General features: G+C 62.9%; 57 protein-coding genes (2 of these 57 cut by a window edge). 22 read left to right on the forward strand and 35 right to left on the reverse strand.

What is annotated here, in order from left to right; genetic code table 11:
- The 7 genes from araD to CJU94_RS26395 form a co-directional block, all read right to left on the reverse strand.
- Window positions 1-251 carry the 5' portion of an L-arabinonate dehydratase gene (gene araD, locus CJU94_RS26365; RefSeq protein ID WP_095421572.1) on the reverse strand. 1,501 nt of this gene lie to the left of the window's left edge, so the window shows 251 of its 1,752 coding nt (coding positions 1-251); its start codon is at window positions 249-251; its stop codon lies off the left edge, out of view.
- A 44-nt stretch (window positions 252-295) separates the two neighbouring features.
- Entirely contained in the window at window positions 296-1,234 is a 939-nt protein-coding gene (locus CJU94_RS26370) for an ABC transporter permease (protein ID WP_095421573.1), read from the reverse strand.
- On the reverse strand, window positions 1,234-2,112 hold the full coding sequence (locus CJU94_RS26375; RefSeq protein ID WP_095421574.1) for an ABC transporter permease: 879 nt from the start codon (window positions 2,110-2,112) through the stop codon (window positions 1,234-1,236). Before CJU94_RS26375 ends, CJU94_RS26370 begins: the two co-directional genes overlap by 1 nt.
- Complete coding sequence (locus CJU94_RS26380) at window positions 2,109-3,188, reverse strand: ABC transporter ATP-binding protein (RefSeq protein WP_095421575.1); 1,080 nt, start codon at window positions 3,186-3,188, stop codon at window positions 2,109-2,111. The genes CJU94_RS26375 and CJU94_RS26380 overlap by 4 nt, the downstream gene beginning before the upstream one ends.
- An 80-nt stretch (window positions 3,189-3,268) precedes the next feature.
- Window positions 3,269-4,438, reverse strand: coding sequence for an extracellular solute-binding protein (locus tag CJU94_RS26385; RefSeq protein WP_095421576.1), 1,170 nt, complete (start codon window positions 4,436-4,438; stop codon window positions 3,269-3,271).
- A 238-nt stretch (window positions 4,439-4,676) separates the two neighbouring features.
- Complete coding sequence (locus CJU94_RS26390) at window positions 4,677-5,615, reverse strand: SMP-30/gluconolactonase/LRE family protein (protein WP_095421577.1); 939 nt, start codon at window positions 5,613-5,615, stop codon at window positions 4,677-4,679.
- 9 nt (window positions 5,616-5,624) lie between these two features.
- Window positions 5,625-6,581, reverse strand: coding sequence for a dihydrodipicolinate synthase family protein (locus CJU94_RS26395; RefSeq protein ID WP_095421578.1), 957 nt, complete (start codon window positions 6,579-6,581; stop codon window positions 5,625-5,627).
- Window positions 6,582-7,139: 558 nt separating this feature from the next.
- Here CJU94_RS26395 and CJU94_RS26400 point away from each other — a divergent pair.
- Complete coding sequence (locus CJU94_RS26400) at window positions 7,140-7,844, forward strand: helix-turn-helix transcriptional regulator (protein ID WP_095421579.1); 705 nt, start codon at window positions 7,140-7,142, stop codon at window positions 7,842-7,844.
- Here CJU94_RS26400 and CJU94_RS26405 read toward each other — a convergent pair.
- Window positions 7,828-8,142, reverse strand: a complete 315-nt coding sequence (locus CJU94_RS26405) for a helix-turn-helix domain-containing protein (protein WP_095421580.1) — start codon at window positions 8,140-8,142, stop codon at window positions 7,828-7,830. The two genes, CJU94_RS26400 and CJU94_RS26405, sit on opposite strands and share 17 nt — an antisense overlap.
- A 153-nt stretch (window positions 8,143-8,295) precedes the next feature.
- Between CJU94_RS26405 and CJU94_RS26410 the strand changes: the two genes are divergently transcribed.
- Window positions 8,296-8,889 (forward strand): acyl-homoserine-lactone synthase, encoded by a 594-nt coding sequence (locus CJU94_RS26410; RefSeq protein WP_095421581.1) that lies wholly within the window; start codon window positions 8,296-8,298, stop codon window positions 8,887-8,889.
- A gap of 161 nt (window positions 8,890-9,050) precedes the next feature.
- Here the strand turns inward: CJU94_RS26410 and CJU94_RS26415 are convergent, their stop codons facing one another.
- Window positions 9,051-9,740, reverse strand: a complete 690-nt coding sequence (locus CJU94_RS26415; RefSeq protein ID WP_095421582.1) for a FadR/GntR family transcriptional regulator — start codon at window positions 9,738-9,740, stop codon at window positions 9,051-9,053.
- A gap of 287 nt (window positions 9,741-10,027) precedes the next feature.
- Between CJU94_RS26415 and CJU94_RS26420 the strand changes: the two genes are divergently transcribed.
- The 4 genes from CJU94_RS26420 to CJU94_RS26435 all read left to right on the forward strand — a co-directional run bounded on the left by CJU94_RS26420 (window position 10,028) and on the right by CJU94_RS26435 (window position 14,604).
- Window positions 10,028-10,495 carry a universal stress protein gene (locus CJU94_RS26420; protein ID WP_095421583.1) on the forward strand — a complete coding sequence of 156 codons (468 nt, stop codon included), beginning with the start codon at window positions 10,028-10,030 and terminating at the stop codon, window positions 10,493-10,495.
- A 388-nt stretch (window positions 10,496-10,883) separates the two neighbouring features.
- Window positions 10,884-11,540 carry a helix-turn-helix domain-containing protein gene (locus tag CJU94_RS26425; RefSeq protein WP_095421584.1) on the forward strand — a complete coding sequence of 219 codons (657 nt, stop codon included), beginning with the start codon at window positions 10,884-10,886 and terminating at the stop codon, window positions 11,538-11,540.
- A 121-nt stretch (window positions 11,541-11,661) separates the two neighbouring features.
- Entirely contained in the window at window positions 11,662-12,984 is a 1,323-nt protein-coding gene (locus CJU94_RS26430) for an SUMF1/EgtB/PvdO family nonheme iron enzyme (RefSeq protein WP_095421585.1), read from the forward strand.
- An 828-nt stretch (window positions 12,985-13,812) separates the two neighbouring features.
- Window positions 13,813-14,604, forward strand: a complete 792-nt coding sequence (locus tag CJU94_RS26435) for a phosphatase PAP2 family protein (protein WP_095421586.1) — start codon at window positions 13,813-13,815, stop codon at window positions 14,602-14,604.
- Between the two features lie 299 nt (window positions 14,605-14,903).
- Here the strand turns inward: CJU94_RS26435 and CJU94_RS26440 are convergent, their stop codons facing one another.
- The 11 genes from CJU94_RS26440 to CJU94_RS26490 all read right to left on the reverse strand — a co-directional run bounded on the left by CJU94_RS26440 (window position 14,904) and on the right by CJU94_RS26490 (window position 25,839).
- On the reverse strand, window positions 14,904-15,590 hold the full coding sequence (locus CJU94_RS26440) for a hypothetical protein (protein WP_095421587.1): 687 nt from the start codon (window positions 15,588-15,590) through the stop codon (window positions 14,904-14,906).
- A 13-nt stretch (window positions 15,591-15,603) separates the two neighbouring features.
- On the reverse strand, window positions 15,604-17,625 hold the full coding sequence (locus CJU94_RS26445; RefSeq protein WP_095421588.1) for a hypothetical protein: 2,022 nt from the start codon (window positions 17,623-17,625) through the stop codon (window positions 15,604-15,606).
- A 1-nt stretch (window position 17,626) separates the two neighbouring features.
- Window positions 17,627-19,264, reverse strand: a complete 1,638-nt coding sequence (locus tag CJU94_RS26450) for a hypothetical protein (RefSeq protein WP_095421589.1) — start codon at window positions 19,262-19,264, stop codon at window positions 17,627-17,629.
- Window positions 19,265-19,271: 7 nt separating this feature from the next.
- A complete protein-coding gene (locus CJU94_RS26455) occupies window positions 19,272-19,760 on the reverse strand; it encodes a hypothetical protein (RefSeq protein ID WP_095421590.1) in 489 nt (162 codons plus the stop codon).
- A 582-nt stretch (window positions 19,761-20,342) separates the two neighbouring features.
- Complete coding sequence (locus CJU94_RS26460) at window positions 20,343-21,401, reverse strand: GlxA family transcriptional regulator (protein ID WP_095421591.1); 1,059 nt, start codon at window positions 21,399-21,401, stop codon at window positions 20,343-20,345.
- Window positions 21,402-21,428: 27 nt separating this feature from the next.
- Entirely contained in the window at window positions 21,429-22,478 is a 1,050-nt protein-coding gene (locus CJU94_RS26465; protein ID WP_208645372.1) for a HoxN/HupN/NixA family nickel/cobalt transporter, read from the reverse strand.
- A complete protein-coding gene (locus CJU94_RS26470; protein ID WP_095421593.1) occupies window positions 22,475-22,882 on the reverse strand; it encodes a nitrile hydratase accessory protein in 408 nt (135 codons plus the stop codon). The genes CJU94_RS26465 and CJU94_RS26470 overlap by 4 nt, the downstream gene beginning before the upstream one ends.
- An 11-nt stretch (window positions 22,883-22,893) precedes the next feature.
- On the reverse strand, window positions 22,894-23,517 hold the full coding sequence (gene nthA, locus CJU94_RS26475) for a nitrile hydratase subunit alpha (protein WP_095421594.1): 624 nt from the start codon (window positions 23,515-23,517) through the stop codon (window positions 22,894-22,896).
- 18 nt (window positions 23,518-23,535) lie between these two features.
- Complete coding sequence (gene nthB / locus CJU94_RS26480) at window positions 23,536-24,279, reverse strand: nitrile hydratase subunit beta (RefSeq protein ID WP_095422806.1); 744 nt, start codon at window positions 24,277-24,279, stop codon at window positions 23,536-23,538.
- A 40-nt stretch (window positions 24,280-24,319) separates the two neighbouring features.
- Entirely contained in the window at window positions 24,320-24,823 is a 504-nt protein-coding gene (locus tag CJU94_RS26485) for a DUF1097 domain-containing protein (RefSeq protein WP_095421595.1), read from the reverse strand.
- Window positions 24,824-24,870: 47 nt separating this feature from the next.
- Entirely contained in the window at window positions 24,871-25,839 is a 969-nt protein-coding gene (locus tag CJU94_RS26490) for a CobW family GTP-binding protein (protein ID WP_095421596.1), read from the reverse strand.
- A 717-nt stretch (window positions 25,840-26,556) separates the two neighbouring features.
- On the opposite strand from CJU94_RS26490, the gene CJU94_RS26495 reads away from it, so the two are divergent.
- Both CJU94_RS26495 and CJU94_RS26500 read left to right on the forward strand, forming a co-directional pair.
- A complete protein-coding gene (locus CJU94_RS26495) occupies window positions 26,557-27,912 on the forward strand; it encodes an epoxide hydrolase family protein (RefSeq protein ID WP_095421597.1) in 1,356 nt (451 codons plus the stop codon).
- A 266-nt stretch (window positions 27,913-28,178) separates the two neighbouring features.
- Window positions 28,179-28,745 (forward strand): cysteine hydrolase family protein, encoded by a 567-nt coding sequence (locus CJU94_RS26500; protein ID WP_095421598.1) that lies wholly within the window; start codon window positions 28,179-28,181, stop codon window positions 28,743-28,745.
- Window positions 28,746-29,112: 367 nt separating this feature from the next.
- Here CJU94_RS26500 and CJU94_RS26510 read toward each other — a convergent pair whose 3' ends face one another.
- The 6 genes from CJU94_RS26510 to CJU94_RS26540 all read right to left on the reverse strand — a co-directional run bounded on the left by CJU94_RS26510 (window position 29,113) and on the right by CJU94_RS26540 (window position 35,314).
- Window positions 29,113-29,319, reverse strand: a complete 207-nt coding sequence (locus tag CJU94_RS26510) for a hypothetical protein (protein ID WP_095421600.1) — start codon at window positions 29,317-29,319, stop codon at window positions 29,113-29,115.
- A 285-nt stretch (window positions 29,320-29,604) separates the two neighbouring features.
- Complete coding sequence (locus CJU94_RS26520) at window positions 29,605-30,465, reverse strand: sugar phosphate isomerase/epimerase family protein (RefSeq protein ID WP_095421602.1); 861 nt, start codon at window positions 30,463-30,465, stop codon at window positions 29,605-29,607.
- A gap of 120 nt (window positions 30,466-30,585) precedes the next feature.
- Window positions 30,586-31,524 carry a ribokinase gene (gene rbsK, locus CJU94_RS26525; RefSeq protein WP_095421603.1) on the reverse strand — a complete coding sequence of 313 codons (939 nt, stop codon included), beginning with the start codon at window positions 31,522-31,524 and terminating at the stop codon, window positions 30,586-30,588.
- 134 nt (window positions 31,525-31,658) lie between these two features.
- Window positions 31,659-32,660 carry an ABC transporter permease gene (locus CJU94_RS26530; RefSeq protein WP_095421604.1) on the reverse strand — a complete coding sequence of 334 codons (1,002 nt, stop codon included), beginning with the start codon at window positions 32,658-32,660 and terminating at the stop codon, window positions 31,659-31,661.
- 2 nt (window positions 32,661-32,662) lie between these two features.
- A complete protein-coding gene (locus tag CJU94_RS26535; RefSeq protein WP_095421605.1) occupies window positions 32,663-34,276 on the reverse strand; it encodes a sugar ABC transporter ATP-binding protein in 1,614 nt (537 codons plus the stop codon).
- Window positions 34,277-34,348: 72 nt separating this feature from the next.
- Window positions 34,349-35,314, reverse strand: coding sequence for a sugar ABC transporter substrate-binding protein (locus tag CJU94_RS26540; protein WP_095421606.1), 966 nt, complete (start codon window positions 35,312-35,314; stop codon window positions 34,349-34,351).
- A gap of 191 nt (window positions 35,315-35,505) precedes the next feature.
- Here CJU94_RS26540 and CJU94_RS26545 point away from each other — a divergent pair, with 191 nt between their 5' ends.
- The gene (locus CJU94_RS26545; protein ID WP_095421607.1) at window positions 35,506-36,378 is read left to right on the forward strand and encodes a LysR family transcriptional regulator; all 873 of its coding nucleotides are present in this window, start codon (window positions 35,506-35,508) and stop codon (window positions 36,376-36,378) included.
- Between the two features lie 14 nt (window positions 36,379-36,392).
- Here CJU94_RS26545 and CJU94_RS26550 read toward each other — a convergent pair whose 3' ends face one another.
- Window positions 36,393-37,346, reverse strand: coding sequence for a nitrilase-related carbon-nitrogen hydrolase (locus CJU94_RS26550; RefSeq protein ID WP_095422807.1), 954 nt, complete (start codon window positions 37,344-37,346; stop codon window positions 36,393-36,395).
- 93 nt (window positions 37,347-37,439) lie between these two features.
- On the opposite strand from CJU94_RS26550, the gene CJU94_RS26555 reads away from it, so the two are divergent.
- Window positions 37,440-38,351, forward strand: a complete 912-nt coding sequence (locus tag CJU94_RS26555; RefSeq protein WP_095421608.1) for a LysR family transcriptional regulator — start codon at window positions 37,440-37,442, stop codon at window positions 38,349-38,351.
- 69 nt (window positions 38,352-38,420) lie between these two features.
- On the opposite strand, the gene CJU94_RS26560 is transcribed toward CJU94_RS26555, so the two are convergent.
- Window positions 38,421-39,275 carry a phytanoyl-CoA dioxygenase family protein gene (locus tag CJU94_RS26560; protein ID WP_095421609.1) on the reverse strand — a complete coding sequence of 285 codons (855 nt, stop codon included), beginning with the start codon at window positions 39,273-39,275 and terminating at the stop codon, window positions 38,421-38,423.
- Window positions 39,276-39,583: 308 nt separating this feature from the next.
- On the opposite strand from CJU94_RS26560, the gene CJU94_RS26565 reads away from it, so the two are divergent.
- The 6 genes from CJU94_RS26565 (at window position 39,584) to CJU94_RS26590 (ending at window position 44,074) form a co-directional block, all read left to right on the forward strand.
- Window positions 39,584-40,408, forward strand: a complete 825-nt coding sequence (locus CJU94_RS26565; protein ID WP_095421610.1) for an isocitrate lyase/PEP mutase family protein — start codon at window positions 39,584-39,586, stop codon at window positions 40,406-40,408.
- 155 nt (window positions 40,409-40,563) lie between these two features.
- On the forward strand, window positions 40,564-41,007 hold the full coding sequence (locus CJU94_RS26570) for a hypothetical protein (RefSeq protein WP_095421611.1): 444 nt from the start codon (window positions 40,564-40,566) through the stop codon (window positions 41,005-41,007).
- Between the two features lie 73 nt (window positions 41,008-41,080).
- Window positions 41,081-41,464 carry a hypothetical protein gene (locus tag CJU94_RS26575; RefSeq protein WP_095422808.1) on the forward strand — a complete coding sequence of 128 codons (384 nt, stop codon included), beginning with the start codon at window positions 41,081-41,083 and terminating at the stop codon, window positions 41,462-41,464.
- Window positions 41,465-41,694: 230 nt separating this feature from the next.
- Window positions 41,695-42,858, forward strand: a complete 1,164-nt coding sequence (locus CJU94_RS26580; RefSeq protein WP_095421612.1) for a patatin-like phospholipase family protein — start codon at window positions 41,695-41,697, stop codon at window positions 42,856-42,858.
- Window positions 42,859-43,065: 207 nt separating this feature from the next.
- Window positions 43,066-43,776, forward strand: a complete 711-nt coding sequence (locus CJU94_RS26585; RefSeq protein ID WP_095421613.1) for an SDR family NAD(P)-dependent oxidoreductase — start codon at window positions 43,066-43,068, stop codon at window positions 43,774-43,776.
- Window positions 43,777-43,837: 61 nt separating this feature from the next.
- Window positions 43,838-44,074, forward strand: a complete 237-nt coding sequence (locus CJU94_RS26590) for a tautomerase family protein (RefSeq protein WP_095421614.1) — start codon at window positions 43,838-43,840, stop codon at window positions 44,072-44,074.
- Between the two features lie 85 nt (window positions 44,075-44,159).
- Here the strand turns inward: CJU94_RS26590 and CJU94_RS26595 are convergent, their stop codons facing one another.
- Window positions 44,160-45,260, reverse strand: coding sequence for an NAD(P)H-dependent flavin oxidoreductase (locus CJU94_RS26595; protein WP_095421615.1), 1,101 nt, complete (start codon window positions 45,258-45,260; stop codon window positions 44,160-44,162).
- 164 nt (window positions 45,261-45,424) lie between these two features.
- On the opposite strand from CJU94_RS26595, the gene CJU94_RS26600 reads away from it, so the two are divergent.
- The 4 genes from CJU94_RS26600 to msrA all read left to right on the forward strand — a co-directional run bounded on the left by CJU94_RS26600 (window position 45,425) and on the right by msrA (window position 48,088).
- A complete protein-coding gene (locus CJU94_RS26600) occupies window positions 45,425-46,336 on the forward strand; it encodes a LysR family transcriptional regulator (RefSeq protein ID WP_095421616.1) in 912 nt (303 codons plus the stop codon).
- 283 nt (window positions 46,337-46,619) lie between these two features.
- Window positions 46,620-47,045, forward strand: coding sequence for an Ohr family peroxiredoxin (locus tag CJU94_RS26605; protein WP_095421617.1), 426 nt, complete (start codon window positions 46,620-46,622; stop codon window positions 47,043-47,045).
- Between the two features lie 85 nt (window positions 47,046-47,130).
- Window positions 47,131-47,403, forward strand: coding sequence for a hypothetical protein (locus tag CJU94_RS26610; protein WP_095421618.1), 273 nt, complete (start codon window positions 47,131-47,133; stop codon window positions 47,401-47,403).
- A gap of 178 nt (window positions 47,404-47,581) precedes the next feature.
- The gene (gene msrA / locus CJU94_RS26615; protein WP_095421619.1) at window positions 47,582-48,088 is read left to right on the forward strand and encodes a peptide-methionine (S)-S-oxide reductase MsrA; all 507 of its coding nucleotides are present in this window, start codon (window positions 47,582-47,584) and stop codon (window positions 48,086-48,088) included.
- Between the two features lie 136 nt (window positions 48,089-48,224).
- On the opposite strand, the gene CJU94_RS26620 is transcribed toward msrA, so the two are convergent.
- The 5 genes from CJU94_RS26620 to CJU94_RS26640 form a co-directional block, all read right to left on the reverse strand.
- Window positions 48,225-48,686 (reverse strand): MarR family winged helix-turn-helix transcriptional regulator, encoded by a 462-nt coding sequence (locus tag CJU94_RS26620; RefSeq protein ID WP_095422809.1) that lies wholly within the window; start codon window positions 48,684-48,686, stop codon window positions 48,225-48,227.
- Window positions 48,687-48,890: 204 nt separating this feature from the next.
- Window positions 48,891-50,063, reverse strand: a complete 1,173-nt coding sequence (locus tag CJU94_RS26625; RefSeq protein WP_095421620.1) for a glycosyltransferase family 9 protein — start codon at window positions 50,061-50,063, stop codon at window positions 48,891-48,893.
- Window positions 50,064-50,242: 179 nt separating this feature from the next.
- A complete protein-coding gene (locus CJU94_RS26630; protein WP_095421621.1) occupies window positions 50,243-51,403 on the reverse strand; it encodes an MFS transporter in 1,161 nt (386 codons plus the stop codon).
- Between the two features lie 230 nt (window positions 51,404-51,633).
- Window positions 51,634-52,623: a substrate-binding domain-containing protein gene (locus tag CJU94_RS26635; RefSeq protein WP_095421622.1), complete on the reverse strand. Its 990-nt coding sequence runs from the start codon at window positions 52,621-52,623 to the stop codon at window positions 51,634-51,636.
- Between the two features lie 91 nt (window positions 52,624-52,714).
- The gene (locus tag CJU94_RS26640; protein WP_095421623.1) at window positions 52,715-54,052 is read right to left on the reverse strand and encodes a leucine-rich repeat-containing protein kinase family protein; all 1,338 of its coding nucleotides are present in this window, start codon (window positions 54,050-54,052) and stop codon (window positions 52,715-52,717) included.
- Between the two features lie 287 nt (window positions 54,053-54,339).
- Here CJU94_RS26640 and CJU94_RS26645 point away from each other — a divergent pair, with 287 nt between their 5' ends.
- Window positions 54,340-54,972, forward strand: coding sequence for a methylated-DNA--[protein]-cysteine S-methyltransferase (locus CJU94_RS26645; protein ID WP_095421624.1), 633 nt, complete (start codon window positions 54,340-54,342; stop codon window positions 54,970-54,972).
- 128 nt (window positions 54,973-55,100) lie between these two features.
- A complete protein-coding gene (locus CJU94_RS26650; RefSeq protein ID WP_095421625.1) occupies window positions 55,101-55,406 on the forward strand; it encodes a panthothenate synthetase in 306 nt (101 codons plus the stop codon).
- 76 nt (window positions 55,407-55,482) lie between these two features.
- Here the strand turns inward: CJU94_RS26650 and CJU94_RS26655 are convergent, their stop codons facing one another.
- On the reverse strand, window positions 55,483-55,996 hold the 3' portion of the coding sequence (locus CJU94_RS26655) for a GNAT family N-acetyltransferase (protein WP_095421626.1). 356 nt of this gene lie beyond the right edge of the window; the window shows 514 of its 870 coding nt (coding positions 357-870); its start codon lies beyond the right edge, outside the window; the stop codon is at window positions 55,483-55,485.

Below are 55,996 nucleotides of genomic sequence, written 5' to 3' on the forward strand. Positions count from 1 at the left end.
GGCAGTTCGACCGGAAAGCCGCCGGCCTGCCAGATGCCGCGCTTCACTTCCTCCACACGCTGCTTGAAATGGGTGTGGCAAGCGTTGATCTCGCTCCACGTGTTGAGAATCGCAATGACCGGCTTGCCGGCATATTCCTCGCGGTTGTAGCCCATTTGCGCGGTGCGCGAGCGATGGCCGAACGAGCGCAGATCGTTCACGCCGTACCAACGGTGGCTGCGCAGTTCCTCGGGTTGCTTTCTCTTCGTCAACGTTTGCTCCAGGATGTCTTTCGCCCGTCGCTTCGGGGCGAGCTTCAGCGCCTCTGTTCCTTCACGCGCGAGACGATTTGCGTCGGGCTCACGAATTGCAGTGCGATCAGCACCCAGATCAGCGTGATCGCCATGTAGATCATCGCCATGGCATCGATCGACTGCGGCGCGCGCACGCCGGTTGAAAATACAGCGTAGTACAGGGCGACCACGAGCGTTTGCGTCGCGGGGCCCGCGGTGAAAAACGTCAGCTCGAACATGCCGATGGTGCGCACGAGCACCAGCAAGCCGGCCGCCAGCATGCCGGGCACGAGCAGCGGCAGCAACACGTAGCGAAAATAGCGAAACGTGTTGGCGCCGAAAATACGCGCCGCCGCTTCGAGATTGGGATCGATCTGTTCGATGAACGGCGTCATCACCAGAATCACGAACGGCAACGCGGGCACGAGGTTCGCCAGAATCACGCCGCTCAGCGTGCCGGCGAGGCCAACCTTGTACATGACCGTCGCCATCGGAATGCCGTACGTGACGGGCGGCACCATCAGCGGCAACAGGAAGATCAGCATCGCCAAGCGCTTGCCGGGAAATTGCACGCGGGCAAGCGCATACGCCGCCGGCACGCCGAGTAGAACCGACAGCAGCACGACCGCGCCGACCACTTCGACGGTCACCCACAACACGCTTGCCAACTGGAAATCGCTCCACGCCTGCGCATACCAATGCAGCGTGAAGCCTTGCGGCAACAACGTGCCGAACCAGCGCGTCGCCACCGAATTGACCGCCACGGTCGCGATCAGCAGCACCACGTTGACGAGGAAGAACAGCATGGCGCCCCACACCAGCACGCGCCAGATCCGCCCCGGCACGCTGCTGCGCTGCCGGCCAGGACTGGTGCGCTGATCCGGTTCGTGCGCGCCGTCGTCGTGATTTTTCGAGGCGGACGCCGACCACGAAGGCGGCGCCGCGCGATGCCCGCTCGTCATCAGCCTTTGCCTCCCGTCACCGGGCCGCTGTAGAAGAAGCGGCGTGCGCCGAGCAATGCGGCGACCACCAGCAACTGCACGAAGCCCATCACCATCGCGATCGCGGAGGCCAGCGAATAGTCGTAGCTTTCGAATGCGGCTTCGGCGGCGGCGATCGACATCACGCGCGTCGGGCCAGCGGGCGCGCCGAGCAGCACCGCCGACGGAAACACCGAAAACGCCTGCACGAACGACAGACACGCCGCCATCGTCAACCCCGGCACCAGCAGCGGCAGATAGATGCGGCGAAACTGCTGCCACGGACTCGCGCCGAGTGTCGCCGCCGCGCTCGCGAGCGTCGGGTCGATGCCGGTCACGTACGACAGCGTCAATAAAAAGGCGAACGGGAAACCCGACACGATCAGCGAGATCAGCACGCCCCAGAAGTTATGCGTGAGCCGCACTTCGCGCGTATAGAGGTGCAGGCCCTGCAGCGCCTGCGGAAACCAGCCGTTCGGGCCGAAATACGTGAGCATGCCGTCCGCGATCAGCACGGTGCCGAGCGTCACGGGAATCACCAGCAGCGTCGTGACGAACTTCTGATAGCGCGAGTAGCGCCGCAGCGCGAACGCCACCGGCACCGAGACGCCCACGTTGATGAGCGTGGCCGGCACCGCGAGCTTGAGCGTGACGAGAATGGTCGGCCACATCGACGTGTCGGTGAAGAACGCCAGATAGTTGGCCCACAGGCCGCCGCCGTTCATCGGCCGGAACGACAGCACCAGGCCATACGCGAACGGATAGATGAACGACGCGACGATAATGAGCAGTGCGGGTGCGACCAGCCACGCCTTGGCGTCGCGCGGCACGAGGGGCGGCGACAGCGTGGGCGCGATCATGCCGCCTCGGCGTCGTAGACGAGTGTGCGCGACGGCGGCACGCGCAGGCCGATTCGCTCGCCCGCTTCGAATTCTCCGCCGACGCGCGCCCAGATATCGCCGAATGCGGTCTTCACACGCAGCAGCGAATCGCGGCCACCGTATTCGACGCTCGTCACCAACGCGTCGAAGGCATTGTCCGCGCCGGGCGGGGCGCGCTCCATATCCTCGGGACGCAGCGCGACGCTCACGCGTTTGCTGTTGAAGCCGGCCATCGGCGTGCCCAGCAGACGCACACCGTTTGCGCTCACCAGCACGCCTTCGCCCTGCATGCCTTCGAGCTCGAATTCGGCCACGTTGCGATAGCCCATGAAACGCGCGACATGCAGATTCTGCGGCCGCGTATAGACCTCTTTCGGCGTGGCCACCTGTTGCACCACGCCCTCCTTCATCACGACGATGCGGTCGGCCATGGAAAGCGCTTCGTCCTGATCGTGCGTCACGTAGAGCGTCGCGCGTTCGAGCTGGCTATGAATGCGGCGGATCTCCGCGCGCATTTCGATCCGCAGCCGGGTATCGAGATTCGACAGCGGTTCGTCCATCAGGATCAGCGGCGGTTCGATCACGATCGCGCGCGCAATCGCCACACGCTGCTGCTGGCCGCCGGAAAGTTGTCCGGGCAGTTTGCGTTCATGCCCGACCAGTTGCACGAGCTGCAACGCTTCGCGCGCCCGGCGCATGGCGTCGTTCCTGCCAACGCCGCGCATTTTCAGACCGAAGCCGACGTTGTCCAGCACGCTCATATGCGGAAACAGCGCGTAGTTCTGAAACACCATGCCGAAGCCGCGCTTCTCCGGCGGCAGCACGTCGATGCGTGTGTCGTCGAGCCAGATGCCGCCGCCGCTCAGCGGCTGCAATCCGGCGATGCAGTTGAGCGCCGTCGATTTACCGCAACCGGACGGCCCCAGCAACGCGATGAACTCGCCACGCCGGATGGTCAGATCGAGTCCGCGCAGCGCCGCGACCGCCTGGCCTTCCGCATTCGTGAAACTGCGGCTCACCGAATCGAGCCGCAACTGCTCAAAGTGATGCTTCATGGCGGTTTCCTGATACACGCGACGCGTCGTGTCACGGATCGCGCGTCGATCGCGACGGCATGCATGAACTGCTGCGCAGGCTATTTGGTCTTCTGCGCGCCGACCTCGGTGTCCCACTTCCTGAAAGCCGCAACCATCGCCGCGGCATTCAGCGGCAATACATGAGGACGCTCGGCCAGCAGCTTCGCGTACTCCGGCCGGCCGTATTTCTTCAGCACGTCCTGGCTGTGCGCGGGCGCCTGCTCGACGCTCACGCCCTTGATCGCCGGACCGGGATAGAAATAACCGTCGTCATAGGTCAGCGCCTGCTGCGCCGGTTCGAGCATGAAATTCATCAGCTTGTAGAGCACCTCGAGCTTGTCCTTCGGCACGCCTTTCGGAATCACCATGTAGTGCGCGTCGTTCACCCATGTCATGTTGTCGAACGCCTGCACGCGAAATTCCGCCGGCACGATGCCGAGCGCGCGCGGATTGATGTCCCAGCCCGTGACGGTCACCGTCATGTCGCGCGTGCCTTCGCCGAGTTCCTTCATCACCGCCGAGGTGCCGCCCGGATAGTAAGGAATGCAATCGTTCATTTGCTTGAGGAAGGCCCAAGTCTTGTCCCAGCCGTGAATCGGGTCCTGCGGATCCTTGTCGCCGAGCACATACGGCAAGCCCATCAGGAACGTGCGGCCCGGGCCGGAATTCGCCGGCCGTGCGTAGATCAACTTGTCAGGATGCGCCTTGCACCATTGCAGCAATTGCTCGGGCGTCTTCGGCGGGTCGCCGACTTTGGCGGGGTTGTACTCGAGTAGCGGACCGGCCGGCATATACGCCACCTCCAACCCGTAACCCTGCGCGAGATCCTGCATCTTGCGTGGACCCGGCGCGTATTTGTCGAGCACGCCAGGGAACATCGCTGCGTTCTCGGGCAGCAGCTTCATCCACAGATTCTGTTCGATGCCGGCGGCGAGCGCATCCGTGCCGGTCAGCACGAGATCGATATCGGAGCGGCCCGCGGCCTGCATCGCCTTGATCTTGCCTGGCAGTTGCGGAGCGGGCGCATTCGTGAAAGTGAGATTGGCGACGAGGTTCGGATACTTCGCCTTGAATGCCTCGAAACCTTTTTGCGTGAGCTGAAGGTCGCCGGCCACGTCGACGATATTGAGCGTGACCGGATCGGCCGCGTGCGCGGCGGATGCGAACGCGGCGCTCGCCGCCAAACATACGGACACCAGCCTGAGCGCCAACCTGTCTGAAACAGTCATTGCGTCTCCTCGCTTCTTGGTATGCAAGTCCGCCGGTCGGCTGCGCTGCGGGCGGTGTCTTTCTACCAATGGAACATAGCGAAGCGGGACAGCTGATGTCAAGCAAATGCTTGTGGCAGCGTTGGCTGCCGAGAGCAGCGGTTTTGGCGTTGAATCCTTGTCATTCAAAGGTTTGCGCGCTGCATCCAAGGGCAAACCCGGAGCTAATCATGAAATCCGACGACCAGTTGCCAGACAACTAGCCGCCTTGCACGCCTTGCGTATTGACGTAGAGCGAATAGAGCCCGTGGCTTGCCGCCATGAATAGCCGGTTGCGATGCCGGCCGCCAAAGCACACGTTCGCACAACGTTCAGGCAACGCGATGTGGCCAAGCGGCTCGCCTTGCGCCGTGAAGACGCGCACGCCGTCGAGTTCATCGGTGCCCATGCCCCAGCCGCACCACAAATTGCCGTGGATATCGACACGAAAGCCGTCCGGCGTGCCCGGACCGGCGTCGATCAACACCCGGTTGTTCGCGAGCGTGGTGCCGTTACCGCCCACGTCGAACGCACGAATCTTGCGCGGCTCGCCACGCGATTCGACGATGTACAGAACCGACTCGTCCGGTGAAAACGCCAGTCCGTTCGGCCCCAGCACGTCGTCGGCCACCACGGAGACTTCGCCGGTCTGGCCGTCGACCCGGTACACGCACGCCGGCAGTTCGGACTCCTGCCGCTCGCCTTCATAGAAGCCGTCGATACCAAAGGTCGGGTCGCTGAACCAGATCGAGCCGTCCGATTTCACGACCACGTCGTTCGGCGAATTGAAGCGTTTGCCGCGATACCGGTCGGCGAGCACGGTGATCGAGCCGTCGTATTCGGTGCGCGTCACGCGGCGCGTGAGATGCTCGCAACTGACGAGGCGTCCCTGGCGGTCGCGCGTATGGCCATTGGCATTGTTCGACGACTGGCGAAATGTGGATACCGCGCCGCTCGGTTCGTCCCAGCGCAGGATGCGATCGTTCGGAATGTCGCTCCACAGCAGATAGCGGCCGTCGCCGAACCAGACCGGGCCCTCGGACCACCGCGCGCCCTGATACAGGCACTCGACAGAGGCGGAGGCCAGGATCAGCGGCTTGAAGCGCGGATCGAAGTGGCGGATGGAGGGATCAGGATAGCGTCGGCTGTTGTCGGTCATGCGGGCGGTTCAAAGTGTGGGTTGGCTTGCGTGTGGGTTGGCATGCGCGAATTCGTGCTCCAACGCGAGCAGCGCCCGCGCGGCGTGGTCGATCTTCGCATGATGCTCGGGCGGCGTCGAACTGAGCAGCGGCAGTATCGGCCCCATGTCGGCGAGCTTCGAAAACGTGACCGCGTCGTGAAGTACGCGGATCAGTGAGAGGTTCTCGCGCAGGGTTTCAAGCGGCAGGAACGCGTCGTATAGACGTTGCGCCGTCGCGCGATCGCCGGTTTTGACCGCCTGCAGCAACGCCGCGACCATGCGCGGCGCGATGCATCCCGAACCGGTGGTCCAGGTCGCTAGACCGAATTCGCGCAGATGCACGAGCGCCGGCCGCTCGCCCATGCCCGACACCACCCTGGTCGCGGCCACCTGTTGCAGCAACCGGCGCAGATACGGATCGTCCGCCGTGTTCTTGCGCACGATCGCGTATTTCACGGCGATCAGCGTGCCTCGATCGATCAGACGCGCGAGCGCATCCGCCTCGACATAATTTTCGCTTTTGATGTACAGCGTGAGCGGCATGCCTGCGATGTCGGCCACGCGAGTCAGGCCTGCCTCGACGCCTTCGGACGTCGTCAATCCGCCGAGCGGCAATACCATTGCCGTCCGGTAACGGGTCTGCGCGAGGATGCGCGCCTGATCCTGCATTTTTCCGTAGTCCGGGCCGATGGCCGGGATCACCCGCGTGCCCTCGCCCGCGGCGTCAGCCAGCAGGTCGAGCAATTCCCGATATTCGCTGACGGCCATGTGGTAAAGGTTTGCGTTGCCGCCATACAACAGGGTGCGCACGCCGCCGGCCTCGATATGGCGAATCAGCGCGCGATTTTGAGCCGCGTCGATGGTGTAGTCGGCGCGGCGCGCCAGCGGCGGCACTGCCATGACCGACGCAGCGAACTCGCCGTCACTTATCGGGGATAGGTTCATGGGCCTCGCACGGCGGGCGTGACAGGACGGGGAGCGCTCAAGTTAGCACCGGGCGCCGAATGTTGTCAAACAACTTGGGAGCAACGCCGGCCTCGCGAATCGTTGCATCGATCGCGAAGATCGCAAACTACCCGCGCATCCTTTTCGTATGACAATAGAGCCCGTGGTGATGTACCTCACGCGGCAATGAGCGATCGCGGCGGACGATTCGGCGATTGGTGCAATCGTGACTGATATTTTGGCAATGATCGCGGATTAGAAGAGTTTCACAATAATGTTGCCAATGATTGGCATCAAAAAGCGGCTACGAGAGATTTGCCCGCATTAACATCCGACCAATGTTAATTCGGTCAGAAAACCCAGCTAAAAATGGCTATCCATTTGACGCCACGCTGCCGCCGCAGCCTTGTCTTAAATCGTTCTCGCTTTGCGAATTAATTTTTAGTGATAGATTGTGAAGACAAAAAACCACCGGACGGAATGCCGGCCGCAATTCCCCGCAACCGGATGTTTGCGAGCCTGAGAGAGTAAAAATTGGCGCTACATTTTATCGAGCAGATGGCACCGCTACTGGACGCCGCCGACGAGGCGGAATGGTTCGGTGCAATCACGGGGTTCGCCGAGACATGGGGCTTCGACAAGCTTCTGATCGCCATGCTGCCGCGGCCGACCATCCGTCTCGAAGACGCCTATGTGCGCAGCACGTACTCGCCCGTATGGCGCCGTACTTATGACGAGCAGGGGCTCGTCCATATCGATCCGACCGTGTCGCATTGTGCGACGCGCGCCACGCCGCTGATCTGGTCGCCGGACATTTTCAAGACTGCACCGCAGCTTTCCATGTATGAGGAAGCCCGCGCGCATGGACTGCGCGCTGGCGTGACATTGCCGATTCATGGACCGAATCAGGAAGCCGGCATGATTTGCTTCGTTAATGACACCAATCCGAACGACGAGTTCTGGCGTCATATCAACGTCACATTGCCGAATCTGGTGTTGCTGCGCGACCTGGTAATCGATACCAGCCAACGGCATTTGAATACGCACGCGCAAACCTTATTGCCCAAGTTGACGCCGCGTGAACGCGAATGCCTGAAATGGACCGCACGCGGCAAATCCACATGGGAGATCTCCCACATCCTGAACTGTTCGGAAGCCGTGGTGAACTTCCATATGAAAAACATCAGGACGAAATTCGGTGTGAATTCGCGGCGTGCGGCGGCCGTGATCGCAGCTCAGCTCGGCCTTATTGACCCGGGTTGAGCAAAGCCGCGTCGCGGCTGTAAAGTACTCGCTCGGCGCGGCCCAGATCCGCGTCGGAAACGGTTTTGGTGAAGTACAGGCCGAGCAGAATCGCGACCGGCGCCGGGATTTCGGCACCCGACTCGAAACGGCTGCCACGCGACTGCGTCACGCCGAAACGGGCCCAGAAACGGCGCTGGCTCTCTTTCTTCTTTTTGCGGTAGGCAATGATCAGAACGCGATCTACGGCCGTGGAAGGCTCCGCCGAACGGGTTTGAAGGCCGGTTTGCGGCTGCCAGTGATTTTCGAGAAGTTCCATTTTCGTGTCCTGTCGGTTGAGGGCAGTGCTTGTCTCGAATTCTGCTTTACCCGATAAGCATGCGCACCTATCCAGGTAGGTAGGTGGCGAAATGATTCAAAGTGCATAAGTTTTCTTGCGTATTGGGTACCCCAACACGTTCAGGAGAACGTCATGCAAACAGCAATCCGGATTGGAATGCGTCAGGAATTCGATAACGCGGACATTAACGAGATGTACCGGCTGCGCGCCCGGGTGTTTCACGGGCGGCTCGGGTGGGATATCCCGACCATCGCCGGCATGGAGATCGACGGCTACGATGCGCTCGGGCCGTATTACATGCTGATCCAGGGCAGCGAGGGGCACGTGCGCGGCTGCTGGCGCCTGATGCCGACCGAGGGGCCCAATATGCTCAAGGACACTTTCCCGCAATTGCTGCACGGCGCGGCGGCGCCCGTTGGCCGGCACATCTGGGAACTGAGCCGGTTCGCGATCGAAACCGGCGGCGAGGAGCAGTCGTTCGGCTTCGCGGACCTGACGATGCAGGCGATTCATGAACTGGTGACGTTCGCCGACCAGATGGGCATCACGCGTTATGTCACGGTGACCACCACGCCGATCGAGCGGTTGCTGCGCAAGACGGGCATCGAGATCAGCCGGCTCGGGTCGCCGTTGCAGATCGGCGTGGAGCGGGCCGTGGCGCTGGATATCGCCGTGAGTCCGAAAACGCGCACCGCCTTGTTCGGACCGATGGCCGCTGCCGCGTAGTTACCGCGTAGTTACCGCGTAGTTACCGCGTAGTTACCGCGTAGTTACCGCGTAGCCGCCGCGAACGGGGCGGGTTTCAGCGCCGTGCCGAGCCGGGGTCGCTTCGACCCGCCGGCGGCACGGCGCATCGGCCCGGCCGGCGGCGCCGGTGCGCGGGGGTTTCAGGATCCGAACATTCGCTCAAGCGCGTTCTCGAGATGCGCGCGCATCGCATGTCCAGCGGCGGGCACGTCCTTACGGCGAATCGCCTCGAGCACCGCCTTATGCTCCGCCTGCACGAGCCGCTGCCGCGCCACCGTTTTCACCAGCGACAGATTGCGAGACAGATTCATGCTGAAGAGGATCTGCTCTTCGATGAACGACATGACGGTGATGAAAAACGGGTTTTTCGACGCACGCGCCACCGCGAGGTGGAACATGAAGTCGTCCTGCGCACCGATCCCCTGCGTTTCGATAATGCGCTCCAACTGTTCCCATGCATGCTGGATGGCAGCAATATCGTCGGCATCGGCTTTTAGCGCTGCCTGCTCCGCTGCGCCCGCTTCTGTGACGATGCGAAATTCATAGCAGCGGCGGATGTCGGACAGCGTTTCGAGCGGCGCAAAGCGGCGCACGTCGGGGTCCGGGCGGCGCGCGACCGTTGTGCCCGACCCGTGCCGCGTCGCGATGATGCCGTCGGCCCGCAAGCGCGCCAGCGCCTCGCGCACCGTTGGCCGTGACGTGGCGAAACGCTCGGCCAGCGCATGCTCGGTCGGCAAGCGCTCACCTTCCTTGTATTCGCCTTCGACTATGCGGTTGAGGATGTCGCCGTAGATTCTGTCGGGCAAACCCTTCGTCTTGCGCTCGTTCATCAGCGGGGCTGAAGCAGTTTGTCTGAGGAGGTGTTAATTGTAAGGCAAACCCGGCGCTGGTCTGATAACGGATAGGCGCGCCGAATCGCAGCGGAAGCCGCCGCGGCTTGCTCACCGCCGCTCATGAGGCAAGATGCCACGCGGCAAAATTTGACAAGAGTTTGATTTACATCCAGGTTGAGTGAATGTTCTTCAGTGACCATTCCAGCTTCCATTGGCAATAGAGTGCCAAGCGCCCATTCGCTGAAGCGGTTGCGGCATCCAGTTCCTTTAGACGCGGAGTCGGTATGTACACACGCATCTTTGTAGCGGTCGACGGCAGCAAAACCTCGCGCCGTGCGTTCGAAGCAGCGCTCGCGCTCGCCAGATCCAACGGCGCGGTCTTGCGGCCGTTCTATGTCGTCGAAAACACGCCGCTTTATTTCGAGGCGCCCGGCTACGATCCATCCGTATTGCGGAACCGTCTCGTCGAAGAGGGCAAGGAGCTCGGCGCTGAATTCGCCAAGGCGATGGCCGACCAGGGCGTGAAGGGCGAACTTGCGATAGGCGAGGCATCGTCGCTGGACGATGTTTCAGCGGTCGTGCTCAAGGCCGCCGCCGATTTCAAAGCCGACCTGCTGGTCATGGGCACCCATGGACGGCGCGGTTTTCAGCGGCTGATCCTCGGCAGTGTCGCCGAACGCTGTGTGCGGCAGGCGCACTTACCCGTGCTCCTCGTGCCGTCCGCGGCAGGTAAGACGGGCGACGCGGACTGAACCCGGCAGCGCACAGTGCGCGCTTTCACATTCGTTGCTCGTGCACCGAATCTGCAAAACGCGACCTGCTGCGAAAGCGTGAGCAGGACCGGCCTGCTCACGCTTTCGCAGCAGTTTGACCACGATCACCGCCAGCGATATCGATCAAGATACCTAACTGCCTGAACGCGTCATTTTGTCGCGAAGCGGGCAGTGTGGCCGGTGGGACAATCAATCAACACCTGACCATTGGCTGCAGAACATGCTCACTCCCACTGCCGTTACTCGCTCCGACGAAACCCTCGAATCCGCCGCGTCGGCCGCAAGTCCATCGCCTACGCGCGGCAGCCGCCGCGCGGCGTGCTCGCGCGCGAGCACGCGCACCGCCGCTCGCTGTTCGAGTTGCGCGATGCGGCAACTCTGCATGCCCCATGGTCTCTCGTGCGACGAACTCGCGAAACTCGAAACGCTGATTTGCTCGGCGCGCTCAGTGCCGCGCGGTGAGGCGCTGTATCGCAGCGGCGACCGCTTCGACAATATCTACGCGGTGCGTTCCGGTTCGATGAAAACCGTCATGGCGCACCGAGGCGGCCGCGAGCAGGTCACGGGTTTGCGGCTCGCCGGCGAAGCTCTCGGTCTCGACGGCATCAGCAATGACGTGCATGCCTGCAGCGCCGTTGCGCTCGAAGACAGCACCGTGTGCATCGTGCCGTATACGGCGCTCAAGTCGCTATGCCGCGAAATAAGTTCGATGCAGGAGCGCATGCACAAACTGCTGGGCGAGCAGATCGTGCGCGAAGCGGCGCAAATGATGGTGCTCGGTTCGCTCTCGGCGGATGAACGGGTCGCGGCATTCCTGCTCGACGTGTCGGAGCGCAACGCCCAACGCGGGTATTCGTCGGCGGAATTCAATTTGCGCATGACGCGGGAAGACATGGGCAGCTACCTCGGCATGACGCTCGAAACCGTCAGCCGCACCTTGTCAAGATTTCAAAAGCGCGGCCTGATCGACACGCAGGGCAAGCACATCCGGATCGTCGATCTGGACGGGCTGCGGCAAGTCTAGGCCGCCGGCGGGAGCCCGGCCGACGCTGCCCGCCCACTCCTTTTAACGCGCTTTCGTCTTGGCATGGCTCCTGCGAGCGGGTACAGTCTTTAGTCCGTCCCCCGCAAGGAGACCCGGCGAAATGAATCGCGACCCCGCCCCGCATCACCCGCTCGTCCAGCGCCTGATCGAAGCGCGTCAAGTCACCGACGCGCTGTTTTCCATCGTCAAACCTGAGTTTCTGTATGAACGCCCGATCCGCGAGCGCCACCGGATCGTGTTTTACATCGGCCATCTCGAAGCTTTCGATCGTAATCTGCTCGATCAGCGCCTGTGCGATCTGCCAGCGTTCGATGCGCGCCTCGACCAGCTCTTTGCCTTCGGCATCGACCCCGTCGATGGCGGTTTTCCCACCGACCAGCCCAGCGACTGGCCGTCGCTCGACACGGTTCGCGGCTACGGCTTGCGCGCGCGCGAACAGATCGACCGCGAACTCGAGGCACTGACGCACGCGGCCCAACCCGGCCGCGACGGCGCGCAAGCCGGGACCGCGGGGCAATTGCTGAACGTCGCGATCGAGCATCGGCTAATGCATGCCGAGACGCTGGCGTACATGCTCCATCAGTTGCCCCTCGCGCAGAAGCTCACCGAACTGCGCGAGCCCGTTGTGACGCGTGCCGGAGAACGGCAGGCGTTGTCGTCGATGGTCAGCGTGCCCGCCGGTGCGACCGTACTCGGCATGTCGCGCGACAGCGGCCGCTTCGGTTGGGACAACGAGTTCGGCGAAATGCGAGTCGAGGTGCCCGCCTTCGAGATCGATCGCTACATGGTGACGAACGGCGCTTTCCGTGAGTTCATCGAGGCAGGCGGCTATCGCGAGCCGAAGTGGTGGTCGCAGAAGGATTGGGCGTGGAAGGAAGCCGAGCACATCGAACATCCCGCCTGCTGGTCGCCGCGCCGCGCGAGCGGCCAAGCGGGCGAACCCGGCGCATGGATGCTGCGCACGATGTTCGACGAAGTCCCGTTGCCGCTCGACTGGCCTGCGTATGTGAGCCACGCCGAAGCCAGCGCCTACGCGCGCTGGGCAGGCAAAGCGCTGCCCACCGAGGCGCAATGGCAGCGAGCCGCGCACGGTGCACCGCGCACCGCATCGGGTAATTTCGATTTTCGCAGTTGGAATCCGCAACCGGTGGATGCGTATCCGGACAACGTCAGTGCATTCGGCGTGGAAGGTCAATTCGGCAATGGCTGGGAGTGGACCTCGACGGTGTTCGACGCGCTACCCGGCTTCGAAGCCTTTACGTTTTATCCCGGTTATTCCGCCAACTTTTTCGACGGCCAGCATTATGTGATCAAAGGCGGCTCGGCGCGCACCGCGCAGTGCATGTTGAGGCCGACTTTCCGCAACTGGTTTCAGCCGCATTATCAATATGTATATGCGGGGTTTCGGTGTGTGGGGTGTTGACCATCAAGGCAGAAGTTAATCGAAAGAGCTCGGCCTCTGCTTTACTGAAGGTAACCTCAGCTACTGGTTTATTTCGCTGAATCAGGTGCAAGCCATGAACGCAAGCGATCTGTCCGCCGCACGTTGAGGGGACCGGAACCAGTTCGACTACCGGGCGCTGGTAGCCCGGCGCGTGCTTTGCTTAACGTGCTCGCTACAACGAGACGAGCGCACATATTTCAAGCGGTCGGATAGGCATTGCCTCGGATGCTTGAAGAATGCTTCCGCAACGCCCGACTATCAGAGACAGCGCACGCTCGGCAACAGGGCTACCGTGAAACAGACGTCCGCGCGCCAGTTCTGTGATCGATTCCGCGAACTCAGCGGCAATCCATACATTGTATGCGGATGCCGAGGAAATACGCTTGCGGCTGCAACGGTAGGAGATAGCACCGCAAGTGAACCACCCGCTGGACAGCGATGGCGGTACCCGACCCGACTCCTTCCACAAGGCAAAGCGCAGTTGCGAGTCACGAGTCGGCCTCTTGACCAGGGCAGTGAACCATTGAGATTTTCCATAGGTTTCTGCTCCAGATGGACGCCCTCATGCTTCTGCGACAGAAAGGGCACATCAGGCTGCTGATGGCCTGACCCGCTCCGTTCTGATTCCGTTCTCGTGAAGGGAGACCTCGACTTGTTCAGCGACATTGTTCTGAAGTCACCCGTGGAACGCGTATTGGGCTTTCGTCTGAAGACACAATCGCTGGTTCGCGGTCAAAGAAGAGCACATTCCAGCTTTTTTTATGAGCAGGCATCTTTTTAGCTCAGTAGCTACGAGGAGATGCCAATATGAATAGTTTCGACGTTGCAATCCAAAGCTTTCTGACGCACACCGCTTTCAGTTCCAACCTGATTAACCACGCGATAAGGGTATTTGCGGGCTTATACACCTTCAAGGGCCTCGTACTCATACCCATACTGTGGTGGATGTGGTTCAAACCCGGCCAGGGTGGTGAATGGGAGCGTGAAATGGTCATCGCAACTATTGCGAGCGGCCTTCTGTCGCTCGCAATAGGCAGGCTCCTCGCCCTTTATTTGCCATTTCGGGTGCGGCCAATCTATAACCTCGAACTGCACCTGAGCTTCCCCTCTGCTGGTCTACGGGAGGAGGTGCTGCGAACCTGGAGTTCCTTTCCGAGCGACCACGCAATGCTGTGGATGTCAGTTGCGACAGGAATCTTTCTCGTTTGGCGCCGCGTGGGCGTCCTGGCGCTCCTGTACACCGCAATCTTCATATGCCTGCCGCGCGTTTATCTCGGCTTGCACTATCCCACCGACGTACTCGCAGGGGGCGTGATCGGAATCATCATCACGTATGTCATGACACGGAACCCCGTTAGAAAGCGTTTCGCAACACCGATCCTGGGGTGGGTGCACAGATTTCCCGGGCCCTGTTATATGCTGGCGTTTCTATTGTGTTTTGAACTGGTAACCCAGTTCGACGAGATACTTTCGCTCAAGCAGTCGGTTTTAAAAGCACTGCAACGGCACGAAGTGGCAACTATCGGCCTGTCAGCCACGACTGGCTCCATGCCGCGCGTTCAAGCGCCTGGAATGTCAGCGTGGATCCATGTGACGTAGGAGCCTTCCGGGAACCTCCCAGCGCATGGAGCGCGTTCCGCTTATGCGTCGCAGACGCAGAGCCGCATTTGCAGGGACCGCAACCCACGGCCATTCCCGTACGAGCGGCCCGCGCTTGCACTCGCGATTTCTCCACCGTACCGATTCGAAACCCTGCCAAATTAAAAAAGCCGCCGTGATGGCGGCGGCTCTCGACTTCACACACTCTCGCATCAGCCATACGCGCCACGAGTATCGCGCCACGTCGAGTCCGGCCAATTACTCGCGGACGTACCCTGCTTCTGCGAATCGAATCGCACTCAGATATTGTCGACCGGCTTCGGCGCTTCGGAAGCGGACGTCGGCAATGTAGCGATCTTGCCTGCACTAGCGAGCTTGACCAGACCTTCACCGATCTTCGCGGTATTGGCCGCTTGCGCGCTCACCGACGTCGCCACGTCCTTTAACGCGCCCAGACGCGGCAGCAAAACGGGATTCGACGCGACACCAGCGACCAGCGCGCGGCTGCCGTCGGCGAGTTGCTTGTCTTTCAGCACGCCAAGCATGAACGTGAATGCCGCGTTGCCGAACGAAGCAAGCTGAGCCTTGCTCATGCCGTTCAGCTTGTCCTGCACGTCTTTGCTCGACAGCGCCTTTTGCACGGCCGTCGCCTGATCGTCCTTGATCTTGCTGATCGCGGCGGCCTTCTCGGCCGGATCGGCGATGCTGTTGGCGGCGGCTTCCTTTGCTTCCAGAGCGGCGATCTCTTCCTTGTTGCCGATGGCCTTGAAGATATGCGCGGTCGCCGTGCCGATCATCATATCGGCGTCCTGCGCGGTCTTGATGAACGCGTCGACGTCCCCGGCCGATACTGCGCTGCCCGACGATCCGCCCACGCCCGGAATCGCGGCCGTCAGGCTGCCGATTCCGAATGCCAGCGCTTGCGGCGCATTCAACGCCATCGTGCCAATCGCCAGTGCGCCCAACAATGCCGAATACTTTTTCATTCTGGTCTAGTCCTTAGTTTGTTTTTGACAACATCTGCTTCATCACACCATCGAGACTTGTCCGCGTATCCGCGTCCAGGTCGATACCTTGCAAGGCAGCCGCATTTGCCGTATCCGTGGTTGCCGGATAGCTGCTGGTCGTAAAGCCATGTTCGAGTACGACCTGGCTCGATACGACGCCGCCTGTTTTTTGCCGGTAGGCAAGCCGCACGTTGTACACGCCCGCACACGTGCCGCCATCGCACTTCGGCTCCTTAGCGTCGATCCGGTACAGCGCTTCGAGACAACGGTCATAGGTGGCTGGGCGCAGTTCGAGGTTTTTTGCGAACCCCGATTGTCCGCCCACCTTCCCCTTCACGAGGTCGGCCAGGCCCGGGTTGACCATTACGAGCGGCGCGCCCGCTGCGTCGGCGTAGGCGAGCGCGTTAAAGCGCTCCAGCGCCACCGAGCCCACCTGACTTTTCTCCGCCGGACAGAACGCGATCCGTTGCGCGCCCGCCCCGGCCCTCTCCACGCTGTCGATCAGCACCACATCGCCGCTCGACGGTTTCGACGGTTTGCCGGCGACGGGCAGCACGAGCGATGCCGTCACCTTGCTGCCGTCGCGGCTTAGCACGCTGGCGTCCCACACGGGCACCAGCGCGTCCTCGGCAATGCCGCCCGGACGCCCCGCGTTGCGATACACACGAATCGAATCGCCGGGTTGAAGATTCATGCCGCTATCTTCGATCTGGAAGGAATCAGACGACGCATCGGTCACCTTCAGCGTGACAGGTTTGAAGCGGACTTCCTTGTCAAAGCGCGCGGCCAGATCGTTCAGCGCGTTCTTCAGCACCACTTCCTTGCGCGACTCCACGCTAAAGCCCGAACCGTTCGTGACAATATCGTCGATGCGGGTATCGACGTCCGCCGAATACAACACGCGACCGTCGCGCGACAACAGTTCGGCGAAGGCCCAGGCCTGCACGGACTGCCGGGTCTTGTAGCTGAGGTTGGTCGGCAGTTCGTAGTGGCGAGCGGCAGGCAGTACCATCCGGATGAAATAGTCGGGCAATGCCCGGTTGCCGCTCACGTCATGCCCGATGCCCGTATGGCTGTCGATCGACGCCTGGACCTGACTGAAGTTGGCGTTGAGCGGCAAGGTCGCGAACGGTGCATTGCTGCCGAGTTTGTCCGTGAAAAGCTGCGTGCTCACCGCATCGGAAAGCACCGCATTGCCGTCACTGACGAGTGCCAGCACACGCGGCTTCTTGACGTCCGACAAAGCCATCGTGCCCGCGCGGCTAAACACCGCGCCGTCTTTCGGCATACCCAGCACGGGCACCGCGACTGCGTAGTTTTGCCCCGCGTATTCGACGCGAATTTCGGCATCGCCGTCGTCCATCACGTCGCCCTTGCCGATGCCCGACTGATAACCCTTGTCGAGAATCACAAAGCCTTTCCATGTATCGGCAACCTTGGCATCGACGACATAGGGGTTGAACCGCTCCGCGGCGGACGTGAGCGTGCTGTCGAGCAGGGCCGAAAAGCCCGCGCGATACGCTTCACCGACCTTGCCCGCAATGTCGGCAGCGGGCAGCGAGCGAGACACCGTCAGCACACCGTAGCGGGTCTGGCTGAACGATTGCAAGACTTCGCCCGTCATCGGATTGCTGAAGTAGACGCTCAGCGTGATCGGCAGATAGATGTCGGCGGTGCCGTCGGTCTTGTCGATCAGATACTTCGACACCCGAGTCACCTGCACTGACAGCGCGAGCGTGCGCAGGCGGTTCTTGTTATCGACGGTGGCGCTCAACGCCGGAAAATGCGCCTGGGCCTGTTGCTGCAACAGCCCGACGGTCTGGCCGATATCGAGCGACGCGCGAAACGCCGGATCGATCTTGCTGCTGCCGCCAGCCGAGCCGGCCGCGCCCGACGCATCGTCGAAGAAGATGCCGGGCACGACATACAAGCCGATTGCCGGTGAAGGCGCGGCATGCGTCGCCGTCGCGAAGACGGCCGCCGCCGCGGCGAGAGTGATTGCCTTGAGGTTCATGTCAGTGAAGCGCCTTTTTGCAACCGTTCATGCACAGCGTGATAACGGTTCCGTCCACTGACGAATCCAGGCTCGCGAACTGCGGGTTGCTGCCCAGTGCCATCGCGACAGCCTGGTCGAGCGGATCGCTGCCCCGATAGGTCGCGACGATCTCGACCTGCCCCGCTCCCGCCTGGCGCTGGGTTGCTTTCTCCAGACCCGGTACCGACTTGAGCGCCTGGCTGAAGGCCGTGCGGGTCATGAGCGGCAGGTTGTCGCCCGTCAGGCGGATGGTGTATTCGGCACCGTACATCGTGCGCTTCTTGACGAATTCCTGAATCCGCTTGCCGACCTGTTCGCCGAGACTGCCGGCCAGTTTGACCGCCAGTCGCGCGCGACAATCGTCGGACGACGCGCCGACGGACGATTCCGACTGCGTAGCCGACGCGATGTCTTCGCCCGTTTTGGTCGAGAACGTCCTGGTACTCGCCACGCCGGTGCACGACTCCTGACCGGAGTTCTTGTCGACGCCAAGGTCATAGATGACGGACGATCCGATCATCATGTAATCGGCCGTCGCGTCCTTGCGCGCGTAATCGACATACTTGGCCAGCTCGGCGCTGTTGTCCAGTTGGTCGAGCGTAATCGGGCGATCTCCGAAGTACCTGCTCTTGAACAGCGAGTTGTCGAGCACCTTGATGTCGAGGTCGGCCAACTGCCCTTTCAACTCGTTGTACGTGTAATTCTTTTTGTCGGGACCGGTGTTTTGCGGCTGATACTTGACGAGCTTCCTGTAGTACGTGTTGTCGTGATCCTCGGCATTCACATTGTGGGCGTAAGCCGACTGGGACGACGATGCAGCCGCCACCTTGCTGCTGGCGGCTGCCGCGACCTGACGGCTCGCCGCGCCGGCCGCCTGATGACTGCTTTCGCCGGACGCATCGAGACGGCCCGAATCCCGCCCTGCCACCGCAGCCGAATTGCCGTAACCATCCTGAGCCGCGCCTGCTACCCGCGTTTCGCGTGCTGCGCTAATGCGGCCCGCGGACTTGTCGTTCACCGCGAAGGCAGCCTGTTCTTTCGACGCGTAGGCCGCGTTGCTGCTTGCCGCATAGGCGGAACTCTTCGACGAGGCGGCCGCTTCCTTCTCGTTGTAGTGCGATCCCGCTTCGTGGCGGAACTCCGTCAACTCTTCGAGTGGCGCATGCAGGTTGGTCGGCGTCGTGAAGAACTCGTCCATCATCACGAGAATCGGCTGGCTACGCGTTGTGGTCGTGTTCATTGCCAGGCCGAGATCGCTGATTTCGGTGCGTAGCGACTTGTCGTCCACCCGCAGCGTGACGCTGACCTGGTACTGGCCATCGGCCGAGCTCGGCGTGACGCTGTAAAAAGACTCTTCGCCGATCTGCACGACCAGATCGTCGAGCTTGGCCTGCACATCGGGATTGCGGCTCGTTCCGGCGCCGACCACCTTGTCCAATGCGGCCAGCACCGCATTGCGCTTTGCCTGCCGCAGCGCGGAGGTACGCACCGAATTCACATCGCCGCTGATCGCGGCAGAGCCGACGCCGCGCGTCTCGATGTCCATTGCGTGCGCGAGCGGGGTCAACACGACGGCCGCAGCGGCCGTTGCGAGCAAGGTCCTGTTCAACAATTTCATGGTGGTCTTATCGGGAATTGGGAAGCGTGACGGAGATATCACCGGCCTTGACGACCGTGCCGGCGGAAGTTTCGGTAATCGAGGTATCGCCCGCTTGAGCGATGGGTTGAGCAAGACCGAAGCGCACAAGAAGCGCCTGGTATTCAGCCGACGAGCGCACGGCACCGAGATAGCCGTCCGCATCGAGTCGCGCCGTATCACGCAGGCCATTACTCATTGCCCTTTCGAGCGCGGCCAGCGCGGCGAGCCGGTCACCTGCGGCGGCTTTGGCGTCCGCTGCCGCGAACCAGGCATCGGCGCTCTTCGGATAGGCGGCGGTGAGCTGGTCCGCCAAGGTCGACGCCACGCCGAAGTTTTTCTGATCGAGCGCTGATCTGACTTGTTCAATGCTCACGTCCGTTGCGACGGCTGCGTGGTTCGACGTGTCGTGACACGCGGCGACAAAGAGCAAACAGGCAAGCGCGAGCGGCGCAGCCCAATGGGCGCGAAGCTTCATGGGTGGGTTCCCCAATGACAAAGTCAATTGTGTTTATCTGGCCGCGAGCGCGGCATAAATCGATTAACGACGGCTAGCGTCGACCACTTTGCGCGTCATAGTGGAGATCTGCGCTTTGGCAGATGGCTTGACTGGAACAGCCCCGAATTGAATGTGCATCTCTCATTCTTATGGATATCTTTTTTGTCAGTATTGTTTCTTACTCGTTGTCGGCCCGGACAACGCGCACACACGGTTCGATGAATACGCCCGCTTCAGGGCGCCGCTTTGCACACGGCGCCATGCGAGTGATGCTGTCGCGCAGCGGATATTCAACGAAGCTTGCAAAGCTCTGCATGCCGCATAGGCTTAACGGCTATGCCGACGTAAACTTTAGGTTGCGACGGCTAGCTTTGCACAGGTTCATAAAAAATATCGACGCGGCGCTGCCGCAACGGATCTAATAGATAGTGAATTTCTCTGAGCCCGGGCCTCACCTTTCCAATCTCGATGATCGTTGTCCACTTAAGTCGACACGGACGGCTTTTCAAATGCCACCACCTTGTCGTCGTCCGCACATCTTTGCCGGGGCAGCCTTATCGCTCATCGCGAAGAAGCAAATTTTGCGGGCGCTGCAAACAGAGCGCGCGACCCCGAACGTTTGTCAAGCCGGCCTTCCTCCTTCAGGGCCGCCGTGACATCTGGCCGAAACCTGTCGCGATACTCGGCCGGATTGATGTCGAGCCGCCGCTGGAAGGTGCGCCGGAATCCGTCCATCGTGTCGTAGCCACAGCGTCGGGCGATCTCGCGCAGCGAGAGTTCGGTTCCTTCCAGGTAACGCCGGGCCGCGTCTATTCGGGCGTTGTTCAGGAAAGTCATCGGGCCAACGCCGCATTCGCGCGTGAAGGTGCGGGTCAGATTGCGCGAACTCATATGAACGCGCTCGGCAAGCGACGCAACCGTATGCTCCAGATGCAAATGATCCAGCATGTACTGCTGCAGCAGCACGGTCTGCGAGCCGGGCACGGCAAGCGACTCGAGCAGCGGACTGAATTGCGACTGACCACCTGCGCGTCGCAGGTAGACGATCAGGTACTTCGCGACGTCGAGCGCCATCTGGCGCCCGAAATCGTCTTCTATCATTGCCAGAGACAGGTCAATTCCCGCGGTCACGCCAGCCGTCGTAAAAATTTTTCCGTCCTGCACGAAGATGTGGTCGGGTTCGATTTTCGCGCGCGGGAAAGTTGCGCCGAGACGTGGCACGTCCATCCAGTGGGTCGTGACGACCTTGTTGTCCAGCAAGCCCGCCGACCCGAGTGCGAATAGCCCATTACAGATCGCGGACACGCGACGACAGTGTTTGTGTTGCTCCTTCAGCCAGCCACTCAGCGCTGGATCGTCGAACGCATCGAAAATGCCGAGGCCGCCTGGCACGATCACGGTGTCGAACTCAGGACATGGGTCAAAAATCGTCCGGTCCGGCACAGTCGTCAATCCGCTCGACGACTGGACCGTGCCACGCGTTGTACCGACCGTGAGCATTTCATACTCGCATTCACCGGAACTCAAAACCTTCACTTCGGCGAATGCGTCTTTCGGCCCAGCAATATCCAGCAACTGAAAGCCCGGAAACACGACCATGCCGACCTTGACCTTCCTCATCGCGTCACCTCTCTCCCATGACGTTCTCTACACCGAGAACGGCTCGCGGTCGTAGCCCTTGAGTCTATAGACCGCCGCCGAGACGATCCATCCGCCAATAAACAGCGCGACGATCGCATACCCGAGCAGGCCGAAATTTTCGTTGAGCATACCGACAAATCGCCAGGCCGCACCGGTCAGACCGAACTGCTCGCCGATCAACCCCAGCGCCTCTATTGCGCCGACGAGCAAAGCCACCGCCGTGGACAGCAGCGTGATCGTCAGGTTGTAATACACCTTGCGCTGCGGTTTAACATACGCCCAGCCGTATGCGCCGACCATCAAAATCCCGTCGGTGGTGTCGATGGTCAGCATGCCCGCTGCGAAGAGCGCCGGGAACGCCAGAATCGTCCACATCGACAGGCCTGCGGATGCCTGCGATGCCGACGTTCCCAGCAGCGCGACCTCAGTCGCGGTTTCGAAGCCCAATCCGAATAGCACACCGAGCGGCAGCATCAACCAGCTCGAGCGGATCATCCGGAATAACGGCTTGAACAAACGCGCAAGCGCGTTCCCTTCGAAGTCGGCGACGCGCGAGTCGGCATCCGTACGCGTGCCGCCGTTGCGCAGTTGGCGGAAGGAACGGATCAGGCCGCCCAGCAAGACGACGTTGACCACGCCGATCATCAGCAGAAACGACGCGGACACGATCGTGCCGAGCATGGCGCCGGTTTCGCGGAATGCATCGAAGTAATGGCTGAGCGCGCGGGTGGCCAGCGCAACGATCACCGCACCGGCGACGACCGTCGCCGAATGCCCGAGCGCGAAGTAGAAGCCGACCGTCACTGGCCGCTTGCCGTCGTTCATCAGTTTTCGCGTGACGTTGTCGATGGCGGCGATATGGTCGGCGTCCATCGCGTGACGCAGACCGAAGCTATACGCGAGAAACGCCGTGCCGAGCAAGGCCGGATGCGCGCGCAACACAGTCCACGCCCATACCCACGCCGTCACGTTGATGCATAAGAGCAGCGCATACATCGCGCCGACGCGACGACGCAGCGGCAGTTCTGACGTCATGCAGGTTCTGGTAGCGTTCATTTGATGCTCCCGGTGTGAAGCTGGTTCGACTCGACCGGCGGTGCAGCGTGGAATCCGGCGTTCGAGGTATCGTGGCGGCGCATGCTGATCACGAGGCGCAACTCGTCCGCGGAAAGCACGCCGTGTGCTTCGACTACGGCAAGAAGCGCTTCGAGAAAACGCTCATAGTAGTCCCAGCGCGGCTGGTCGGCACAGTCTGCGGTTTCCCAATTTGCAATCGACGCGATCAGGCTCTGCCGAAAATCTTCCCACTCGAAACAGCCGGCTTTCGATAACGACAGCGCGAGGCCGAACACGTCGCGCTCCCAGCGGTTGGTGAAGAGCAGCTTGCCGTCGAGACGCGGCGGCGAATCCGACTTGCCGAGCATCGACGCCGCCGCGAATTCCTCGAAACGAGTGAACATGGCGGCGCTCCTCAGGCTGCGGGCGGCGCAACGAGCGCCACGCCCATCATCGATTCCGGCGTCACGAGCGCGGCAAGCTCGTCCTCGCTCAAGTGCTCCGTGTTGGCGGGGCGCTCGGGTATGACAAACCAGCGAATCTGCGCGCTGCTGTCCCACACCTTGACCTGTTTCGATGCGGGCACGGTCACGCCAAACTCCTGCAACACGGCACGGGGTTCGCGCACGCCGCGCGCGCGAAACACCGGATCCTTGTACCAGTACGGCGGCAAACCCAGCACCGGCCACGGATAGCAGGAACACAGCGTGCAGATGATCAGGTTGTGAACATCCGCATCGTTCGCCACAGCGGCCATATGCTCGCCTTCCGCGCCCGCCATGCCGAGCGGCAACGAAAGTTCGGCGATAGCTTTCGGCGTATCTTCGACAAGACGTTGCTTGTACTCCGGGTCGACCCAGGCATGGGCGACGATCTTCGCACCGTTGAATGGGCCGGCCATCGTCTCGAAGTGCTCGAGCACGGTATCGACTGAATCGCTGCCAATGACACCCTTCTCGATCAACAGCGCCTCAAGAGCGCGGACTTTCGCGGCGCTCGACGCTTCGCGGGCTTCAGGATATTCGAACAGGTTGCTCATGCTTGTCTCGCTGATGGATCAGTTCACGGCGTCGACGTACGCTTCGTACAGGTCGGCGTAGATGGTGGTGTGGGCTTCGCTCTTGCCGGGGCCCCAGAGGTCGGCGGCGTCGAAAGCGATCCGGTAGACCGGCATGGGCTGGCCGATGCCGTCGACGCCCGTCGATACGAAATAGGAGAACGCGCCGGGATACACGACATCGACGGTTCCCTTCTTGCTGCGCAGATAGCCGGGCAGACGGGTGTGATCGACCGCCTCCGGATCCGCAATGCGCACGGTGTCGCCGACCTTGAACCGCGCGGCCGTGTCCAGCTCGTTGTAACCGGAATCGCCATTCAACAGGTATGCATCGATCTGTGCGCCGAGAGCGGCATTCGGCTTATCGGGCAATGCGGCGTCGGGTTGCCGCAGGTAATGCGCCGACTTTTCCGCGAGCTCTTGCGCCGTGATGTAGCCTTGATCCACGAAGAACTGCGCGATCCCACCGAGCCACTTTTCGTAGTAGCGATACTTGAAGTACTCGAACGGCTGCATATCCTCCGCGCCGGTGCGCAACGACGCCCAGGTCCACGTGTTTCCGAACGTCGTGGGCAGTTGCGCAACCGGATAGGCGTGCCGGGCTTCGGCCAGATGCACACTCTCGGCCATCATCACCGTATGAATGCCGAAGATGCGCTTCTCCCACGGCTCGACGAAAACACGTGTGTCCGTGTTGACCGGGCCCAGGTTTTCGATGCCGCCAAGGTGATGCTGAAGTTTCACGATTCGCTCCGAAGGGTAGTTGAAATGAAACACTCAGGGTTTAGCTCAACCGATGTTCGCGCTTGAACGCGAGCGCTTCGCCGAGCAATTCCGACACGAAGCCGAAGGCGGCGCCGGTGACGAGCGCCGCTGCGGCAACGAGCGCCGGATTGGAAATGCCGACAGTCGTGATCGCCTTTCCAGTGGCCACGGTCGTGCCGACAGTCGATGCGAAACCCCACACGATCGCAGGCAAAACGTCCAGCAACTTGATCTTCGACGCCTGCACCATCGCCGCACTGCCGATACCCACGAGCACGGCCACACCGATCGCGCCCGCGCTCATCGTCGTGATGCACAGCAGCGTCAACGACGCGATCACGAGCCCGGTCAGATTCGACGCCACGCTCTTCACGAAACCAGCCTGGCCGCCGCCGAGCACAAAAAACGACGCCCAGGCAATAAACGTCACCCAGACTGGCACGGGAAAGACCGTTCCCGTGAGCCAGGTATCAACGACGGCGAGGACGCCAATACTCAACGTGTACGCTTCAGGTTTCTTCATTTTCTTGCTCCTTAAAGGAAACGACGGTCAGGGGGAATCAACGAGTCTCAATGCATGCAACCAAGCAAGCCGTCTCTCATCACCCGGGCGTCGAGATTGCGACCGATCATCACGAAGCGGTTATCGCGAGGCTCGCTCTGGCTCCATGCTTTACCGAAGGTGGTGTCCATCAGCATATGGACGCTGTGAAAATGCAGTCGTCGCGCTTCGTCGTGCAGATTCAGCACGCCTTTCATGCGCAGAATCTGTTGACCCTGCTTTTGCACGAACGCGTTGACCCATTGGCCGAAACGGCCTGCGTCCACGGCACCGGGCACGACGAACGAGTGCGATTCGATCGACTCGTCGTGTTCGTGGTCGTGGCTCGCTTCATCGAGCAGATCGGGTTCGACGGCGAGCAGGTTGTCGATTGAAAAACTGCGCACGCCAATGAATGAACCGACGTCGATTGTCGAGCGATGCACAAGGTCCACCGTCGCGGTCGGGTTCAATTGCCGGATAGATTCAACCAACGCGGTCACGTTGTCGGGGGACGCGACATCGGTCTTGTTCACCACGATCCTGTCCGCAAACACGATCTGTTCGCGTGCGATATCGTCGGCGAGTTGTTGCTGCGCATGCAGGGCGTCGACTACTGCGATCACCGACTCGAGTTCGACTCGCTCGCGAACATCCGGGTCAGCGAGAAAGGTTTGCAGCACGGGCGCGGGGTCGGCCAGACCAGAAGTTTCGACAACGAGTCGCTGCAAGCCGTCGCCAAACCGATCGAGCATTTCGCGTACGCTGCCGACCAGGTCCGTCCGGACGGTGCAACAGATACAACCATTGTTGATCTCGATGACGGCGGTTTCGTCAGCAACGATCAATTGGCCGTCGATGCCGACCTCACCGAATTCGTTGACGATGACGCCGATCGCGAGCGGCCGTGTCGCTTCGAGTATGTGATTGACGAGCGTCGTCTTGCCCGCGCCGAGAAAGCCGGTCACGACCGTGGCGGGAATTTTTCCGGACCGCATTGCGCACCTCCTTGAACCTCCGGCACATGCCGGTCGCCCAAGCAAGAGCGACAACTGCGCCGGATCTCGCCAGATGGCCGCGGCGCGTTCCATGTCGGCGCGCTTAGCCGGTCCAAAGCACTTGATCGGCCGGATACAGCAAATACGGACAAAAGCGTCTGCCATGGCCGCGGACGCTTCGAACGCTGTCAGGCGCGAAATTCGTGCGTGCGGCGCACGCGGATTGTGCGTGCCGCACAGTCGGAGAGCGTCATGTTTCTTCGCATTGTTTGTTTTAAGGACTGGCGAAGGTTGAGCAGCTGGACAGCGAGCCGCCGAGCAGGTTGTCGATACCGTTGGATGAAATCCCGTCGCGCCCCCCTGCATGCGCGTTGCCCCACCGATCGACCTTTTGTATTGCAATGTATCTTCAGTTCAAGTCGATACAGGCGTACACAAGAATCGCTTTTCCCGACACATGCGAGATATATCCATGCGTTCGAATACGGTCATCGGGCGTTGGGCCCGCGCGGTAATCCATGTATCTGCACGTGCCGCATCTGGTTGAGCGCGATTAACGTACGCTCTTGCAGCCGCCCTTGCGGAAAGCAGATGATAGACATCCGCACCCTAACGCGTCGGTGTCGAACGCACTTGCGTCGAATACTGCCTGTCATGGCTCGTGGCATCACATCGCCATTGATCAGGAACCTGTCTTCGTCACGATTTAGAAACCTTATGTCAGACAATACCTCTCCCCAATCGCCGTCTCGCCGCCACTTCGTAGGCGCGGTGGCGGCCACTGTCGCCGCTGGGTCGTTGAGCCAGTTCGCGGTTGCAGAAACGAATCCGGCCATTGCCCAGGTTGCCCAGGCGGGCAACGGTGACAAGACCGCTATTCGTCCACTCCGCGTACATGTGCCTGAATCGCAGCTTGTCGATTTGCGCAGGCGCATCAAGGCGACGCGCTGGCCTGAACGCGAGACGGTTGCCGACGACTCTCAAGGCGTGCCGCTCGCGATGATGCAGGAACTCGCGCGCCATTGGGCAACCGGCTACGATTGGCGCAAATGTGAAGCGAAACTGAATTCCCTGCCGCAGTTCGTCACCGAGATCGATGGACTGGACATTCACTTCATCCACGTTCGTTCGAAACATGAGAATGCGATGCCGCTCATCGTCACGCACGGGTGGCCCGGGTCGGTGATCGAGCAGTTCAAGATCATCGACCCGCTAACCAATCCGACTGCACATGGCGCGAGCGCGTCGGATGCGTTCCATCTCGTCATTCCGTCTCTGCCGGGCTACGGCTTTTCAGGTAAGCCGACCACGACCGGTTGGGGTCCGGAGAGGACGGCGCGTGCCTGGGTCGTACTGATGAAACGCCTTGGATACGAGAAATTTGCCGCGCAAGGCGGCGATCTGGGTGGCGTGGTCTGCAACGTAATGGGTAAGCTGGCGCCGCCGGAATTGCTGGGCATTCACGTCAACTTTCCCGCCACTGTTCCCGCCGACATTTCAAAGGCGCTTCAGGCCGGCGATCCGCCGCCCTCCAGCCTCACGGATGACGAAAGGCACGCTTACGAACAGCTCGCCAGTGCGGCCAAAAAGCGACGCGCGTATGCGTTGGAGATGGGGACGCGTCCGCAAACGCTCTATGGGCTGTCCGACTCGCCCGTGGCACTGGCAAGCTGGCTGCTCGATCACGGCGACGGGTATGTTCAACCGGCGGCGGCCTTGACCGCGGCCGTGTTCGCGCGCCCTGTCAATGGCGAATCCGCCGGCGAGTTGACCCGCGACGATGTGCTCGACGACATTACACTCTACTGGTTGACGAACACGGGCATTTCCGCGGCGCGCTTTTATTGGGAGTCGCATTTCAACTTTCTGGCCAGCGCCGATGTGTCCGTTCCGACTGCCGTGAGCGTCTTTCCTCGCGAGAACTATCAGGCTCCGCGGAGTTGGACAGAGCGCGCGTATCACAACCTTGTCTATTACAACAGGCTCGATAAAGGCGGACACTTTGCGGCGTGGGAGCAACCCCAGTTGTTTGCGGAGGAGGTCCGCGCCGGGTTGAGGTCGTTGCGCCAATAGCGAAAACGCAAGCATCCGTGAAGGCCGTATATGGTTACCAGTTTGGCGGTTAACGGCCCATGGTGCGTGTGGAGTTCGGGCCGAATAGCGCGGTGTACGAACGCAAGCTGGTCACGGATGCTGCCCTCGGCTCGCGCCGCCGAATACGACCTGGTAGCCGCACACGGGCGGCCGTGGCCGCGCGGCTGAGTTATTCTCCAATACCGTCTGAAGAGCAGACTATCTTTCGCAGGGTTTGCGATTAAACCGACACGACTCGACACCCTATGACTACGCTCGCCAATCGCCCGAATACCGCGCTCATCGTCATCGATCTTCAAAACGGCGTCGTCGCCGGCGCCTATCGACGTCAAGAGGTGCTCCGCGCGGTCAATGTGCTCGTCGAGAGAGCGCGCCGCGCGAACCTGCCGCTCGTCTGGGTCCGCCACTGCGACGAAGAACTGGTGGCCGGGAGCGACGCGTGGCAGATCGTCGACGAACTATCGCCGGCCCCCGGGGAAGCGATTATTGAAAAGAGTTATCGTGACGCATTCGAGAGCACCGACCTCGAGCAGGTGCTATCAACGCTGGGTGTCGGCAAACTCATCGTGACCGGCGCGCAAACCGATATGTGCATTCGCTCGACCTTGCACGGCGCGCTCGCGCGCGGCTATGACGCGACTCTGGTCGGCGACGCTCACACGACCGTGGACTCGACGCCATGGGGCGCGCCGCCACCGCAAAGCGTGATCGCGCACACGAACTTCTACTGGAGCAATCAACGCGCACCGGGCCGCGTGGGCGGCGTCGTCGGGAGCAACGAGGTCGACTTCGCGCTCAATGCCGGCTCGTGAACCGCGGACAAGTTCAAGTGATACCGCTGGCCCGTATTTGACCGAACGCGCTCAATGCCGCTAGATCGCGGCTCTTCACAGACTCATGAGAACAGTGGCAATGATTCGACTATCGCCTCGCGCCGCCCGCGCGCACGCGTGGATCGAATGGCCCGTCTTGGAGCTTTCTCGCCCGCCGAGCCGAGCGTCCTACTAAGATCCGCCAGTGCCTTGCAGACCGACCTGCGCTCGGGCATGCTCACCAGGGCCGCTTCAAGCCGATTCAGCAGTTCCTGCAGACTCGGTCCCTCGACCATCTTTCCTGCGAACTTCCGTTTCCGCATAAGACCGCTCCCTGATCTGGCAGACGCCGCGCTGACGTCCGGCATCAGAACAACTGCGCACCGAGCTCACACAGACTGGCCCACTTCACGGTACTGACGAATGTCCTGCCCGTGGTGTCGAGCGATTCGATCATTGCACGCTGCCCGCGCGCTTCTGCCACGACGCGGACGATGCGCGTCTGATAGCGCAACAGCGCACCGATCGGCGGACACATTGCATGACGGCGGACCCGCGATCGTTTCAATTCCATACACCATTTGCTATTTGAAGAGATATCCAACCGGTTGCAGCCTCGCGATGAGACACGGCATCCGGGTAGCCTATTCTGCCAGGTCGAAGGAGATGAGTCCAGGCATGCGACGGGAAAAGCCGCATCTTCCGCTGGCGCGTCTCCCCACGAATGGCGAAGACGCGCCTGTGCGTGGCGTCCTTTTGTCCATAGAAGACGCCGTTCAAGCTATCCGCGAATGCCGTACCGGCCGTCAGCTTCACGATCTTCCAGACGGAGATCTGGACTTCGGCGCCGGTCTTGTACTTACTGCCGTGTGTCAGGCGCACCGGTCGAACCGGCAGCATAGGTTCGTGCGAGAACGTCCAGCGTCGCCTCGCGCAGCCTGCGCGCGCGTTGGACCGCCGGCGTGGACTTTGCCCATTGCTCCATCGGCACCTCGATGCTGAGCGGCAAATGGTCCGGAAGCGCTCGCAGGATGCCGGCAAGGTCAAGGCCGCCTTCGCCCGGAATCATTCGCTCGCAGCGGGCCTGGAAGAGCAGCGTCTCCAGGTCGGTTGGGCGCGCCGCGGGCGCGTCGCAAAACTGGAGATAGCCAAAGTACTCGCGTGGCAACGCGCCCAGTTCCTCTATCGACGAACCGGCACGGTCGAAGTGAATCGGGTCGATGATGAGGCCAGTATTGCTGCGAGCCGCTGCCTTCACGATACGGGCGCCCTGGGTGATGTCTTTCGCGTTCGTCCACGGCATCGGTTCGAGCGACGGCGACAATCCGAGCGGCTTCGCGAGATCGCAGAGTTGCGCGAGCCGGTCTGCCGTGCGTGCTTCGTCGGGGTCGTTACCCGCCACCAGCACGTAGCTTGCGCCGAGTTCTGCGGCGCTCTCGAGCACCGGCTCGTAGTCGGTCACATTCGTTTCCGGCTTCAGGCGGAGAATCTCGACGTCGAGCACCTTGATACCCGTGTCCCGCAAGCGCGCCAGCGTCTCGCGTCTGAACGGCGTATCCCCGATGATCTCGTGCCGCACTTCCTGATCGGTGGCGGGCAACAGGCGCAGCCCGACGCAGTCATAGCCTGCCTGCGCCGCGCATTCCACCATCTGCGGCGGAGTCAATTCGAGCACGGTCAATGCCGAGAGAGAAATCGCACGAGCGTTGGGCTGTTTCATGCCGGTCCATTCGAGAGCGTGATTAACAAAGCATCACCGTCGCGAGACGGTGCCGATAAATCAGCGTCGAGCCACCCAGGTGGCAATACGGACGGCTTCATGTCACGACCGGCGTCCGTGTCAGGCCGCGCTTTCGACTTCCGCGCGAGTCGGTATCGAAGGCTGCGCGCCGGCGCGCGTCACGGAAATCGACGCCGCGCGCTGTGCGAGATTGATCGCGCCTTCCAGCGGCTGCCGCGCAGCGAGTTGTGCGGCGAAAACACCGATAAAGGTGTCGCCAGCAGCCGTGGTGTCGACCGCTTGCACTTGCGGCGCGGGGAAATGCATACCTTCACCGCCTTCCACCAGAAGATAGGCGCCCTGCGCGCCGAGCGTGACGATCACATTGCGCGCGCCGCCTCGTTGCAACTCCGTTGCCGCGCGCCGCGCACCGCTTTGCGATTCGACCGGCAGGCCGGCCAGAATCGCGGCCTCGACCTCATTCGGCACGAGGTAGTCGACGAGCGGCAGCCACTCCGCCGGCAGCGGCCCCGTTGCCGGCGCCGGGTTCAGCACGGTGATCTTGCCCAGCCTGCGAGCCAGCGCGAGCGTTGCATGAACCGAATCCCACGGCGTCTCGAGCTGGCAAACCACGACATCGCAGGCCTTGATCGCAGCCTCGTGGCGAGCCACGCCCTGCGGCGTGAGTTCGCCGTTACTGCCTGCGACCACGACGATCGTATTCTGACCGTCGTCCGACACCGTCACCATGGCGACGCCGGTCGGCTGGGTCGGATGGACCTCGACCCCGCTGCAGTCGATACCTTCCGCTTCCAGGTCCTTGACCCGTTGCGCGCCGTTCGCGTCGCTTCCGACGCAGCCGACCATGGCCACCTGCGCGCCGATGCGCGCGGCCGCGACAGCCTGATTCCCGCCCTTGCCGCCGGCAACCTGGGAGAACTCGTGCCCGCCAATGGTCTCGCCTGGGCGCGGCAAATGCGGCGCCCGCGCGACGAGATCCGTATTGATGCTGCCCACTACCAGAACGCGGCCCTGCTTCGTTTCTTTCGACACTTTCATTTTCTCCTGTCGACCCGAGTTAGCGCTTTAGCGCTTACTCGGGTCCCATGCACAGCGGTCGACCCGAGTTAGCGCTTTAGCGCTTACTCGGGTCCCACGCAAAGCGGTCACCACCCCTGCACTGAATAACCCAATTATGCGGCGCGACGCCGGCTTCGATAAGTATCCAGCACGACAGCCACGACAATGACAGCTCCCGTAATGATGCGCTTGGTCGGCTCGGTCGCGCCGATCTGAGCGAGCCCCGCGGCCAGCACCGAAATGATCAACACCCCAAAGAACGTGCTCGTCACCGACCCGCGCCCGCCCATCAGACTCGTTCCGCCGATCACCACAGCCGCGATCACCTGCAATTCGATACCCTGCCCGGCATTCGGGTCCGCGGCTTCGAGCCGCGAGATCTGGAACAGCGAAGCAAGACCGGCCAGCAGACCCATCATCGCGAATACGGCTATCTTGTAGGGCCGCGGATTGACGCCCGCAAGGCGCACCGCCTCCTCATTCGTACCGATGCCGACCAGATAGCGGCCGAAGACCGTGCGCGTCAACACGAACTGCGCCGCGACCATCACGGCAATGGCAATGATGAACGCCGGCGAGATGCCGAACGCGATGGGGTTGGAGAGAAAATCGAACGCGTCGCCGATATAGGCCGTGCGCGAGTTGGTCAGCTGATACGCGAGACCACGCGCCGCTTCCAGCACGCCGAGCGACACGATGAACGACGGAATTCGCCAGGCCACCGTTATCGCGCCGGTCACACAGCCTGTCAGCGTCGCACCCGCCATGCCGAGCAAGGCCGCGGGCAACGCCGCCCAATGCCACTGCAAGGCCGCGACGCTCGTGAGCGCCGCGCCGAGCGCCAGCACCGAGCCGACCGACAGGTCGATGCCGGCAATGACCAGTACGAAGGTCATGCCGATCGACATCACGACGAGATCGGGAATCTGATTCGCGATCGTGCTGAACGTGTCGTAGGTGAGGAAGTGCGAACTCAGCAGCGAGAACAGCACGATCATCCCAAGGAGCGCACCGAGCAGTCCGAGGTAGTTCGACACTCCGAGGCGCGCGCCGAGCGGCTTCGCATTTTTTGGCGGTTCGTTCTGCAAGGTAGGCAGGCTGGTTTCCACGGTCATACTCAATGCTCCACAAATTTACTTTCGTCGGGCGCTTTGGCGTCGGGTTCGATCGGCGCGTGCAACAGGTCCTCGCGCTTCGCGTAGCCCGCGAACGCCGCGGCCAGCAGCGCGTCCTGAGTCCAGTTGCCGCGCTCGAACAGGCCGGTCATCCGCCCCGCCGACATCACCCCGATCCGGTCGCAAATCGCCATCAATTCGCGCAGATCGCTCGATACGACCACGAGAGCCCGACCTTCGCGAGCCAGCGCGCCCATCAATGCATAAATATCGAACTTGGCGCCGACGTCGATGCCGCGCGTGGGTTCGTCGAACAGCAGCACCGTGCAGTCGCGCGCGAGCCACCGGCCGATCACCACCTTCTGCTGGTTGCCGCCCGACAGCTCCGACACCGGCTGCGACGGCCCGGCGCTGCGGATGCGCATGGCGTCGATCTGCCGGTGCGCCAATGCCGCCTCGCGACGGCCGTCCACCACGCCCTTGCTCGACACCGCGCGCAGGTGGCCGAGCGAAATATTGGCGGCGATCGGTTGGGTCAGCAACAGTCCCTCGCCTTTGCGATCTTCGGTGATCAGCGCGATGCCGTGGTTCACGGCGTCAGCCGGCGAGGCGATCGCCACGGGCTCGGGCGCGCCACCTTGACGCCCGATCGACACCGTGCCGGCGTCCGCGCGGTCCGCGCCGTAAATGAGCCGCATCAGCTCCGTGCGGCCTGCGCCGATCAGCCCGCTGATGCCGAAAATCTCGCCGGACTTGACCTCGAAGGACACCTCGCGCACCACCGGCTCGCGCGTCATGCCACTGACCTTGAACGCCACCTCGCCGATACGCCGCTCGCCGAGATCGATTCTGTCGCCGATATCGCGCCCCACCATCAGCGTCACGAGACGATCGGTGGTGAGATTGGCCATCTCGTCGACATGCACGAGGCGGCCGTCGCGCAGCACGGCAGCGCGCCGTGCGATTCGTTTCAATTCTTCCAGCCGGTGCGAGATGTACACCAGCGCGACGCCGCGCGCCTTGAGCCGCTCGACCTGTTCGAACAGCAGATCGACTTCGCGAGCGGTCAGCATCGCGGTCGGTTCGTCGAGAATCAGCACGCGGCAGTCGCCGATCAGATTCCGCGCGATCTCGACCATCTGCTGATGCCCGATACCGAGCGTGCCGACCAGCGTGTCGGGATCGATCGCGTCGAGCCCGACTTGCGCCATTGCGTGCCGCGCGTTCTCGCGCAGAGTGGCGCGGTCGATCCAGCCGAACATGCCGCGCCGCGGCAAACGGTTCAGAAAGAGATTTTCCGCCACCGTGAGGGTCGGCAGCAGGTTCAACTCCTGCATGACCATGCGCACGCCGAGCGCCTCGGCGTCCTTGCGGCTCTCCGGCGCATAGGCCGCGCCGCCCAGGGTCATCGAGCCGGTAGTCGGCGTGACGAGGCCGCCTATGATTTTGGACAAGGTGCTCTTGCCCGCGCCGTTTTCACCGGTCAGGGCCAGCACTTCGCCCGCGCGCAATTCCAGCGATACGTCGGCGAGCACGGGCTCGGCGTAGGTCTTGCCAATGCCCTGAACACGCAATACAGGCGGGGCATCGGCAAGGGAGGGAATGGGAGTGGACATCGGAGTGATCGAACTGGACAGAAATCAGTCAGCGTGGCCCCTTGACGGAGCAGGCCACGTGTTGCACCACGCTTACTTGGTGACCAGATCGACAGGCGTTTCGACGACGCCGGACAATTCAGACTGTTTCTTGTGTGCGGAGAGTGCCTTCAAAGCCGTGTCGATACCGAACACGGCCTGTTTGGCGGCGTACTGATTGGCGGTGGCGAGAACACGGCCGTCGGCGAGCATGGGCTTGATCGCGTTGATGTCGTCGTAGCCCACCACCTGCACCTTGCCGGCCTTGCCTGCCGCGCGCACCGCCGACACGGCGCCGATCGCCATGTTGTCGTTGCCGCACAGCAATGCCTTGACGTCCGGGTTCGCGTTGAGGATCTGGCTCGCCACGGCGTTGCCCTTGTCGATTTCCCATTCGCCCGATTGCAGCGAGACGACCTTCATGCCGCCCGACGCCATGGCCTGCTTGAAGCCGGCCGTGCGTTGCTGCGCATTGGTGGTGGTCGAGACGCCTTCGATAATGCCGACGTTGTCGCCCGACTTCAGGTGCTTGGCCAGGTAGTCGCCCACCTTTTGTGCGCCCTTCGCGTTATCCGGCCCGACGAACGGGATATTCAGGTCTTTCGACTTGAGGACGTCCGGGTCCAGCTTGTTGTCGATATTGACCACGATGATGCCGGCGTCGACCGCTTTCTTCAGGACCGGCACCAGCGCCTTGGAGTCGGCCGGCGCGATCACCAGCGCGTCCACCTTCGAGACGATCATCTGCTCGACGATACGAATCTGGTTCGCGGTGTCCGTCTCGTCCTTGATGCCGTTGGTGACCAGGTCGAACTTCGCCGGATTCTGCTTCTGATAATCCTTGGCACCCGTTTCCATGGTCAGGAAGAATTCGTTCGCCAGCGACTTCATGACAAGCGCGACTTTCGGTTTATGGGCGGCCTGGGCGAAGGCCGCCGGCATCGGCAGAATCGACACGGCGAGGAAGGCTGCGCCGGCTGCGATGGCGCGACGCCGCGCGGGGAGGAAATGGCGAATCATGGATGTCTCCGTATCGCTCGTTCGGTCTACTGAGAGCCGTTGAGTCGTGTGATGGTCGGGAACGCCGCACTTGCCGCCACTGGCTGAACCTTCCGGGTCGTCCCGTATGCCGGGCAAGTATGGCCAGCTGCAATCCTATCCTCGCGAAGTGCGTTATGCTATGCCAAATTTCAAAACCTATCGTTTCAAAAATGGAACACGTCGACTGGGACGACCTTCGAATTCTGGTGGCCATCGCCCGTGAGGGAACGATGCGATCGGCCGCGGCGGCCTGCGATCTGAGCGCGCCCACCCTGTCGCGCCGCCTCACCGAGCTGGAAAGACGGCTGGGCGAACCGCTCATCGACCGGGTGCCGTCGGGCTGCACGGTGACTGCGTTCGGCGCCCGGGTGCGGGCCTGGGCGGAGCAGATGGAGGACCTCGCTCATCAGATCGAACGCGCCGCGGACGTGAACGGCGGCGCGGCCGCGCACGGCACGGTGCGGATCAACGCCGTCGAATGGCCGTCGTATATTTTGCTGAAGCTGCTCGGCTCGTTTCAGGACCGACTGCCCGGGCTCGCGATCGAAGTGCTCACTTCGCGCCGTCCCTATAGCCTCGCACGGCGCGAGGCGGACATCGCGCTGTGGTCCGAGTGCCCTGAAGAAGGCGACCTGTACGTTCGGCGGATCGGGCGAATCCGCTTCGGGCTGTTCGGCTCGCGCGACTACTACCTGCGCCACCGGGCGGCGATCGTGAAGAAAGAATGGGACAAGCTGTCGTTCGTCGGTTACGACGACCGGCAGCCCGATCACCCGGCCACGCAGTGGCTAAAAACGCTGCCGGGCGCGCCGGCGCCGTCGCTTCGCAGCAGCTACGGCATGGGCGTATTCGATGGCGTGCTGGGCGGCTCCGGGCTCGGCGTCCTCGCCCAGTTGGCCGGCGACACGACGAGCGACCTCGTCTGCGTGGAGAAGCATATCAAGGCGCTCGATCAGGACGTGTGGATGGTGCTCCATCCGGCTTTGCGCGACAGCGAGCGGATCCGGACCGTGGCGAACCTGATTGCCGAGATCTTCCGCTAGCGTCTCGATGAACGCTACCGTATCGGTCGATCGCGCCCGACCTGCGCAAAACTGATCGCGACTGCGCCTCGGGAAGCGGCGCGGCGTGGCTCGAAATCCGTCGCATGATGGCCGGATCGGGTCAGCAAGCCGTAGAGTTCCGGGCGACGGGCCATCAGCCATTGCTGCCCGGCGCTTTCATCGATCAAGCCCATCTCCAGATCGGCGGCAATGAGCGCGTCCGCCGCACGGCTCGCGGCAAGCACGCGGCCGTATGGATCGACGATCATCCCCGCCCCGCCCGACCGTTCGCGGCCGTCGGTTTCCCCGCCTTCGCTGGAGACGACGAACATGCCGTTGTCGGCTGCGCGCGCCGGCAGCCAGCATCGCAGCGACTGTTCCATCGGCACCGGCTGCGTCGAGCGATCGCCGCCACGCTTCACGCCGGCGCTGCGATGCGGGGCGAGCAGCAGCGTCGCGCCCATGAGCGCCGTCATACGCGCGTTCTCGACCAGACTATTGTCGTCGCCGATCAGAATGCCGACGCGAACGCCCCACGCCGTATCGAAGACGGTGAACCGGTCGCCGTTGCTGATCCGCCGATGCCCGAACGCATGCAGCTTGCGGTGGCAATGCCGCGCCCCGTCGGGCAGGCAAACGGCGTAGCTGTTGAACAAGCGTCCGCCTGCGGCTCGCTCGACAAAGCCGACGCCAGCCGCCACGCCAAGGCGTTCGACTGCGTCGGCAACCGCGCTGATCGACGGTCCGTCAAGCGGTTCGGCGAGCGCATCGAGATCGGCGCGATGAAGCTTCGCCATGCTGCCGTGGCTATCGAGACACACCTCCGGAAATAACGCGAGCGCGATATCGTCCCGAGCGGCAAGCGCCAGCCCGTCCACAATGCGCGCGACGTCGTGGGGCGGGTCGCCGGGCCGTGAAACGAGCGGAATGGCCGCAACCCGAAGCGATGCAACAGCGGAACAAGACATTTTCACGACCGTGACGGACACAACGATCCCATTGGACCGCCGCGGCTTCGATAAGTAAAATGAAAAATTCTATGCGTTCAATCACTTGGTGGAATGGAACTCAAATTATTGCGCGCCTTTCTGACCGTCACCGAACTCCGGCATTTCGGTCATGCGGCGGAGGCGCTTTGCGTCAGCCAGCCCGCGCTGAGCAAGCAGATCGTGGCACTGGAAGCGAGCCTTGGCGCGCGGCTGTTCGAGCGCGGCCGGCACGGCGCGGAACTGACGGTATTCGGCGAAGCGTTTCTTGCCGACGCCGAAGCGCTGGTCCGTGACGCGGACAATATCCTTGCGCGTGCCCGCGAAGCGAGCAGTGGAACGCGCGGCTATCTGCGCGTCGGTCTCGGACTCTCGACCCTGACCGAGGCGCCGCAACTGATTGCCCGATTCCGCAAGCTGCATCCCGCTGTCAGCGTCACGCTCAACGATCTTTCTTCGGCGGAACAAAGCCGGCGGCTTCTCACCGGCAAGCTCGACATCGGGTTCCTGCGCTTGCCGGCTGACGCCGGCCTGTCCACGTTGCCGATTCTCGACGAGGCACTGGCATTGGCGATACCGCAGCACGCGCGCTGGAAACGCGTTCCGTCGAATCTGAAGGAATTGAACGAGCTCGGGTTCATTGCGCTGTCACGCGGACGCGGCCCGGGACTGGCAGCGCAAATCGATCACTGGTGCGGTGAACATGGCTTCGTGCCCAAAGTGATCCAGCAAGCCGACGACATTCAGACCGTGCTGGCCGGCGTGGCGGCGGGTGTCGGCGCGGCGTTCCTGCCCTCGCGGGCGCAATACCTGTTGCGCGACGCAAGGGTGCTGCCGCTGCGCGACGCCGCCGGCCGGTGGCGAGTCGGACTGGCGTGGCATGCCACACGTGACGATCCGGCGGTGGCCCGATTCGTCGCATTCGTTCGCGCGGCGAAGAAATCCCTGCGCGCGAACTCCACCCACCAGCGCGATCCCAACTCATAGTCCTACCCGCGCACTGGATGCGCCAGAAGCCTCCGTGATCGTTCAACGAAGGCCGCCGATGGCGCTGCGTCAACGCATCGCGTTCGTGCGGCCCTCGGCGTTGGTCGCCACGGCAATCTCGTCGAGGTTCTGCGGGTAGGGAAAATTCAGGCCAAGCAGCTGACGCATCGTCGGGCTCGCTCGCTTGACGAAGTCTTCGCCCACCATCGCGCGCAGGTCTTCCATCGGCTTCACGAACTTCGGCAGGTACTGGATCAGCACGGCGCTGCGGTCCTGCGCGCTGCGATTGGGCATCGCGCAATGCCACGTCGCGCCGAAGAACACGACGGCGTCGCCCGGCTCGGCCGTCATGCGTTGGCAGCGCTCGAAGAACCGGTCGCCGTCAGCCGGATAGCGCAGTTCGTGCTGGGTGTGCGGCACGAAGGCCGTCGCGCCTGTCTCGGCCGTAAAGGGATCGAGCGGAATCGTCACCTGCGCATTGAGCGGAAACGACGTGTTGATGCCAAGCGGAAACGTGTCCGGCATGTGGTAGTCCCAGTACGGGTAATCGATGTGCGGTTCCTGGCCGGGCCCGCCGGGCAGAATACGGTTGGCCGCGATCGAGCCCATGATGAAGTCGTCGCCGAGAAAGCGCCGCATCGCCTCGACGATCACAGGCTGCTCCGACATCTCGGAGAATACGTCGCCCTTGGCGAGCAGATTCCACACGCGCCGCTGCAGGTGAAGCCGCTGCTCCTGCGCCGCCTGTCCCTGGAAATGCGTGACGGTTTGCGCGCGGTCTTCCGAATGGGCCATCACCACGCGGCGTGCTTCGGCAACCTGGCTCTCGCTGAACAACCCGCGCAGGCAGATCGCGCCGGGGCCGCGCGTCAGTGCCTCGACCACCACGGCCGGTGTGGCGTCGTCTGGTTCGATCCTGTCCACGACTGTCTCCTGTGAGCCGCGCCGCGTTTGCGTTGCGGCTGCGTTTGACGTCAAGCATAGAAGACGATCCGGCGGTTCTGCAAGAATAATTGCCAAATAAATAATAATGGAATTTATTTTCCATTTTCGATGACGCACCGCGCCCGGTCCACGACCGCGCGGCGCGCCGTCCACGGCTGCCGGCGTTGCCTTTCCGAACCTACGTATATCCGACACAACCGGCCGAAATTCACGGATGATGAAGCCCACTGCCTCCCTGCCGCACAACAATACGAGCGCCTCACGCTCGTCCGTTTCAGGAGATACGCATGTCCCGCACCGTAGTCGAGAAACGCGCCGCCTTCAAGGCATTGCACAGCTCCGGTTGTTTCGTCCTGCCCAATCCATGGGATGCCGGCAGCGCGCGCTATCTGCAAACCCTCGGCTTCCAGGCGCTCGCCACGACCAGTTCCGGCTTCGCATGGTCAACCGGTCACGCCGACAACACATTGCCGCGCGAGGCCATCCTCGTGCACTTGCGCGAGATGGTCGAAGCAACGGATCTGCCGGTCAACGCGGACTTCGAGAACGGCTTCGGCCGCGATCCGGCCGAAGTCGCTGAAAGCGTCAGGCTGGCCGTCGACACCGGCGTTGCCGGCCTGTCGATCGAAGACTCCACCGGCGAGGCCGACGCGCCGCTGTTTTCGATCGATGTCGCCGTCGAGCGGATCGCCGCGGCGCGCCGCGCCATCGACGCGACCGGCGGCGAGACGCTGTTGATCGGCCGGGCGGAGAACTTCCTCGCCGGCGCACCCGATCTCGACGATACGATCGCGCGCCTCAAGGCCTATGCCGCGGCCGGCGCCGACTGCCTGTATGCGCCAGGCATTCAGACGCGCGAGCAGATCGAAGCGGTGGTCGCCGCCGTGGCGCCGAAGCCCGTCAACCTGCTGATCGGTTCGACATCGGCATTCACGCTCAAGGACGTGGCCGCGCTCGGCGTACGGCGCATCAGCGTCGGCGGCGCATTGGCGCGGGCGGCATGGGGCGGGTTCATGCAGGCCGCGCAGTCGCTCGTCCAGGGACGCTTCGACGGCTTTGCCGGCGCGGCTTCCGGCTCGCAACTCAACGATCTGTTCCGGGACCGCACGTAACAGCACGGCGACGCATCGACCGGCTGCCGGTGCGAACCGGGCCGCCCGGCGCAGCCATGGTTCGCTGACGCACGTACGCTCAAGGCAAGGACATGAGAAACTGATGACTAGCGCGCATCCGGCCGGTCGATGCGCGCAGTTCAGGCATGTCAGCCATGGCACCACGTTCTCTTACTGCAGCTGCAGCACTACTCGCCTCGAGCGTCGGCTTCTACCCGACGGCCTCGCACGCGTACACGCTTGACGCGCAATTCGACTGTCAGTCGCGCCCCCACGATTTCATCGGGCAGCTCATCGACGACAAGTACATCGAACCCAATCCCATGCGGGTCGACACGAATTCGGTCAACGCGTTCAAGCCGGTACATGGCAGCGATATGACAGCCTTCGGGTTTCGCGTCTATGCCGTGCTCGGTTACGAACCGGACGACGGCATGTTCAAGAAAGGCCGCGGCGAGGCCCTCGCCGGTCCGCTGTACGGCGCCGTGCTATCCGGACCGAGCGAGTCGGTCCAGGCGCGCGTGCTCGCGGCCGGGAGCACCGCCAAGGTGCATATGGTCATTCCGTTCCTGCTGACCGCGGTGATCTGCACGCGTTGACGTGCGATGCCCGGGCGGCGTGGTGCTATGCTTTTCGCTCCTCTTCGCCCATGTCGCCCTGGACTTCACGCCGATGCCTTCGTCTGTGCGCAACTCGCTCGTCTGGATCTTCGACGCGTTCGAGCGCGATTCGACCTACCTCAGCAAGCGGATGTTCGGCAGCGACGCCGCTTATATCGACGGACTCTTATGTCTCGTCGCCGCCGATGGCGACGCGCCCTGGAACGGCCTGCTGGTGTGCACATCGCAGGAGCGCCATGCCGCGCTCATCGATGAAATGCCTGCTCTGCGGCCGCATCCGGTGCTCGGCAAGTGGCTCTATGTGCCGCAGGACGATCCGGCGTTCGAGACCGTCGCGCAAAGGCTGACGACGCTCGTGCTCGCACGCGATCCGCGCGTGGGCGTCGAGCCGAAGCCGCGCAGGCGGAGCAAGACATCGACTCTGCCGAAGGCGTAGGACAGCGCGTCCAGCCGCTCGATACTGCCCGATCGACCTAGCCGACTCCCCATACGATATGCATACCGAAATAAATATCGGCCGAAGCGGGGGCGGGATGAGCGCCGTGATTCACCGGTAGCGAATTTCGACCCGGCGCGGCAAATCCAGCGCAAGGTTGGCGCGAACGTCACGCCAGCCGTACCGTGGCAGAATCAACGGCACCGCAGCATTTGATCCGGAGGTTTGTCATGGGCAACAAGACGCGCGTCGAACGCCAGACCAGCGCAGCCGACGGGCCGGACGCCGCACCGAACATCCCCGGCCAGATCGTGCTGGTTTTCCAGGGGGGCGGCGCCCTCGGCGCCTACCAGGCGGGGGTGTATCAGGCACTTCATGACGGCAAAGTCGAACCTCACTGGGTCATCGGCACGTCGATCGGCGCGGTCAACGGCGCGATCATCGCGGGCAATCCGCCCGAGAACCGCATGGCCCGGTTGACGCAGTTCTGGAACGGCGTGGCATGTCATGGCGTCGAGGCGGCAAACTGGTTGCCCGGACTCGCGACCTGGCTGCGCGACTTCGCTACGGTCACTCAAGGTGTGCCGTCGTTTTTCACCCCGCAGTGGCAGAGCTGGGCGGGCATTCAGACCCGTGTTCGCCCCGATCGAGCGGCGTTCTATTCGACGGGACCACTGCGCGAAACATTGTCCTCGCTAATCGACTTCGACTATCTGAATCAGAAGACGACGCGGCTCACCGTCGGCACAGTCAATGTCCGCAGTGGCCGCATGCGGTACTTCACCAATCGCGACGCGCAACTGGACGTCGACCACGTGATGGCCTCCGCCGCTTTTCCACCCGGCTTCCCGGCGGTGCGGCTGGAAGGCGAATCGTACTGGGACGGCGGCATCTATTCGAACACGCCGCTCGAAGCCGTGCTCGACGACCGGCCGCGACGCGACTCGGTGATTTTTTCGGTGCAGTTGTGGCCATCTAGCGGTCCCGAGCCCGAATCGATCCTGCAAGTCATGAGCCGGCAACGCGACATTCAGTATTCGAGCCGCGCGGAGAGCCATCTCGATCGGCAGAAGCAGATTCACCGCCTTCGTCACGTGATTCGTGAACTCGGCCAGCACCTGCCCAAAGAGAAACGCGACGCGCCGGAGGTGCGGGAACTGCTCGACTGGGGCTGCGGCACGACGATGCAAGTGCTGGAACTCGATGCACCGGCATTCGATAACGACGACCTGAACCGCGACATCGATTTTTCGTCGGCGGGGATCAAGCGGCGCTGGCTCGCGGGCTATGAGGACACGGCCCGCCTGCTCAAGCGCGCGCCCTGGCGCGAAACCCTGGACCCGATGGAAGGCATCTCGGTCTATCGCATGGCCTCGGCGGACAGCCGGGAATAAACCGCATCAGCGCCGCAGGTCGCCGCGCGGCCGCGGCATCAGGATTGCCCGGGCGCCCGCCGCGCAATCCATTTGTACCTCGCACGCAAGACTGTTTGTCCATGGCGGGTGTTCGAAATCGGCGCCGATGCGCCTAGATTTCATACCCATCGGAGCCGCTGGCCCGATCAGCATTTGATCCCAAGTTACCTATCTGGAGATTCAGCCATGAGCAACTCACAAAAGGTCATCGTCGTTACGGGTGCATCACAAGGCATTGGCGCCGAACTGGTCAACGCGTTTCGCAAGCTCGACTACCGGGTCGTCGCAACCGCGCGTTCGGTCAAGCCTTCGGACGATCCCAACCTCTTGACCGTGGCAGGCGATATCGCCGAGCGGGCCACCGCGCAACGCGTGATTTCCGAAGCCATTGCCCGTTTTGGCCGCATCGACACGCTCGTCAACAATGCCGGCATTTTCGTCGCCAAGCCCTTCACCCAATACACGGCCGAAGACTACGCCGCCGTCACCGCCGTGAACCTCGCCGGCTTCTTCCATATCACGCAGCTCGCCATTGCCGAGATGGAAAAAAATGCGAGCGGTCACGTGGTCAGCATCACGACGAGCCTGACCGACCACGCCATCGACGGCGTGCCCTCGGTGCTGGCCTCGCTGACCAAGGGCGGCCTGAACTCGGCCACGAAGTCGCTTGCAATCGAATACGCAAAGAAGGGCATTCGCGCAAACGCCGTTTCGCCGGGCATCATCAAGTCGCCGATGCATCCGCAAGAGACCCATGCCGCGCTCGGCGCGCTGCACCCGGTCGGACACATGGGTGAAATGAGCGATATCGTGGGCGCGGTGTTGTACCTGGATTCGGCGCCGTTCGTGACAGGTGAAATCCTGCACGTCGACGGCGGCCAGAGCGCAGGCCACTGATCACGCCAGGGGCGTCGCCGGGCGGCGCCCTTCAAGTCAACCGAGGACAACGGAGCACGACATGCCTATCGTCACGATTCAGGTCACCCGCGAGGGTTCCAAACCCGGCAACGATGCCGTCACGGCCGACGAAAAAGCCCAACTCATCGCAGGAGTCAGCCAGTTGCTGCTGGACGTGCTGCACAAGCCGCTCGCATCGACCTTCGTCGTCATCGAGGAAGTGGACACCGGGAATTGGGGCTGGGGCGGCTTGCCGGTTCTAGCGTATCGCAAGCAGCTCGAGCAGAAGCCGGGTTGAGCGTCGGCGCGTGCATCGCGCAACCCTCTAGTCGTTTTCAGGCAGTTTCAATCGGCCCGTCGACCGCGGGCCGATCGCGGGCCGATTACTGCGCGAACTGCCGCAACCGCTCGATGCTCTCCTTCAGTTCGCGCTCCAACTGGGCCACCAGTTCGGCGGCGGGCAACGACCTCGCCAGAGCGGCCGCCTGGCCGGCCCACTGCGCGCCGTAGCCGAACTCCCCTTGCGCTTTCGCCGCGGCGTGAAGCGCCTTGCCCGCATCGTAGGCGATGGGGTACGCGGGCGGCTTCGGTGAGCGCGCGTCGGCGCCGAGCGCAGTAAAGCTGTTCACCATGCTCCTCGCCATCCGCCCGGAAATCGCCGCCGTGAAAGTGGTGCGGCGAGCCGCCTCTCCCAGCATCGCGCGACGATAGCCCTCGTCGATCGCGCTTTCCGGACACGCAACGAAGGCCGTGCCGAGCTGCGCGGCTTGAGCGCCGAGCGCGAGCGCCGCAGCGATACCGGCACCGTCCATGATGCCGCCGGAAGCGATCACCGGCAGCCGGCATCGACTGGCCAGCAAACGGGTGAGCGCGAATGTGCCGAGCCCGTCGTCAAACGCGGCGGGATCGAAGACACCGCGATGCCCGCCGGCCTCGATGCCCTGCGCCACGATCGCATCGACGCCCGCCGCCTCGACCTGCACCGCCTCTTCCAGCCGGGTCGCGCTGGCAAGCAGCCTGATGCCCGCCTTCTTCAATTCGGCGATGACATCGGCGCAAGGCAAGCCGAAGTGAAAACTGACGATCGCCGGTTTCTCCTCGAGAAAAACCGCCAGCATGGCCGGGTCCGCGAGAAAGCTCGTGTAGATCTCCGAGAGCTTTGCCGGCGGCATCGCGCCATACTTTTCGAAATGCGGCGCGAGCCAGTTCAACCATTGCTGCTCGAGCGCCGCGTCCGCTTGCGCCGGCTGATGGCAGAAGACGTTGATATTGAACGGCCTGGCCGTCAATGCGCGGGTCTCCCGGATCACCTTGCGCGCGCCTTCAGCGTTCATCGCTCCCACGCCCAGCGAACCGAGGCCGCCCGCGTTGGAAACAGCCGCGGCCATCGCCGGCGTGCTGACGCCGGCCATCGGCGCCTGAATGATCGGCTTGTCGATGCCCAGCAGGTGCAGCAAGGCACGGTGGTCTGTCTGGTCGGTCATGTCGCTTCCTCATCGAGTCTCACTACAATATAGTCCTGATAATCCATATGAACCTTCGTTCCGCACCGAACGCGAGCGCACCGCCGCTACGTTCAGGTTGCGGTCGTTCCGGGCGGCCTTCTGCCAGGACAAGAAAGCACGATCAGGCAAGTTGCCGAGAGACCATGCAGCGTCAATTTGAAGACGTCCTTCTGGGCAGTATCGAACTGTTCTGTCTCGCGGCCGAACTGGAGAGTTTCACCGAGGCCGCAAACGCCGCGAGCGTCACACCGGCCGCCGTCAGTCGCACGGTCGCGCGTCTGGAGGAACGCCTCGGCGTGCGATTGTTCGTGCGGACCACCCGGCAGATCCGCCTGACGGATGCGGGACGACGCTATTTCGAACAATGCCGGCAGGCGCTCGCGCAACTTGCCGAAGCCGAACGCGAAGCGACCGGGCAGCAGACGGCGCCCATCGGCGTGCTGCGAATCAGCATGCCGACGCCGTATGGCCACTACCGCGTGCTTCCGTTGCTGGCCGAGTTTCGTCAGCGCTATCCGGGCGTCACGGTCGAAACGCACCTGAGCAACCGCAACATCGACTTTGGCGAAGAAGGCTTCGACCTGGCCATTCGCGGCAGCGCGCCGGGCGACTCCGGACTGATCGCGCGCAAGATCGAGGACGCGGAACTGGTCGTCGTTGCTTCGCCGGCCTATCTCCGAGGCACCGCCAGACTGAAAACGCCCGACGATCTGATTCACCACGACTGCATCCAGTTCGCGTTGCCGAGCACCGGCCGCAACATTCCGTGGCTGTTCAAGCATGAGGACCAGGTGGTCGAGACGATGACGCGCGGCGCCTACACGTCCTCAGGCGACGTGCTTGCCGGCGCCACGCTCGCGCGCCACGGGGCGGGCGTTTTTCAAACCTATCGTTTTATCGTCGAAAAGGACCTTGCCGAGGGCTCGCTCAAGGAGTTGCTCGTTGCCTATGGCGGTTGTTCGCGGCCGTTCGTTCTGCTCTATCCGCATGCACGACATCTGTCGTCACGCGTGCGCAGTTTCGTCGACTTCCTGATGGAAAGGCTGGGGTCCTAGGCGCGCACAGGCTCGCTCGGTAGGGGCGAAGCCGATCAACATGGCCGCGCCGCGTTCGGCGGCGGCGCCGAGCTCCGGCCGGTCGAAGCTGGATTCGATTCCCGACACACGCGCTTGCGGGTCACTGACCCAGACCTCGTGGTTTCTCGCTATCAAAATTCGCATGCGATTAAATCGTATGCGCTTGACAAGGCAGAACTTCTCGACCATTATTCGACGCATGCGATTACATCGCATGCGACTTAAAGCGGTTCGACACTCTCTGCTACCCAAGGAATCCATCATGACCCAGATCGAAACTGTCCTCTCCACCGGCAAAACCCATACGAAAGTCAATGGCCGTGGCGGCCACGTCGACCTCCAGCTCTCGTCGTCCGCCGGCCCTGCCGACGACCTCGCGTTCACCGCCGTCCTGGCACATCCGACTGCGGAGCAGTTGTTCGCGGGCGCATGGTCGTCCTGCTACATCCTGGCGATCGGCCTCGTGGCGCAGGAAAAAAAGGTGAAGCTTCCGGCCGATCTCGCCGTCGATGTCGAGGTGGATCTGGGCATGACCGGCAGCGCCTACTTCCTGCAGGCCCGCTTCAACGTCAGCGTGCCGGGCGTGGCGCGCGAGCTCGCCGAAGCCATCGCGCACGAAGCGCATGAAGTCTGCCCGTATTCGAAAGCCACGCGGGGCAACATCGACGTCGTCGTCAACGTGGCTTGATCCTGGTCGTCCACTCAATCGCATTCGGGGCGCGATCCGGCAAGGCGCGCGCCTCTCACCGTCCCTCTTTTAGCGGAGTTTCATCATGAAATCCATACTCGTTGCCGCGCTGCTCGCCGCGCTGTCTGCTTCCGCCGCCGCACCCGCGTTCGCCAGCGGCTATGGTCCGGCACCCTTCTATCGACCATCGGCCGGTGCACCGGCTTCGCAACGCGGGCAAAGCGCGCAAACCGTCGCGGCGGCCGCCGATGAAGCCGCCGGCCCGCAAGCGGCCTATGGCGGCGTGGTTTCCGGTCATTCCGAATCAGGCGCCCGGGTCGCGGTTGCACCGCACGACGGCCTCTACGCGCGTCATTGAAACGCGCCGCCGGCCGCGGCACGGGCCCGGCCGGCGCGCGATGACAATGTCGGTACGATGGGCTTTACCCGCCAGCCGGCCGGCCGCGCCGATCTCTGGCATGCTTGTGGCATCGCATCCGCAACGGCGAACCAACCCACCGGCGAGTGGCGCGGCGCCACTGACGAAAAGGATTGAAATGACGACGCAAACCGAAACCGCCATTCTGGCCGGCGGCTGCTTCTGGGGCATGCAAGACCTGCTGCGACGCTACCCAGGCGTGCTGTCCACGCGCGTGGGCTACACCGGCGGCGACGTGCCGAATGCCACGTACCGCAACCACGGCACGCACGCGGAAGCGCTCGAGGTCGTGTTCGACCCCAACCAGATCAGCTATCGCCAGATCCTGGAGTTTTTCTTCCAGATTCACGATCCGACGACGAAGAACCGCCAGGGCAACGACGTTGGAATGAGCTACCGCTCGGCCATCTTCTATCTGGACGACGAGCAGAAGCGCGTGGCCGCGAACACCATCGCCGACGTCGACGCATCGGATCTGTGGCCCGGCAAGGTCGTCACCGAGGTGGTGCCCGCGGGCCCGTTCTGGGAAGCCGAACCGGAACATCAGGACTATCTGGAGCGTATTCCCAACGGATACACGTGCCACTTCGTCCGGCCGGACTGGAAGCTGCCCCAGCGCGGCTGAAGATGCAATCACGCGCCCACGGTCGACACCGCCGTCGCGCAAAAAACAGAAGCCCACAGACGAGGTCTGTGGGCTTCTTTTATTGGCAAAGCGCCTGACGCGGAGACGGCTTGCGCGACCGTCCCCAGCGCGCCGCTCACTCCCCGTTCTGCACCGCTTTGACGAGATTGTTGCGCAGCGTCACGATCGCCTTCTGCACTTTCGCGAACTCGTCCGGCGCAAGGCCGGTCGCTTCGAGGAGGTTCATGCTCAGGCCTTTTTCACGCAAGCGCCGACCGTTTTTTGTCAGGCCGACCAGTACCTGGCGCTCGTCGTTGGGGTCGCGCTGCCTTTCCACATAACCCGCCGCCTCCAGCTTCTTCAGGATCGGCGTGAGCGTGTTGGATTCGAGGAAGAGCTTCTCGCCCAGACTGCTGACGGTCTGGTTGTCTTCCTCCCACAGCGCAATGATGGTGATGTACTGCGTATAGGTCAGGCCGAGTTCTTCGAGAATCGGCTTGTATGCCTTGCCGAACGCGAGGTTCGCGGAATAGACCGCGAAGCATAGGAAGTCGGACAGTTTCACATTCGCGGCGGCTGACTGGTCGGTCGATTTCATCTGCATCCTCGTGGCGCATAGGCCGAAGCCTCGTGGATGCCATTATATATCGCATGCGATTACATCGCAATCGCTGCAAATCCGGGGGCGGCACTTCCGCGGATCCGGTCAGTCCCATTTGTTCAGGCAGGCCTGGCAGGCGCGGCGGCGCCTTGAGCATGCCGCCGCCGTGTCCCCGGCACCAAAGCTCGAAGCGCTACGACCTCAGGCGGCCGCGCCGACCTGCGCCCGCTGCGTGCCGAGCGCCTGCACAACCGCTTGCACCACCCGCTCGACGCCCGGCCAGTTTCGCGCGTGCTCGCCCGCCACATACTGCTCGGGCGACACGCTGCGATACGGCGGCGGATAACCCCAGATGGCATCGTGCCGGTCGGGCCTCGTCACGCTGCCACCGAGCACGGCGACGGTCGGACGGCGAAACGCGGCCGCGACGTGCAACAGCATGGACGAGTTCGTCAGCACCACGCCGGCCTCTTCGGTGAGGGCGAACATGATGCGCATCGGCACCTGGCCGGCGAGCGAGCGCACCGGCACGCGCGGCCCCGCCGCGGCGATCGCCTCGGCGGCGCGCGTTCGATCCGCTTCGCTGCCGACGATCACGATATCGCACGCGTCACCGTTTCTTTCGAGCGTCTGCGCGATCTGGGCGAGTGCCGCGCCGACCTGACGGGCGTCCCATGCCTTGGTCGGCACCCCGGCCCCGACACCGACAATCAGCCGCACGGTGCGCCGCCCCGGCACGTTGCCCGCATTCCAGAGTTGCGCGGCCGTGGCACGCTCGTCGTCGGTCAGAAACAGCTGCGGGCGCGCTTCCGGCAGCACCGTCGCGCCCAGCAGCTCGCCCTGTGCGAGCGCGGCGCGTCCGCATTGCCGGGCGGCGAACTCGATATACGACTGACACCCGCTCCAGCCGCCGCGATAACCACGCACGCCGATGCGATAACGCACACCCGTGCGCATCATCAGCAGCGCGCCCATGTAGCTGCCGAGCACGTCGATACCGACATCGAAGCCGTCGTGCGCGCGCAGCGCCGCGACCTGTGGGGACTTCCACAGAAAACGCAACACGTTGCCGTGCGAGCGGTCCTCGACCAGCTTGTTATTCCAGGGCGCGTCGATCTCCACGATCTCGTCGACGAACGGATTGTTCTCGAGAATCGGACGCCCCCAACTGCCCACGCCCGCGATCAGGCGTGTGGTCGGAAAGCGTGCGCGCAGCGCTTCGAAAAGGGGTGTAGTGGTAAGCAGTTCGCCGAAATCGTTCGGGCGCAGCACGAGAATCTCGCGCGGCGTGTCGCGATGCGGGTCGAACCGTGGACGGTGGAACCGGCCGAACATCCAGACCGGCGCTTCGATCAGCAGGCTTTTCCAACCCATTGCGTCTCCCATGCGGCAGAGGGTGATCGCCGTCGCCGCGCAACGAGCGCGGCGGCTGGCGGCCCGGGCGCGCATGGCGGTGCGCCGCAGGCGCCGCCCGGATATCGCTCCGATTGTGCATGCTTGCCGCCCCGCGCTCTGTGCCCGCCCGTACAGAGCCGCGGAGTGAAACCTCCCTGTCAGCAGCTCTCGACCACCCGGCGATTGGCACGTCCGGCGAACACCAGCATGAGGCCGGCCGCGGCCAGCATCGCGCCGGCGATCGGTACGGCCGTGTAGCCCAAACCGGCCGAAATCACCGCGCCGCCGGCAGCGGCGCCCAACGCATTGCCGAGATTGAACGCCCCCACGTTCACCGACGACGCGAGCCCCGGCGCGTCGGCTGCCGCGTGCATCACGCGGATCTGCACCGGCGGCACAATCGCGAACGTGGCCGCGCCCCATACGAGCATGCCGATCAACGCACCCACGTGGCTGGTCAGAACCAACGGCAGCGCCACCATGATGACCGCCAGCGCGCCGAGAAACAGCTTCGTGCTGCCGTCGAGCGACCAGTCGGCGAGCCGTCCACCCAGGCCGTTGCCGATCGTGAAGCCGATGCCGATCAGCACCAGCGCGATCGTGACGAAGCCCGCGGACGCGCCGGTCATATTCTCGAGCACCGGCGCCACATACGTGTACAGCGTGAACATCGCGCCGGCGCCCATGACGGTGGTGGCGAGCGCCATCAGCACTTCAGGTCGCCTCAGCACCCGCAACTCGCGGCGGATGTCCGGCATCTTGCCCGCGTCGCCGCGCGGCAGCGCAACGGCCAGTGCGGCAATCGCCAGCACCCCGAGCCCCGCGGTGCCGGCAAACGCCATGCGCCAGCCGATCTGCTGACCGATCCAGGTCGCGGCCGGCACGCCGCCAATGTTGGCGATCGTCAGCCCCATGAACATGGTGGCGACCGCGCTCGCGCGCTTCTCGCGCGGCACGAGGTTCGCGGCGACCACTGAGCCGATGCCGAAGAACGCGCCGTGATTCAGGCTCGTGACAAGGCGCGCGGCGAGCAGCGTCCAGTAGCCGGGCGCCATGGCCGACAGCAGATTGCCGAGAACGAAGATCGACATGAGCGCGATCAGCGCTTTTTTCGCGCGCAGCCTGCCGAAGGCGAGCGTCATCAACGGCGCGCCCAGCATGACGCCGAGCGCATAGGCGCTGATCAGCAGGCCGGCGGCGGGAATCGACACGCCCACGCCGTGCGCGATCACGGGCAACAAGCCCATTGGCGCGAATTCGGTCGTGCCGATGCCGAATGCGCCGACAGCCAGGGCCAGCAGTGCCCAGGTTGGTTTCATGCCTGTTCTCCGTCCAGATAGTGCAAGCGACGGATTGTCCAGTAGTGGGCACCTGACAAACACCCTTGCGCAGGCAATTGAATATTGCCCGCGAGGCACGAATGCCGCTTCACGTCGGGCGTCGGGACCCGGGCACGTGGCGTGCTTCCCCGTACCCTGGTGGAAGCCGACCATTCGACAGACACGTTAGACAGACAACCAGGAGCCGACAATGAAAGCAACAACACTCATCAGTGGGTGGCGGCCGTGACCAGTTGCAGGGGCGTTTCGATCGCCCTCGACAATTCGCTCTGCTTCTTCTGCTCGGTCACGGCCTTCAATGCCACGTCGACGCCGAATATCGCTTGGCGCGCGGCGAACTGATTGATCGTGGCGAGCACGCGGCCATCCGCGAGCAAGGGTTTGATCGCATCGATATCGTTGTAGCCGGTGACGTAGACGCCGCCCGTTCTGCCCGCGTCGCGAATCGCGTCGACCGCGCCCATGGCCATGTTGTCGTTGCCGCACAGCAAGCCGCGAATCTGCGGATGTTCGCTGAGCATCTTCGAGGCGACGTCCCGGCCCTTGCCGTACTCCCATTCGCCCGACTGAACGGCGACGATAACGATGCCCGCCGCCTTCATGGCGTCCCTGCAGCCTTGCGTGCGTTGCTGTGCATTGCGATCGGCCGGGCTGCCCTCGATGATGCCCACCTGATCGCCCGCATTGAGCTTGCCCGCCAGGTAAGTGCCGACCTGCTGCGCGCCCTTGCGATTGTTCGGCCCGACGAACGGCACGGAGATACCGGCCGCGTCCTGCGAGTCGTCATCGAGCGGATTGTCGATGGCGATCACAATGATGCCCGCCTTGATCGCGCGCGCGACCACCGCGGTCAACGCCTTCGAATCGGTCGGAGCGACGACGATCGCGTTCATCTTCGCCTTGATCAGCTCCTCGACCATGCGGATCTGTCCTGCGGTATCGCTTTCGGTGGCCGTTGCGCGCACCGTCAAACCGAATTGCGACGCGAAATGCTGTTGATAGTCCAGCGCGGCGCTCGCCATCGCCACGGTAAACGGATCGGTCTGCGACTTCAGCACGAGCGCGATCTTGAGCTTGCCGCCCGGCGCGGCCACGGCGCTCGCCGTGCCGCTCATGCCGGCGACGGCCAACGCGCCGGCAAGCAACACGCGACGGCGCATCCCCCGGAAGGACTTCCTTCGGGGCGTCTTCTGTGTCATCGAATCTCTCCCTCTGGGGCGGCCCGACGAATGGCCGCACCGCATTCGGATGAAAGCCGATCGATACGCCGGCCGCGCTGCGGTCTGCCGATCATCGATCGCCCTTGAGCGCCAGCAAACGCGCTGCGATTTCGCCGAACAGCGGCCGGCTTTCGATCGCCTCGCTCAAGCAATTGTCCTTCAACTCGACGAGGCGCGCCGCCGTGTCCGACTGCGAGTCCAGCCAGTGGCATCGTTCGAGCAACTCTTCGAGCAGACAGCCATATGCCCTGACTTCGAGGCGCTCGAGCGCCGTGCCGGTGTTCCGATCGCCGGGCGCATAGAAAGACGCCGCGCCGAAATCTCCCAGCAACGCGCGCCCTTGCCCGCCATACAGAATGTTGTGTGCGTACAGGTCACCGTGCATGATGCCTTGCTCATGCAGATGATGCGCCGCCGCGGCCATACCGTATGCAATACCCAATGCCGAGGCCGGATCGAAGCGTGTGTCGGCGCCATAGACATCGCGCGTGCAGGATTCGAGGCTCGGAGGACCGGCAAGGTTTCTGAATTGCGGATCGATCAGCTCCATCACGAGGCCGTGCGTGCCCGCCGGATGGTCCTGCACTTTTCCGGCCACCGGGATCAGGTTCGGATGATCGCCCGCGCGGATGCAGGCCGCCATCTCGCAGTCCGGCAGGCCGTCGCTCGTGACCGCACCCTTGAACAGTTTCACCGCGACCGCGCGGGACGCGCCGTGCCGATCCGCAAGCTGCGCGCGATAGATGACACCGGAGGCGCCTTCACCCAACGGCGCTTCCAGCTTCAGTGCATGCCATGCAACCGCGGCGCTCGGCGTGTCGCTCAGCGCCGCCGCCTCGAACGCTTCGCTGAACCGATTACCGGCGTACGCCAGCCACGACAGCCGCGGCAAACGCAGCAACCAGGCAGGCAAGCCGTCGAGCTGATTCGCCGCGAGACGCAGCAATTCGAGCCGCGAGCAGGCGCCCAACTCCTCGGGAAGCGTGCGCAGACGGTTGCCCGCCAGCATCAGTTTTTGCAATTGCGCACAACCGCCGATTTCGGCGGGCAACGCCTCGATCTCATTGTCCGTGAGGATCAGCCAGCGCAGTTGCGATGGAAGCGCTGTGCCGGACACCTGCCGAATGCGGTTTGCCTTGAAGCCGACCATGCTCAATTGCGAGCATTGCCCCAGCACTTCCGGCAACTGCGTGAACGGGTTGTCTGAGGCGAAGAGAATGCGCAACTTGCCGAGGCGCGGCAAATCGTCGGGAAGCGTCGACAGTGCGTTGCCCGACAGGTCGAGAACTTCGAGCGTGTCGGCCAGATCGAATATCTCGCGCGGAAATTCGGTCAGCCCGCATGCCAGTTTGAGCCGGCGCGCGCCTGCGAGTCGTCCGGCCCGTAGTTGTTCAAGTGTCGTCGTCACAGTCGTAGGGGAAATGTCCGGTTGCCGGTGCGCTTCGTGTCGAAGGTATCAATTCTACTGAGTCGCGCGCCTCGCGCGAAAACGGTTGTACAGTGACGCATCGTCCGCGCGCCCTTCAGGCCGGCAACCCGGATACGGTTGACCGTTCGCAAGGAACCGGACCGCAAGATTCGGAGCGCCTTCAGAGCGGGCAAGGCTCACACTGCAGGATATCGGCGCGCTTGCCGCGCGCATTCGCAGAACCGCCTTGCAGCAACTGCGCCTCCAACCCGTCAGGAGCAAGCAAAGTGACATACGCGTACAAGCTGATGGACTCGCCCGTCGGCCAGTTGAAACTCGTTGCGAACGGCGAGCGCCTCGCCGCCATTCTGTGGGAGAACGACAAGCCGAACCGGGTGCGTCTCGCCGCGTTGGTCGAAGCCAATGACCGGCCCGTTCTGATCGACACCGAACGGCAGTTGAACGAATATTTCGCCGGCACGCGGCGCGCATTCGACCTTCCGCTTGCATTCCAGGGCACGGACTTCCAGAAGCAGGTCTGGGCCGCGCTGTTGACCATACCGTTCGGCCAGACGCGCAGCTACGCGGAAATCGCCGTGCAGATCGGCAACGTCAACGCGGTGCGCGCGGTTGGCGCGGCGAACGGCAGAAACCCGATCTCCATCGTGGCGCCGTGCCACCGGGTGATCGGCGCATCGGGTGCATTGACCGGCTTTGCCGGCGGATTGGCGAACAAGATGTTTCTGTTGTCGCTCGAGGCCGGCCAGACATCGCTCGAAGCGGAAACGGACAGGCAAACCGAGATGTTCGCGTTCGAAGCAATGAAGAAGGTCGAGACTCAGGCCACATCCGACGCCCCGACGAAACCCGCACGCCACGCGCCGAGCCGCGGCACACAAAGTTCGCTGTTCGGGAATTGACCGCAGGCATGCTGCGCTTGCGCACCGGGTGCGCTGCGCAGCGTTGCTCGCTTCGTACCAGGTCACGTTGCCGTGCGCATAAAGCACCTATCCTTAAGAGGCCCGTTGGGCGTCAACAGGAGGAAGACATGCGCATGCTCCTTAACATACGAATCCCGCACGAACCGTTCAACACCATGGTGCGTGAAGGCACCGTCGGACCCGTGATCGGGAAAATCCTGGAAGAGATAAAACCGGAGGCCGTCTATTTCACCGAGCAGGACGGCGCGCGCGGGGCGGTGCTGGTGGTCGATATCGACAACGCATCGTCGATTCCCGCCCTCGCGGAGCCATGGTTTCTGAAATTCAATGCCGACTGCGAAATCCGTATTGCGATGTTGCCGCAAGACCTGAAAGAAGCCGGGCTGGAGAATCTTGGCTCGAAATGGAAGTAGGAGATGTCGTCGGCGGTTCTCCGACAGCACCGTCGATGGCTATGCAAATCAAGATGCACTGATTGTCGCGCCGCGCTCAGCCCAGTTCGAACGACGTCACGCCGAACACACGTTCAATCGCAATTGCCGGCGGTGCCTGCGTGTACATGCGCGCGGTTTCGAACACGCTCGTCATGCCGTGCCGCTCGGCCAATGCCACCGCACTTGCGTTGATCTCCGGCGCGTCGAAGAAGAACACTTCGCCCGGAACGCCCGACGTCAACGCAGAGAACAGATGGCCGGCAATCTCGCCGTTGTCGGCGAACAGCGGGCCGATCTTGTTGCCGCTCCGGCAACGCCGCAATACGCCGTAGCCTACAACCGTGCCGTCGCGCACCGCGACTCGTGCGATCGCATCAGGCTGCGCGAGCCAGTTGGCGAGAAAGCGCTCGCGCGCGGCGGGAAAGCATTGCCGGTCGTAGTGGCTCAGCGCGTCGAGGGGCAGCGCCGAGGCATTCAGCAAGTCCGCATGCGGCTCGCCATGGGCACTGCCTTGCGCCGCCACGCCCTGAAAGCGGATGTTGCGATACGCAAGCTGAAATCCGGACTTC

It is taken from the genome of Paraburkholderia aromaticivorans (genome assembly GCF_002278075.1).
In the GTDB taxonomy this organism is placed as follows: domain Bacteria; phylum Pseudomonadota; class Gammaproteobacteria; order Burkholderiales; family Burkholderiaceae; genus Paraburkholderia; species Paraburkholderia aromaticivorans.

Bases quoted from the DNA above. Each gene is read 5' to 3' on its own strand.
- CJU94_RS26370 (WP_095421573.1), bottom strand. From the start codon at position 1,234: ATGACGAGCGGGCATCGCGCGGCGCCGCCTTCGTGGTCGGCGTCCGCC.
- CJU94_RS26375 (WP_095421574.1), bottom strand. From the start codon at position 2,112: ATGATCGCGCCCACGCTGTCGCCGCCCCTCGTGCCGCGCGACGCCAAG.
- CJU94_RS26380 (WP_095421575.1), bottom strand. From the start codon at position 3,188: ATGAAGCATCACTTTGAGCAGTTGCGGCTCGATTCGGTGAGCCGCAGT.
- CJU94_RS26385 (WP_095421576.1), bottom strand. From the start codon at position 4,438: ATGACTGTTTCAGACAGGTTGGCGCTCAGGCTGGTGTCCGTATGTTTG.
- CJU94_RS26390 (WP_095421577.1), bottom strand. From the start codon at position 5,615: ATGACCGACAACAGCCGACGCTATCCTGATCCCTCCATCCGCCACTTC.
- CJU94_RS26395 (WP_095421578.1), bottom strand. From the start codon at position 6,581: ATGAACCTATCCCCGATAAGTGACGGCGAGTTCGCTGCGTCGGTCATG.
- CJU94_RS26400 (WP_095421579.1), top strand. From the start codon at position 7,140: ATGGCACCGCTACTGGACGCCGCCGACGAGGCGGAATGGTTCGGTGCA.
- CJU94_RS26405 (WP_095421580.1), bottom strand. From the start codon at position 8,142: ATGGAACTTCTCGAAAATCACTGGCAGCCGCAAACCGGCCTTCAAACC.
- CJU94_RS26410 (WP_095421581.1), top strand. From the start codon at position 8,296: ATGCAAACAGCAATCCGGATTGGAATGCGTCAGGAATTCGATAACGCG.
- CJU94_RS26415 (WP_095421582.1), bottom strand. From the start codon at position 9,740: ATGAACGAGCGCAAGACGAAGGGTTTGCCCGACAGAATCTACGGCGAC.
- CJU94_RS26420 (WP_095421583.1), top strand. From the start codon at position 10,028: ATGTACACACGCATCTTTGTAGCGGTCGACGGCAGCAAAACCTCGCGC.
- CJU94_RS26425 (WP_095421584.1), top strand. From the start codon at position 10,884: ATGCGGCAACTCTGCATGCCCCATGGTCTCTCGTGCGACGAACTCGCG.
- CJU94_RS26430 (WP_095421585.1), top strand. From the start codon at position 11,662: ATGAATCGCGACCCCGCCCCGCATCACCCGCTCGTCCAGCGCCTGATC.
- CJU94_RS26435 (WP_095421586.1), top strand. From the start codon at position 13,813: ATGAATAGTTTCGACGTTGCAATCCAAAGCTTTCTGACGCACACCGCT.
- CJU94_RS26440 (WP_095421587.1), bottom strand. From the start codon at position 15,590: ATGAAAAAGTATTCGGCATTGTTGGGCGCACTGGCGATTGGCACGATG.
- CJU94_RS26445 (WP_095421588.1), bottom strand. From the start codon at position 17,625: ATGAACCTCAAGGCAATCACTCTCGCCGCGGCGGCGGCCGTCTTCGCG.
- CJU94_RS26450 (WP_095421589.1), bottom strand. From the start codon at position 19,264: ATGAAATTGTTGAACAGGACCTTGCTCGCAACGGCCGCTGCGGCCGTC.
- CJU94_RS26455 (WP_095421590.1), bottom strand. From the start codon at position 19,760: ATGAAGCTTCGCGCCCATTGGGCTGCGCCGCTCGCGCTTGCCTGTTTG.
- CJU94_RS26460 (WP_095421591.1), bottom strand. From the start codon at position 21,401: ATGAGGAAGGTCAAGGTCGGCATGGTCGTGTTTCCGGGCTTTCAGTTG.
- CJU94_RS26465 (WP_208645372.1), bottom strand. From the start codon at position 22,478: ATGAACGCTACCAGAACCTGCATGACGTCAGAACTGCCGCTGCGTCGT.
- CJU94_RS26470 (WP_095421593.1), bottom strand. From the start codon at position 22,882: ATGTTCACTCGTTTCGAGGAATTCGCGGCGGCGTCGATGCTCGGCAAG.
- nthA (WP_095421594.1), bottom strand. From the start codon at position 23,517: ATGAGCAACCTGTTCGAATATCCTGAAGCCCGCGAAGCGTCGAGCGCC.
- CJU94_RS26485 (WP_095421595.1), bottom strand. From the start codon at position 24,823: ATGAAGAAACCTGAAGCGTACACGTTGAGTATTGGCGTCCTCGCCGTC.
- CJU94_RS26490 (WP_095421596.1), bottom strand. From the start codon at position 25,839: ATGCGGTCCGGAAAAATTCCCGCCACGGTCGTGACCGGCTTTCTCGGC.
- CJU94_RS26495 (WP_095421597.1), top strand. From the start codon at position 26,557: ATGTCAGACAATACCTCTCCCCAATCGCCGTCTCGCCGCCACTTCGTA.
- CJU94_RS26500 (WP_095421598.1), top strand. From the start codon at position 28,179: ATGACTACGCTCGCCAATCGCCCGAATACCGCGCTCATCGTCATCGAT.
- CJU94_RS26510 (WP_095421600.1), bottom strand. From the start codon at position 29,319: ATGGAATTGAAACGATCGCGGGTCCGCCGTCATGCAATGTGTCCGCCG.
- CJU94_RS26520 (WP_095421602.1), bottom strand. From the start codon at position 30,465: ATGAAACAGCCCAACGCTCGTGCGATTTCTCTCTCGGCATTGACCGTG.
- rbsK (WP_095421603.1), bottom strand. From the start codon at position 31,524: ATGAAAGTGTCGAAAGAAACGAAGCAGGGCCGCGTTCTGGTAGTGGGC.
- CJU94_RS26530 (WP_095421604.1), bottom strand. From the start codon at position 32,660: ATGACCGTGGAAACCAGCCTGCCTACCTTGCAGAACGAACCGCCAAAA.
- CJU94_RS26535 (WP_095421605.1), bottom strand. From the start codon at position 34,276: ATGTCCACTCCCATTCCCTCCCTTGCCGATGCCCCGCCTGTATTGCGT.
- CJU94_RS26540 (WP_095421606.1), bottom strand. From the start codon at position 35,314: ATGATTCGCCATTTCCTCCCCGCGCGGCGTCGCGCCATCGCAGCCGGC.
- CJU94_RS26545 (WP_095421607.1), top strand. From the start codon at position 35,506: ATGGAACACGTCGACTGGGACGACCTTCGAATTCTGGTGGCCATCGCC.
- CJU94_RS26550 (WP_095422807.1), bottom strand. From the start codon at position 37,346: ATGTCTTGTTCCGCTGTTGCATCGCTTCGGGTTGCGGCCATTCCGCTC.
- CJU94_RS26555 (WP_095421608.1), top strand. From the start codon at position 37,440: ATGGAACTCAAATTATTGCGCGCCTTTCTGACCGTCACCGAACTCCGG.
- CJU94_RS26565 (WP_095421610.1), top strand. From the start codon at position 39,584: ATGTCCCGCACCGTAGTCGAGAAACGCGCCGCCTTCAAGGCATTGCAC.
- CJU94_RS26570 (WP_095421611.1), top strand. From the start codon at position 40,564: ATGGCACCACGTTCTCTTACTGCAGCTGCAGCACTACTCGCCTCGAGC.
- CJU94_RS26575 (WP_095422808.1), top strand. From the start codon at position 41,081: ATGCCTTCGTCTGTGCGCAACTCGCTCGTCTGGATCTTCGACGCGTTC.
- CJU94_RS26580 (WP_095421612.1), top strand. From the start codon at position 41,695: ATGGGCAACAAGACGCGCGTCGAACGCCAGACCAGCGCAGCCGACGGG.
- CJU94_RS26585 (WP_095421613.1), top strand. From the start codon at position 43,066: ATGAGCAACTCACAAAAGGTCATCGTCGTTACGGGTGCATCACAAGGC.
- CJU94_RS26590 (WP_095421614.1), top strand. From the start codon at position 43,838: ATGCCTATCGTCACGATTCAGGTCACCCGCGAGGGTTCCAAACCCGGC.
- CJU94_RS26595 (WP_095421615.1), bottom strand. From the start codon at position 45,260: ATGACCGACCAGACAGACCACCGTGCCTTGCTGCACCTGCTGGGCATC.
- CJU94_RS26600 (WP_095421616.1), top strand. From the start codon at position 45,425: ATGCAGCGTCAATTTGAAGACGTCCTTCTGGGCAGTATCGAACTGTTC.
- CJU94_RS26605 (WP_095421617.1), top strand. From the start codon at position 46,620: ATGACCCAGATCGAAACTGTCCTCTCCACCGGCAAAACCCATACGAAA.
- CJU94_RS26610 (WP_095421618.1), top strand. From the start codon at position 47,131: ATGAAATCCATACTCGTTGCCGCGCTGCTCGCCGCGCTGTCTGCTTCC.
- msrA (WP_095421619.1), top strand. From the start codon at position 47,582: ATGACGACGCAAACCGAAACCGCCATTCTGGCCGGCGGCTGCTTCTGG.
- CJU94_RS26620 (WP_095422809.1), bottom strand. From the start codon at position 48,686: ATGAAATCGACCGACCAGTCAGCCGCCGCGAATGTGAAACTGTCCGAC.
- CJU94_RS26625 (WP_095421620.1), bottom strand. From the start codon at position 50,063: ATGGGTTGGAAAAGCCTGCTGATCGAAGCGCCGGTCTGGATGTTCGGC.
- CJU94_RS26630 (WP_095421621.1), bottom strand. From the start codon at position 51,403: ATGAAACCAACCTGGGCACTGCTGGCCCTGGCTGTCGGCGCATTCGGC.
- CJU94_RS26635 (WP_095421622.1), bottom strand. From the start codon at position 52,623: ATGACACAGAAGACGCCCCGAAGGAAGTCCTTCCGGGGGATGCGCCGT.
- CJU94_RS26650 (WP_095421625.1), top strand. From the start codon at position 55,101: ATGCGCATGCTCCTTAACATACGAATCCCGCACGAACCGTTCAACACC.